This window comes from Pseudomonas sp. SJZ080 (assembly GCF_007828295.1).
GTDB classification, from domain to species: domain Bacteria; phylum Pseudomonadota; class Gammaproteobacteria; order Pseudomonadales; family Pseudomonadaceae; genus Aquipseudomonas; species Aquipseudomonas migulae_A.
Genome location: NZ_VIUK01000009.1, coordinates 57,672 through 115,342, shown reverse-complemented (window position 1 = coordinate 115,342; position 57,671 = coordinate 57,672). Strand labels below are relative to the sequence as shown.

The window sequence follows — 57,671 nt, the reverse complement described above, 5'->3', positions numbered from 1 at the left end:
AGTCAGTAAGGGCACCCATGCCAAATCAAGTTCCTCCTCCTCAGGCCTCCCCTCCCCGCGCCTTGCGCTGGGCGGTGGCCGGTTCGGTGATCGTGATGATCGCCGCCGGCGGCCTGTTCTACTACGCCTCGAAAATGGCCGCGGCCAAACGCCAGAGCAACCATGACGAAGTGCTGGTGACCATTCACCCGCACAGCTGCGAACCGAATGCGTTGACGGTGCCGGCCGGTCGCGCCAGTTTCCGCATCGTCAACCGCTCGGACCGTGCCGTTGAATGGGAAATCCTCGACGGCGTGCTGGTGGTCGAAGAACGGGAAAACATCGCGCCCGGCCTGAGCCAGGTGATCAACGCCAACCTGTTGCCCGGCGATTACGCGATCACCTGCGGCCTGCTGAGCAATCCGCGCGGCACACTGCACGTGACGCCAACCGCCGCTTCCGATGCCGCGGCCAAAGCCAAAGCCAAACCGTCGATGGTCGCTTTCGTCGGGCCATTGTCGGAATTCCGCGTTTACCTGAGCAGCCAAAGCACTGCGCTGATCAAAGCCGTCACCGCGCTCGAACAAGCCATCGAGGCCGGCGACCTGGGTCTGGCGCAAGCGTTGTACATCCCGGCCCGCACCGCGTATCAGCGCATCGCCCCGGCGGCACAGCGTCTCGCCGAACTCGACAACACGATCGACGCCCGCGCCGATTACTTTGAAAAACGTGAGCAGGATCCGGGCTTCAGCGGTTTCCATCGCCTCGAATATGCGTTGTTCCAGCAACGCTCCCTCGACGGCCTGACACCGCTAGCCCAGCGGCTGCTGACCGATGTCACCACGCTCAAGCAACAACTGCTCGCCCAATCGCTGCCGCCGGAACAACTGGTCAGCATTGTGGTGCGCAACCTCAACAACCTGGGGGACGTGCGCGCCAGCAGCGGTGAAGAAGAACGCTACAGCCACATCGACCTGAACGGTTTCGCCGGCAACCTTGACGCGGCCCGCAAAGTCGTCGACCTGTTGCGCCCGCTGCTGACCAAGTCCGCCGCCGACCTGCTTCCAACCCTCGACAACGCCCTCGCCAACCTCGATGCCGAACTCAACGGCTTCAAGGTCGAGAACGGCTACGCGAGCTACGACAGCGTCAGCACCGAACAGCGTAAACAGATCGCCGACAAGGCCAAGGTGCTGGCCGACGCACTCGACGGCATCGATCCCGCCCTTGGCCTTTCCGGCCTATAGCAGAAGACGAACTTCAGATGAACGATTCAGAGCAATTCAACCTTCAACGGCGTCGGGTATTGATGGGCATGGGCGCCGCCGGCGTGGCCCTCGCCGGTTCGGCCTTGAGCTGCCCGGCCATGGCTGCCAGCCCCGCGCAAGTCACCGAAGCGCCGAGCAGCGACAAGACCGAGGACCGCCACGACTTCCACGGCCGGCACCAGAGCGGCATCGTCACCCCGCGCCCTGCGTCCGGCATGCTGGTGTCGTTTGATGTGTTGGCCAACGACCGCGAAGACCTGGAGCGGCTGTTCCGCACGCTCAATGAACGCATCGCGTTCCTGATGAAGGGCGGTCCGGTGGCGCAGGTCGATCCGAAACTGCCACCGGTGGATTCAGGCATTCTCGGCCCAGTGGTGACCCCGGACAACCTGACCATCACCGTGTCGGTCGGCGAATCGTTGTTCGACGAGCGCTTCGGCCTGGCGGGCGCCAAACCGAAACGGCTGAGCCGCATGGTCGGTTTTCCCAACGATGCGCTGGAAGCCGATTGCTGCCATGGCGACCTGAGCTTGCAGTTCTGCGCCAACACCACCGACACCAACATCCACGCCCTGCGTGACATCGTGAAAAACCTGCCGGACCTGCTGCTCGTACGCTGGAAACAGGAGGGCAGCGTGCCGCCGCAAGCGCCGGCGAAACCCGGTGTGCAGGCGCAGAGTGCACGCAATTTTCTGGGCTTTCGCGACGGATCGGCCAACCCGGATTCCAACGACGCCAAGGCCATGGACAGCATCGTCTGGGTCCAGCCCGGCAGCGACGAACCGGCCTGGGCGGTGAATGGCAGCTATCAAGCGGTGCGGATCATCCGCAATTTCGTCGAACGCTGGGACCGCACGCCGCTGCAGGAACAGGAAAGCATTCTCGGCCGGATCAAAAGCACTGGCGCGCCCATGGGCGGTGCCCATGAAACCGAGGTCCCGGACTACGCCAAAGACCCGCAAGGCAAGCTGACCAAACTCGACGCCCACATTCGCCTGGCCAACCCGCGCACCGCCGCGACCCAGGCCAACCTGATCCTGCGCCGGCCGTTCAATTATTCCAACGGCGTGAACAAGAACGGTCAGCTGGACATGGGGTTGTTGTTCATTTGCTACCAGGCCGACCTGGAAAAAGGCTTCATCACCGTGCAAACCCGGCTCAACGGCGAGCCGCTCGAGGAATACCTCAAGCCGGTCGGCGGCGGCTATTTCTTCACCCTGCCGGGTGTGACGGGCGACCAGGATTTCATCGGTCGCTCACTGCTTGACGCCGCATCCCCAAAAACAACCGCCTAACCACCTCCCACACGGAACCGTCCCATGAAGAAGTCGCCACTCGCGTTACTGCTGACCCTTGGTTTGCTCAACACCCCGTTTTCGGCTTTCGCGGCGACGGCGCCGCTGGAGCTGGTGGGGCCGATTTCGGACTACAAGATCTACGTCACGGAACAACTGGACGAACTGGCCAGCCACACTCAGAAATTCACTGACGCCGTGAAGAATGGCGACCTCGCCACCGCGCAAAAACTCTACGCACCGACCCGGGTTTACTACGAGTCCATCGAGCCGATCGCCGAACTGTTCAGTGACCTCGACGCGTCCATCGACTCCCGTGTCGACGATCACGAAAAAGGTGTGAAGGCTGAAGACTTCACCGGTTTCCATCGCATCGAATATTCGCTGTTCTCCGAGAAAAGCACCAAGGGCCTGGGCGAACTGGCCGATGGTTTGAACAAAGACGTCAAAGACCTGCAAACCCGCGTGGCCGGCCTGACCTTCCCGCCTGAGAAAGTGGTGGGTGGTGCTGCGGCGCTGTTGGAAGAAGTGGCGGCGACCAAGATCTCCGGCGAGGAGGATCGCTACAGCCACACCGATCTTTACGACTTCCAGGGCAACATCGACGGCGCGAAGAAAATCGTCGACCTGTTCCGTCCGCAAATCGAGAAGCAGGATGCGGCGTTCATTGCCAAGGTCGACAAGAACTTTGCCGCGGTCAACAAAACACTGGCCAAGTACAAGACCAAGGATGGGGGTTTTGAAACCTATGACAACGTGAAGGAGAGCGACCGCAAGGCGCTGGTCGGGCCGGTGAATACGCTGGCTGAAGACTTGTCGACCCTGCGTGGGAAATTGGGGCTGAACTGAGTTCCTGCCCCGGGGAGGACGCTTCGCAGGCAAGGCTTGCTCGCGAAGCAGTCCAGGTGGGACGTCATGGATTCAAAGGAGTGAAATCCGTAAGTGGCGGACCGAAAGGATTTCCGCTGCTATCCACGCCATACCATTTGTTGCTCTGAAAAATGGCCGTGGTGTTAGCGCCCCGGTGTACGCCTTTGAAGAGCGCAGAATCGGCATTCAACCACCCTGGCAGTTTTTTCCCCACGTCTCCAACGGCGCCACCGAAAAAACACCTGGCTTTGTCGAGACCGGCTTGCAGGCGTCCGAGGCCGCTTTGGGTAATATCGAATACACCACTGGTCAGCATTTGACCAAAGCGCCACGTTCCTCTTGCAGTGCCCGAAATGAGGTCAGGCAATCCGCTCAATGGATTGATTACCGAATGGGTGGTAACCATGCCAGTTTTCATTAACTCAAAAGCCTTCACTTTAAACGGTGACAGTGAGTTGACTACACCCACTCCTTTCACTGCACCACCGACCAATCCGAAAAGCATCGATAGTGCATCGGCAAAACATCCGAACACGCCATCGATAAAGCCCCTGCGCGTCCCGGTGTTCAAGTCGTTGACACAGCCAACGAAGGGAAGCAGTTGAAGTGCAAAACCTTTCAAATTTTCCCAGAATTGCTTCTGCTTATCCCGGGGGGTGACTCCTTTGGCGCTATTCAACAGCACCGCCTTTTGCCCCTGCAGAAAATTATCGTTGATGATGGCTCTGGTGATCCTGTCCAGCTTGGACGAGAAATAGATATCGGGGACGTATGTCCTGGCGTCCGCAGTACCCACCAAGGACTCAGCGGCAAAGCTGCCGGCCAGTTTTTCGATGATCAATTTACGCGACTTCACATTTGCCCTCGCCACGGACCCGGTAGTGTAAGCCTCAAAATCGAAGGGCAACTCAGTACCTCGCTGAACCTTGGCATTGACTGGAGAGCCTCTGCTCATTTTGACTTTTTCAACTACCATCTCGCCGTTCAGCGGCAGGTGACCGGGTAAGTCCAAACGCTTGATGATTTTCATCTGTGACGGGAACACTTCAAGATAGCTGACATTGCCCAGGTGCTCACAACGCATAAGTGTTCCATACCCCCCACGAAAGTCCGCTTGAAGCTCAGGAGTTTCATCCTCCTTTATCTGCCCGGTTTCTTCTCGCAAGGTGAACAGCTCAACGGTCCCCAACTGAAGAGCCTGGCGGTCTTCCAAAGGTAATTCGCAGAACATAAGCTTGGTTGGAGCGATAAAACCTTCTGAAAAATCGGAGAAATAACTGTCTACGGAAGCCGTTAAAAGCCTGTTCAGGTTGGGTATCGCCTCGATTTTTCGTTTCCATATTTTTTTCGTCTGCACAGATTGGCCAGGGATGTACCAATCTTCAGTGTTCAAGTCATCTGCCATGTACACCTCGACCAGATCGTGGGTGGTCCCTTTGCCTGCCTCGATGTTCCAGTCAGCCCCCAAATGGATTGACCAGAGCTTCGTCGCCAGTATTTGGCGAAGACTTGCCTTTGGAAAAGCCTTGCGCAGCTCAATGATGGCCAGCTCCTTGCGCGTTTGTAACGGCCGGGAAAATATCGAGAGTGTCTTGGCAATATCAGCTCTCTGTCTGGCGAACAGGTTGGCAGCGCGCTCATAATCCGCGGGTGAATAGTCTGAATTCGGTTTCTTTTGAACAACGCCGTTCATGACTCCCCACGCCACCATGATGTCGACACCCAGACTCTGAAACAACAGGCGGTTTTCCTCGGTGACGGGATCAAGCAGTGCAAGCGCCTTTAGCTGTTCTGCAGTCATTGCACGGGAGCAACCCGAATCTGTTGCCTCTGCGAGGACAGCTCCCAGACGCAACGTCATCCAATTGAACGTTCCCATGCGCACCTTATCGCTACCGCCATGTACGAGAAATTCCGGTGCAGCGTCGGCCAGGAACAGATGGGCCACCAGTGGGGCAGTCAGAGCGCAGACACCCTTGTTTTTAATCAGATGATCTTCGATATCGCCACGTATCTCACCGAGATCACGCCCTCTGTTTTTTGGCTGGTACACATCGTAACCGGCAATGTTTCCGAGTCGGCCAGGCACATCGGGATCTACGCTCAGTTTTATCGCTGCGCACAGGAGCTGCTGGTAGTGCGCTACGGAAGCTGTTTGCCCTTCAGTGCCGCCATACCAGTTGAGCGTTTCGATAAACTGCTCCCCCCATGACTCGGCCTCACCTGTGTCGAGTATCGCCATGAGCAAATACTGTGCATTGGTTCGCCTGTATTCAACTGAGGTGCCATCGAGCAGATGACCACCCAACGCTTGAATAACTGATGGCGACTCGCCCAGAAGGACTTCGAGCAGATCAATGATCTGGGTCTTTTCATCGCTTGAAAGTGTGACGGACGCAGGCGTGCCCCTTAGTAAATCGGCCCCATAGTTCCCTAAGGGCATAGCTGGCGGGATTACCGTGTTCAGCCAGCGAATGATGTTGCGTACATCACCGGCATTTTTGGGTGCATCAAACCCCCTGAAACGGATGAGTTGCATCAGGTCAGACGAGGTACTGGTGTAAAGCGCGCAGCCGGATTTTTTGGCCTGTTCAGACAACGTGTCGAACGCTGCCCTCAACGCAGGCTGCGCGTTCACATCATCAGTCAGGTCAACCCACTGGTTCCCGAAGAACACTTGTATTTTTCGCTCATTAACCCTGACAGGGAATGCGCTGCAATCAATTTTGCGAGCCTCGCAAAGCTCAATCATGGCCGGCAATGCCAGCAGATCATTCAGATGATGGCGTATTTCCCGACTTGCCTGTGCGAGTGGAGCGCTGACAAAATCCATTATGGTATTCGACAAGGTAACGGCCGCATTATCGGCCTTGTCCTTGACACTCAGTTCGAGGGCAGTGATCAACTTCGCACGTTCCCGAATCTCTTCAGCAGCCTGTGCGACCCCTTCGACCGCTTTTTCCAGCCGCGCTTTTTTAGCGCTAGAGAACTCGGGCCAACCAGATGTTTTCAATTGGCTGGCCAATTGTTGTGCGCTCGCTCCATGGGGAGGCACCCCGTAAAATCTCAGCACCACCTCGTGAGGAATGGCGGTCGAGTCAGCCCCCACATGACACAACCCCAAGTCGTCAGGGTCGAGCAATTTCAGGACCGGCAGCAGTGCTTTTGCCGCCGGCCACCACCCCGAGCCATCCCACAGATCAAACGAACGCGGGCTGGTCTGACCGTTTTCGGTGACATCACCGACCACCCGGTTGTGATAGATGCGCAGCGTTGGCAAAGAAAGGCCTTTGGCGGTGAAGAACTCCAGCAGGGCCGGGTCGGCCAGGGCTTGCTTGTACAATTCGACAGATGAATGAAGCAGCGTTCCAGTCGGGACCGCCACGGGGATGCCTCTACTGGACTCAAGCTCTGTCAGAACATCACTTTGCAGCTGTTTGTCCGCGGTTGAGAGCGCGCCCGAGTCAGTCAGCATCTCCAACACCAACTCGGCAACCCGTATTGATCGTTTTAACCTTGGTGGCTCTGTCGTGCCCTCATCGACAGTGCCTGGAGCAAGGTCGTGCTGGTGGAAATAGTCAATTCGAGTGTTTTCAGCAACCTTGACGATCAATTCTCCGCTGGTGATTTTCCGGTTCCATGGCACAGGCTGCTCCAACAAACCGGCAACATCGTTCACCAATTGGGAATCCTCATGAGGAGACTCAAAAGTCGAATTGGATATCCGCGCCCTGACCGCCTCATCAACCGATGGCATTGCCTTCAAGAGGTTTGCCACTTCATTAAGGATTTCGCCTCGCAGCCCGGAGTCTTCTTCCTGGACAAAGTGCGAGCCACCGATCGCGGCCCCGGCCCGCAGGTTGAAGAACTCGTTAACAACGGCATAAATCGTTGCCATCGCAACCGTTGCGGCGGCGCGTGGGTGCTGCTGAACAACGCTTGTGACAGCGCTCAATGTCGCCACTCCCATCGCTGCCAGGCAATTGGCGGCAGTCTGAAGCCATGCGCCGAGATCGGCGTACAAGGTTTCAATAAACGGTTGCTCTTGCTCCAGCGGCTCAACAGTCAGTGCGTAAGGGCTGTCCGGGTTGGTTAAGGATTCCTGTTCATGACGGCGGACGCCGTCCAGCAAGTCGCCAAGTCTTTCAGCCAGATTGCGCAGCGGCATCAATGGGTGTTGCTCTTCCACTGCCTCGACGGGGTGCCAACCGGTAAACATATGCATGGATTGCGTGAGTAATTGATCAATCTGCCGGGCAAACTGTTCAACCTTTTCAAATGCACCCACATTGAGATGTGAAACGTTTTCCTGGGAGTGTGGGCGCAACGCTGGCCCTTCGAAGCCTGTTGAAAAAGTGGTAATGAAGGGGTTACTCGCGAAGGTGGCGTTCGCGACAGTCACCTTCATGTGGGGTGAAAGTGATGAAGAATGTGCGCTTTCGTTGGGCATTGCCGGTGATGTGTGATGCGGGGTCTGAACAGGGGCGCGGGGTGGGATCTCGATCCCTGAGCCCCACAGTTTTTTGCCCGTATCCACGGCATTCAGCACATACAATACTTTGGCCCACCTTCCTTGCGGTACAGGCATGCCATGGATGTCAACTCGACTGTAGAACTCGGCTTTCCGATCAATTTCTTCAAGCGCCGACACCAGTGAAAATCCGGCACTTTGCTTGGCATCGGCAAGCTCGCTTGAGGTTGCGCCACTTGCAAAAACACTTTTTTGTTGAGTGGTGGCTCGATACACGATATTCGCCATCGAGACCGTCATTGTTACGGTCGTCGACAACGCCGTCACCGCAGCGTTGCCTACGGACTTCACGCTGTCGAAGACTACTTCCCCCATCTCTTTAGCAGTAATGACGCCCAGTGCATTCAGCGCTGAATTCGTTCGGTTGACAAACTCGGTGAGCAATGACGGAGCCGGCTCTGGCTTGATGCCTTGCCAGAGCTTTCCGACTGCGTGTTTGTGCTGGTCCGGGAAAGACTCTTCACGAGTGGTTTTGGTCTCGTCCAGGTATCCCAGCAATTCACCCAATCGAGATGCGGCCTCTTTGGTTGAGGGTCTTACTTCCAAGAACTCCTCTAACTGGGCCAGCGCACTGTTGACTGGGTCTTCCGGACACGGCCTGACTGACGACCGAAGGTTCTTGATAGTGGTGCAGAAGGACTGCCACTGCTCATCTGTCAGCAACTCACCCTGGGCGATCATCTCGTCTCTTTGATAACGCGATGAATTCCTTTGCAACTGGATGAACCCGATAACACTGTCGGTATTGGCATTTTCGGAAAAAAGGAGGCATTGGCCAAGCGCATCCTCCCAGCCTGAGGGTGGCAAATGACAGATGACCTCGACCCATGCACGCAGTCCCTCGACGGTCAGGTCGCCTTTGGGCTGAATGGAACGCATCATGGCCTCAACGAACAAGTCCGCCATTGAGCGACCCGTATCTGTCTGCAACAGGCCGCTTTTCAAAACCTCAAGCATTTCAGATTCCGAAAGCAGCTGTGTCCTCAAGTGGTCTTGTACAGCAGCCCAGGTTTTATCCAGCGAATGTTGATCGAACACAAGGTCGTCAGGGCACGTATGCCCTAAGGCGTATACCGGCGGCTCAAATTCGCCTGTGTTTATTGGTGTCGATGTCTCGCACAACCGATTGACGGTTCCAGGCGACGCCATTCCAGCCGGGATGTTTTGCGCTTGAAGCAGTTGCCTGGCGACCGGGGTTGAAGCAGGAGTGCCATTGACTGAACGGGCTGAAGTTGCGCATTGCGTTGCGTTGGAAGTACCGACCGGAGCGTGCATTGGAAGTCCTTGTTCCAAGGATGTATCGAATGCACGTTAAAACCTGTCCTGCTCCCTCACTATCAAATTACGCCCAAGCCGCAACACCCTGCTCATACCCGTGGAGACTTACAAAATCCGGTACAGCAACCGCTCGATCCGCACCCGGCTCACCCGCTTGAGAAACTTGGCCACCGCCGCCGGGTAATCCGGCAGGGTTTCCAGATCCTGATACCGCTCGATGCGCGTGGTGTGCTGGAAGATCTCCGCCAGCTCGCTGCGACGCGACGCCAGCAATTCCCCTTTCGGATCATCAATCAGCAACGCGTTTTCCAGATCGAGGCGGAATGCTCGCGGGTTGAGGTTGTTGCCGGTCAGCAAGGTGTAACGCTGATCGATCCACATGCCTTTGAGGTGATAGGTGTTGTCGCCGTCCTTCCACAGGTGCAGGTTCAACTGACCGCTGTCGACGCTGCGATGATGACGCTTGGCGAAGCGGCGCAGGCTGATCTCGTAGAGGTACGGCAATGCCGCGATCACCTTGAACGGCTCGCTCGGCGGGATGTAGAAATCGTTGGCGGTCTTGTCGCCGACCACGATGTCGATCTTCACGCCACGTGCCAATGCCCGGTTGATTTCCCGGGTCACTGCCAGCGGCAGATTGAAGTACGGCGTGCAGATCGTCAGTTGATGCTGGGCGCTGGCGATCAATTCGCAAATCACCCGGCTCAGCGGGTTGTTCTTGCCTACCCCGAGCAAGGGGCTGACCGACAAACCGTCCTTGGCCGTGCTGCCCGTGGTGGTGTCGTACGCCGCGTGTTTCAGGCGGCTGCGCAAGTCGCCGATGTCATGGCGCAGGCTGCGGGTGGTCGGCAGGTTCGGCAGGTCGAGGCGGTGTACCGCTTTCGAGGCGATCAGACCGTGCTGGACCAGATGCTGCATCGAATCGGCCAGCGCGCTGTTCTGCAGCAGGTGATAACGGTCGTAGCGGTATTTGTCGAACTTGTGCAGGTAGACGTTATTGAGACTGGCGCCGCTGTAGATCACACAGTCATCAATCACGAAGCCTTTCAGATGCAGTACGCCGAACAGCTCGCGGGTCTGCACCGGCACGCCGTACACCGGCACAACGCTTTCGTGGGTGCGCGTGATTTCCTGATACCACGCCGAGTTACCCGGCTGCTTGCCGGCACCGATCAAGCCACGCTGGGCGCGCAACCAGTCGACGACCACCACCACGTCCAGTTCCGGACGCGCCCGTTTGGCGGCGTGCAAGGCATCGAGAATTTCCTGGCCGGCTTCATCCTGTTGCAGGTACAGCGCGACGATGTAGATGCGCTGGGTCGCTGCAGCGATTTTTTCCAGCAGGCAACGACGGAACTCGGCAGCGCCTGAGAGGATGGTGACGGCATCGGCGGTCAGCGGAAAACTGCGCAGTTTGGGCAGCAGAGAGCGTTTGAAAAGCGACGGCATAGGGCTCGCAAATGGGTCGAATCCGGAGAGTTTGAGAGCTTACACCATCGGTTGGTTCGGGTCTTGTCGGTGTCTGTGTTGGCCCCTTCGCGAGCAAGCCCGCTCCCACATTTGAAAGACTATCCCCCTATGGGAGCGGGCTTGCTCGCGAAGGTAATTTCATTAGCGAAGAAAATCTTTCTTGACCAAGGAGAACGATCGTTCTACTGTTTGCCACATGAACGAGATCACAAGCAACGACACACGCGACATCATTCTGGATGTCACCGAAAAGTTGATCTACAAAAGTGGCATCGCTGCCACCGGCATGGATCTTCTGGTGAAAACCGCCGGCGTCTCCAGAAAAAGCATTTACCGCTACTTCGCCAACAAGGAGGAGCTGACCGTCGCCGCCCTGCAACGGCGCGATGTGCGCTGGATGCACTGGTACAGGAGCGCCGTCGACCAGGCCGAAACCCCGGCCGATCGCCTGCTCAACCTGTTTACCGTGCTCAGGACCTGGTTTGACTCGGAAGGCTTCCGCGGCTGCGCCTTCATTAACACCAGCGGTGAAACCGGCGACCCGCAAGACCCGGTTCGCCTGGTCGCCAAAGAACACAAACAGAAGCTGCTCGACTACGTGCGCGAGCTCTGCACCGAACATGGCGCCAAAGACCCGGAGACGCTGGCCAGACAGCTGCTGATCCTGATCGACGGTGCCATTACCGTGGCGCTTGTCATGGGTGATCACAGTGCCGCCGATAATGCGCAATGCATGGCGCGAAAGTTATTGGACCTGTAACACTTTAACCAAGCCCGACAACTTGCTTGAACGTTAATTTGATAGGGAGACTTTAAATGTCTAACGCCGAAGTTCGTCCTCCATTGCCGCCTTTTACCCGAGAGTCCGCCATCGAAAAAGTTCGCCTGGCCGAAGACGGCTGGAACTCTCGTGACCCGGAACGTGTGTCTCTGGCCTATACCCTCGACACCAAATGGCGTAACCGCGCCGAATTCGCCTATAACCGTGAAGAAGCCAAAGGTTTCCTGACCCGCAAATGGGCCAAGGAACTGGATTATCGGCTGATCAAGGAACTCTGGGCCTTCACCGGCAACCGCATCGCCGTGCGTTACGCCTACGAATGGCACGACGACCCGGGCAACTGGTTCCGTTCCTATGGCAACGAAAACTGGGAGTTTGACGAGAACGGCTTGATGGCCAACCGGTTCGCCTGCATCAACGATATGCCGATCAAGGAAAGCGACCGCAAGTTCCACTGGCCGCTGGGTCGTCGGCCTGATGATCATCCAGGGCTGTCCGACTTAGGCCTGTAAACACATCTCCCCCTGTAGGAGCCGGCTTGCTGGCGATAGCGGTCATCCAGTCGACATCATCGTTTACTGACAAACCGCTTCGCCAGCAAGCTGGCTCCTACAGGGGTTTTGTGATGTTCAGGCGACGGCGGCGTGTTTCACGCCCGCCTTCGCCTCCAGCTCCCGCACCAACGGCAACACCCGCTTGCCGAAATACTCCACCTCTTCCTGAAAGTGCAGGAACCCCGCCAGCACCAGATCCACACCCACCGCTTTCAACGCCACAATCCGTTCGGCAATCTGCAGCGGCGTGCCGATCAGGTTGGTCTTGAAGCCGTCGTTGTATTGCACCAAATCTTCGAAAGTCGATTTGGCCCAGTTGCCCTCGCCTTCCGGTGACGCCCTGCCCGCCTGCTTCGCCGCATCGCCAAAGGCGTTCACCGCGTTCGGATCGGCCTGATCGATGATCTGCGCCAGCACGGCCCGCGCCTCTTCTTCGGTGTCACGGGCGATCACAAACGCGTTCACCCCAATCTTCACCGCATGATTGTTCGCAGCGGCCTTGACCCGGATATCGTCGACTTGCGCCTTGATGCCTTCGGGGGTGTTGCCGTTGGTGAAGTACCAGTCCGACACCCGCGCCGCCATGTCTCGCGCCGCGCGGGAGCTGCCGCCCTGGAAAATTTCCGGTTGCCCCAGTGGTTTCGGTTTGAGGCTGTAGTTGTCGAAGCGGTAGAAGTCGCCACGAAAGGTGAAATTGTCCTGACTCCAGATGCCTTTGAGTGAACGAATGAATTCTTCGGAGCGGCGATAACGCTCATCGTGTTCCAGCCAGTGTTCGCCGATCGCCTGGAATTCACCTTTGAACCAGCCGCTGACGATATTCACTGCCACCCGGCCGTTAGTCAGTTGATCGATCGTCGCCAGTTGCTTGGCGGCCAGCGCCGGTTGCCAGGGACCGGGCAGGATCGCGGCGATGACTTTCAACTTCGTCGTGGCGGCCAGTAGCGCGTGGCTGAAGGCAACCGATTCATGCTGGTACTCGGCACCGTACCCGGCGGTGAAGCGGATTTGCGTCAGGGCATATTCGAACCCCGCTTCCTCGGCCAGCTGCGCCAGTTTGCGGTTGTAGTCAATGCCCCAGTGGGTCCGTTGCTCGATCTTGCTGACCACCAGCCCGCCGCTGACGTTCGGCACCCAGTAGGCAAATTTGACGGCTTGCTGACTCATTGGCGTGTCCTCGGGACGTTGGGAAGTTCTTGGGTGAGAGCAGCAACCGTGCCAGCGTGGTGAGACGACTATCTTGTTCCTGGCGAAAACCCTGTGGGAGCAGGCTTGCTCGCGAAAGCGGTGGGTCAGCCGACATCAATGTTGAATATGAAACCGCATTCGCGAGCAAGCCCGCTTCCACAAAGATTTGGGTGTGTCTGGGCAATTTGTTGTTGTGCTGTTGGTACGGCAACAGTTCAAGCGACTTCTGAATCCAAACCCCCAGCAAAACCCGACGGCCTCTACCCGGCACGGACCGTGCAATCCCCCTCGGCACTAACTGCCGATCCAAGGAGCTGCCCCCATGACCGAACACCAGGTAATCAACCCACTGTCCATTGGCACCGACTATGAAGCGCTGGCCGCGAGATTCCGTCCGGTCTTCCAGCGCATTGCCGCCGGGGCCGTTGAGCGCGAACACTCGCGCAGCCTGCCTTTCGAACCGATTCAATGGCTCAAGGAAGCCGGGTTCGGCGCGGTGCGCGTGCCGGTCGAATACGGGGGTGGCGGCGCATCCCTGCCACAGTTGTTCGAGCTGCTGATTGAACTGGCCGAAGCGGATTCGAACGTACCTCAAGCGCTGCGCGGGCATTTCGCGTTTGCCGAGGATCGCTTGAACGCCACGCCGGGATCGGCCCGGGATCTCTGGTTCAAACGCTTCGTCGAGGGAGATATTGTCGGTTGCGCCTGGACAGAAATCGGCAGCGTGGCCATCGGCGATGTGATCACCAAACTCACGCCCCATGGCGATCGCTGGCGGCTCACCGGCGAGAGGTTCTACAGCACCGGCAGCCTGTTTTCCGACTGGATCGATGTCTACGCCCAGCGCAGCGACACCGGTGGTGACGTGATTGCAGCGGTGCGCACACGGCAACCGGGGACCGTGCAAAGCGATGACTGGGACGGTTTCGGTCAGCGCACCACTGGCAGCGGCACGTCGCGGTTCATCGATGCCGAGGTGGACGCCGAAAACGTGATCGACTTCGCCACCCGCTTCAAATACCAGACGGCGTTTTATCAACTCGTCTTGCTTGCCACGCTTGCCGGGATCGGGCGCGCCGCGTTGCGTGATGTGGCGCATCAGGTGCGGGAGCGCAAACGCATTTACAGTCATGGCAACGCACCGCGCGCCAGTGAGGATGCGCAGGTTCAGCAGGTGGTCGGCGAAGTGGCGGCGTTGGTGTATGCCGCTGAAGCCAGTGCACTGAAGGCCGCGCAGCCGGCGCAAAGGGCTTATCTGGCACGGTTTTCGGGGGATGAGGCGCTGGAACGGGCAGCGAATGTCGCCGCCGAAATCGAGTCGGCGAAAGCGCAGGTGGTGGTTTCGGCGTTGATTCAGCGGGCGACCACCGAGCTGTTCAATGCGCTGGGGGCGTCGGATATTCGCGAGGGTAAATCCCTGGATCGGCATTGGCGCAATGCGCGGACGGTGTCGTCGCACAATCCGGTGATCTATAAGGCGCGGATTGTCGGGGATTGGGCGATCAACGGAACTGAGCCGCCGTTTGTGTGGCAGATCGGCAATGGGCCTGCCCGTAAAATCTGAGCCCGAGCCCTGTAGGAGCTGCCGCAGGCTGCGATCTTTTGATCTTGCCCCTCAAAAACAAGATCGAAAGATCGCAGCCTGCGGCAGCTCCTACAAGGGATTGGGTCAGTGCGGTCGCCGCCGAAGTTGGATATAGGTAAGATATCGGCCCTTCCCCGCAGCCCCTTGCTGCACCCCGCCGAATAAGCCGATTCCATGCCTTTCGAACTCAGCGTTGACCTCACCACCCTGGCCATTCTGGCCGTTGTCGCCTTCATTGCCGGTTTCATCGACGCCATTGCCGGCGGCGGCGGTCTGTTGACCACCCCGGCGCTGCTGACCGCCGGCCTGCCGCCGCATCTGGTACTGGGCACCAACAAACTCAGCTCGACCTTCGGCTCGGCTACCGCGAGTTTCACCTTCTACCGGCGCAAGCTGTTCCATCCCCGGCAGTGGGTGCACGCCATTGTCGGCACGCTGGTCGGCGCGTTGACCGGTGCGGTGGTGGCGCATTACCTGCCCGCCGAGTGGCTGAACAAGATGCTGCCGGTGATTGTGTTCGCCTGCGGTGTTTATCTGTTGTTTGGCGGCACGCCGAAAGCGCCGCTGGACAGCGACGCGCCGATCAAGAAAAAGTGGCAGTCGACCCAAGGCTTCAGCCTGGGTTTCTACGACGGCGTGGCCGGCCCCGGCACCGGCGCTTTCTGGACCGTCAGCAGCCTGCTGATGTACCCCATCGATCTGGTGAAGGCCAGCGGCGTGGCCCGCAGCATGAACTTCGTCAGCAACATTGCGGCGCTGTCGGTGTTCATATTTTCCGGGCAAGTGGACTGGATCATCGGCCTGTGCATGGGTCTGTCGGTGATGGTCGGTGCATTCTTCGGCGCCCGCTCCGCCATCAGCGGTGGCGCCAAGTTCATTCGTCCGGTGTTCATCACCGTGGTCCTGGGCCTGACCGTGCGGCTAGCCTGGCAACACTGGTTCAGCGTGGCCTAAACGCCGCGCCACATAAACGTCGATCAGGTAACGGGCAATCGAGCGTGACGCCGGCAACGGCGGCAGCTCGTGCACGTTGAACCACTGGGCGTCCTCGATCTCGTCTTCCTGACAGACAATCTCGCCACCGGCGTACTCGGCATGAAACCCGAGCATCATCGAGTGCGGGAACGGCCAGCACTGGCTGCCCATGTACTGGATGTTCTTGACCTCGATCTGCACTTCCTCGCGTACCTCGCGAATCAGGCAGTCTTCGGCCGATTCGCCCGGCTCGGCGAACCCCGCCAGCGTGCTGTAGACCCCGGTGACAAAACGCGGTGAACGCGCCAGCAGGACTTCATCGCCACGGGTGATCAGCACGATCATGCTCGGCGAAATGCGCGGGTAATAACGCAGGTCGCACGGTTCGCAGTACATCGCCCGTTCCCGGAAGACTTGCTTGGTGGCCTGCCCGCAATTGCCGCAAAAGCGGTGCTCGCGGGCCCAGGTACCGATTTGCGCGGCATAACCCAGCACCTTGTAAACGGCATGATCACCGTCGAGCATGAATGCCCGCAGGCCTTTCCAGCCGCAGCCCGGCACTTCGCTGTGACTGCGCAGTTCCAGCAGGTACACCGGCTCGCCATCCAGGTGGCCTATGCCATGCTCGGCAAGAATCGGCAGGTCCTGACGCTTGAGCCATTCGCGCGGGAACAGCGCGCCATTGTCATCGAACAGAAAGCCTTCGGGGCTGCGCGCCACGGCCCAGCCGCCCGGTTGATCGGTGTCCAGTACTGCGGTGGTCCAGCGTGAAGTCATTTTTCAATCAATCCAGAAATTCGGGTTTCTGTTTGCTCAAATGGGCGGCCATGGCCACGCGCATATCATTGGATTGCAGCATGGCGGCGTTCCAGGTGGCGACGTATTCGAGGCCGTCGTCAATGCGATGGTCACGCATGTAGCTGATCATCTCCTTGGTGCCGGTGACCGCAATCGGCGACTTGCTGGCGATGTCGCGGGCAATGCCCATGACGCCGTCGAGCAGGCTGGCGGTGTCGCTGTAGACACGATTGACCAGACCGATATTGCGCGCTTCCTCGGCGCCGAATGAGCGACCAGTGTAAGCCAGTTCACGCAGCATGCCGTCACCGATGATCCGCGGCAAGCGTTGCAATGTGCCGACGTCGGCGGCCATGCCGAGGTCGATTTCCTTGATCGAAAATTGCGCGTCTTCGGTGGCGTAGCGCATGTCGCAAGCCGAAATCAGGTCGATGGCGCCCCCCAGGCAATAACCTTGAATCGCGGCAAGTACGGGCTTGCGGCAGTTGTCGACCGCGTTGAAGGACGCTTGCAGCCTGAGGACCGTGCGGCGCAGCAGGCGCGCGTTGCGCCCCACGTCCTTGCCCAGTTCATTGGCTACGCCGGCCAGCATCATCAGGTCGATACCGGACGAGAAGTGTTTGCCGGCGCCACTGAGCACCACCACCCGCACTTCGTCGGTGTCGTCGATCCACTGGAAGATCTCGATGATCTCTTTCCAGAACGCAGCGTTCATCGAATTGATCTTTTCCGGGCGATTGATTTGCACATGGGCAATTTTATCGGCCAGTTCGACGGTGAACGCAGTGTACTGAGACATGGCAGTGATCCTTTACCAGGCAAAAAAGAGGCCCGAACTATAACAAGGCATCCCGTTGGGCAGTAAGGCAGCTGTTCAGCCAAAAGCGGGACTGCGCGACGCACCACAATAGTGCGCAGGCGTTGCAGCCCTCGCATATTCGTGTGACCGCCAGGTTACTTTTTGGGGCTCGATCGCAGAAAAACGTGCACTTCGTCGGAGCGTTTGAGCCCTATTCATGCACGTTCGTACCTCTTTGAACCGATTGTCGAACAATTTTGCCATATGCCCTTCACCGCTCTAAGTTCTGGCCTAGACTCATTTTCGCGTGGCAAAACCGGTCGGTCACAAAGTGCAAAAAAAATCGAAACTTTTGCTCTTCATGGTCGGTCCTCTGACAGGTAGGTGCGTTGCGACTGGTGCAATCCTTGCAGCGTCCACTCCAGCCAATCTGCTTCAACGCGTGGGCAGCGTTTGCTGACCAATGCGTCGCGCGTTTGCGCCCGGCCACAGGAAATGGCCACGAAACACCGTTTGCCAGACCTGAGAATTAGATCAACAACACGGGAGATTCATATGATCAGTGCGGCTTTAGACATCCAGGGAGAACGTGCTCATCAGCAGGTCGGCGAAACGAGCGCCGTGAGCGCCCCAAGCGCCCCAAGCGCCCAATCGATCAACGTCCCGAGCACCAAGACGCTGACACCGGTGGCCAAACAGAATCCAAATCGAAAGAAAGTGTTGTTCGTGACCTCGGAAATCGCCGACCTGGTGAAGACCGGCGGTCTGGGTGACGTCTCGGCAGCATTGCCCCGGGCCATGGCGCAATTGCACGATGTGCGGGTGCTGATCCCCGGTTACCCGCAAGTGCTGCACAGCGAAAACCCGATTCATATTATTGGTGAGCTCGGTGGTCATGCCGCACTGCCACCCTGCAAGATCGGGCGCATGGACATGCCTGACGGTCTGGTCATTTACGTGTTGATCTGCCCTGAACTCTACGAGCGCGAAGGCTCGCCCTACGGCGCCAACAACGGTCGCGACTGGCCGGACAACCATATCCGCTTCGCCCGCCTGGGCCTGGCCGCTGCCGATATCGCCGCCAACCTCGCGCAGATCCACTGGTGCCCGGACCTGGTGCACGCTCATGACTGGCCCGCCGGCCTGGCGCCTGCCTACATGCACTGGCGTGGGCAGCGCACCCCGACGCTGTTCACCATTCACAACCTCGCTTATCAAGGCGTGACCAGTCTGGGCTCTTGCCCGGAGCTGGGCATTCCCGCGCATGCCTTGCAACAGGAAGGCATGGAGTTCTACGGCAAGATGTCGTTCCTCAAGGCCGGCATGGCTTACTCGAGCCACATCACCACGGTCAGCGCCACCTACGCCCAGGAAATCACCACGCCGGCCTTCGGCTGCGGCCTCGACGGCTTTCTTGCCGCCAAGACCCAGCAAGGTCTGCTCAGCGGCATTCCCAATGGCATCGATGAAAGCTGGGATGCGGCCACCGACCCGCACCTGTTCTGCCCGTTCAGCATCGGTGACTGGGAAGGCAAAGCGGTCAACGCGGCGCACGTGCGCGACCTGTTTGGTCTGGACGACTCAGAAGGCCCGCTGTTTGCCGTGGTCTCGCGTCTGGTCTACCAGAAAGGCCTGGACCTGACCGAAGCCGTGTCCGAGTACATCGTCCAGTCGGGTGGCCAGATCGCGATCATCGGCCGTGGCGAGCCGGAAGAAGAACAAGCCATGCGCGAACTGGCCCTGCGTTTCCCCGGGCAAATCGGTGTACGCATCGGCTTCAACGAAACAGACGCCCGCCGCATGTTCGCCGGCAGCGATTTCCTGCTGATGCCATCGCGTTATGAACCGTGCGGCCTGAGCCAGATGTACGCCCAGCGCTTCGGCTCGTTGCCGGTTGCGCGCAACACCGGAGGCCTGGCCGACACCATCGAAAACGGCGTGACCGGTTTCCTGTTCGACGAATCCACCGTTGAGAGTTATCAGGAAGCCCTGAGCCGCGCCTTCAAGGTGTTTGCCTTCCCCGACCTGCTCAACGCCATGCGGTGCCGCGCCATGGCCGCGCCGTTCAACTGGTGCAAAGCAGTCGAACCCTACGCCGAACTCTATGAACAGCTTGTTGCTAAAGCACTGGGGAAATCGAACAGACAGTAAGAGGTTTTTGAACAATGCCGTTACGGACCCTTGAGACCTGGCCCCACGGCGCAATCATGCTGGACGCAGAACACACGCGTTTTGCCTTGTGGGCGCCAGATGCGTTTTTTGTCAGTGTCGAACTGGAAGATGGACAATCCTTGCCGCTACTGCCTCAGGCCGATGGCTGGTTCGTGATCAAAACGCGTTGCCCCGCAGGCACGCGTTATCGCTACAACATCGACGGTGAGATTGAAGTACCCGACCCGGCCTCCCGCGCGCAGGCCGGTGATATTGATCGGCACAGCGTGGTGGTCGATCCCCTTGCCTACACCTGGCAACACAGCACGTGGCTGGGGCGGCCATGGAACGAGGCAGTGATCTACGAATTGCATGTCGGTGCGCTGGGCGGCTTCAGCGAAGTCGAACAGCACCTGGAGCGCCTCGCGGCGTTGGGCATCACGGCCATCGAGCTGATGCCCATCGCGCAATTTCCCGGTGAACGGAACTGGGGCTACGACGGGGTGCTGCCCTACGCGCCCCAGGCGTCCTATGGCACCCCCGAACAGCTCAAGCACCTGATCGACACCGCCCATGGCCATGGCTTGGCGGTGATCCTCGACGTGGTCTACAACCACTTCGGCCCGGATGGCAATTACCTGCATCGCTACGCCAAGGGCTTCTTCAATGAAGACAAGCACACTCCCTGGGGCGCGGCCATCGATTTCCGGCGGCGCGAGGTGCGTGACTTCTTCATCGACAATGCGTTGATGTGGTTGCTGGAATACCGCTTTGACGGTTTGCGCTTTGATGCGGTGCACGCCATCGAAAGCCCGGACTTTCTTCAGGAACTGGCGCATCGCATTCGACAACAGATCGATCCGGCAAGGCATGTCTGGTTGACGGTCGAGAACGAGCACAACCAGGCCAGCCTGCTGCAAGAAGGGTTCGATGCGCAGTGGAACGACGATGGCCACAACGCGTTGCACGTGCTGCTGACCGGTGAAACCGATGCCTATTACGCCGACTATGCCGACAACCCCACTGAACAATTGGCTCGCTGCCTGAGCCAGGGCTTCGTGTTTCAGGGCCACACCAACCGCCATGGCGAAGCCCGCGGTGAGCCCAGTGGTCACTTGCCGCCCACCGCGTTCGTGCTGTTTTTGCAGAACCATGACCAGATCGGCAATCGCGCGTTCGGCGAACGGCTGCACCAACTGGCCCACCCCGACGCATTGAAAGCCGCAACAGCATTGTTGCTGTTGTCGCCGATGATCCCATTGATGTTCATGGGCGACGAATTCGCCGCGCAAGAGCCGTTTCTGTTCTTCACCAGCCATCACGGGGAACTTGCGGAACTGGTTCGCGAAGGACGACGTAGCGAGTTTTCCGCGTTCAGCGCGTTTGCCGATCCGGAAAAGCGCGAACAGATCCCCGACCCGAACGCGCAACAGACGTTCGAAGACTCCCGTCCGAACCTTGCGGCGAGCCGGCAGTCCGCCATTTACGCGCTGTACCGCCAACTGTTGCAGATCCGTCATGAGCAGATCATCCCGCACTTGTCTGGCGCCCACCCGTTGGGGGCCGACGTACTGGCGCAAGGCGCGGTGACGGCGCGCTGGCAACTGGGCGATGGCAGCCTGCTGCGCATTGACCTGAACCTCAGCGACACGCCGGTGGTCCACTCCCCACAGGCCGGCACTTCGTTGCTGTTCGAACACCCGCCGAAGTCCGCCGACCTGTTGGATCAGGGCACGCTTGCCCCGTATTGCGCGCTAGTCAGCCTCACGGCCGCAGCCCCTTTGCTACCCCCGGATGGAGAGCGCCAATGAGCGATGCGCAACTGGAAATACTGGCCGGCCGAGCTGGCCTGGCCGTCGACTGGATCGACGCCAACGGCCGCCCACAGAAAGTCGCCCCATCAGTGTTACGCAACGTCCTGAGCGGACTCGGCCACCCGGCCGGCAGTGCCCAGGAAATCGATGCCAGCCTGCTCGAATTGCAGCAGGTGCAACAGACCCGGCACCTGCCGCCGCTGCTGACCGCAGACTTTGGCGTAAGCCTTAACCTCGCGCATTACTTCGAGCCGGAAACCGCCTGCGAGATCCACCTTGAAGACGGCTCGCGACTCAGCTTGAAACTGGATGCCGAGGCGATGTTGCCCGGCCTGATCCCGGTCGGTTACCAGCATGTCAGCATTGACGGGCAGAGCTTTACGCTGGCCGTGGCACCGGCGCGCTGCTACAGCGTCGGCGATGCCGTCGACAGTCCGATCCCCCGCGCCTGGGGCCTGAGCGTACAGCTGTATTCGCTGCGCCGTCCCGGCGATGGCGGTTGCGGCGATACCCAGGCACTGGAGGATCTCGCCCGGGTGGCCGGTGAGCGTGGCGCCGAAGCGTTGGCGATCAGCCCGCTGCACGCCATGTTCAGCAGCGACACCCAGCGCTACAGCCCCTATTCGCCGTCCAGCCGTTTGTTTCTCAACAGCCTGTACGCCGCGCCCGGCGCAATCCTTGGTGAGCGAGCGATGCGCACGGCGATTGATGCCACCGGGCTCGCCGCTGAACTCAAGCACCTTGAAGCACTGCCATTGATCGACTGGCCCGTCGCCGCCGAAGCCAAGCATCGCCTGTTGCAGGCGTTGTACGAAGGCTTTGTCCAGGGCGAACACCCGTTACATGCCGACTTCAGCAGCTACCGCCACGCGGCCGGCGAAGCCCTGGAAAACCACTGCCGCTTCGAAGCCATTCAGGAAGCCCGCGCCGCCAAGGGTGAAAACCTCGACTGGCGCGAATGGCCCGAGCAATGGCGCGATCCGCGCAGCGCGGCACTGGCTGAATTCGCCGAAGAGAATGCCGGGCGCATTGGCTTCTTTGCCTTCTGCCAATGGCTGATCACCCGATGCCTGGAACGCGCTCAAGCCGCCGCCCGCAGCAGCGGCATGAGCATTGGCTTGATCGCCGACCTGGCCGTCGGTGCCGACGGCGGTGGCAGCCAGGCCTGGAGTCGCCAGGATGAACTGCTCGCGTCCCTGACCGTGGGCGCGCCGCCGGACATTCTCAACCGCACCGGCCAGGGCTGGGGGATTTCCGCGTTCTCGCCAGAGGGTCTGGTGCGCAACGGCTTTCGCGCTTTCATCGAAATGCTCCGGGCCAACTTCGCCCACGCTGGCGGCCTGCGCATCGATCACGTCATGGGCCTGCAACGGTTGTGGGTAATCCCTAACGGCGCAATACCCGCTGACGGCGCTTATCTCTATTACCCGGTTGACGATTTGCTGCGCCTTCTGGCCCTTGAATCCCATCGGCATCAGGCCATCGTCCTTGGCGAAGATCTCGGCACGGTGGAAGACAGCCTGCGAGAAAAACTCATCGCCCGCGCGATCCTCGGCATGCGCGTGATGCTGTTCGAACAGGACAACACACGCTTCAAACCGATCCTCGACTGGCCGGACAACGCACTGGCGACCACCAGCACCCACGACCTGCCGACGCTCAACGGCTGGTGGCATGGCCGCGATATCGACTGGAACGCCAGGTTGGGGCTGGTCGATGCCCAGAGTGAAATCGAGTGGCGCCATCATCGTGAACGGGAGCGCGAAGGCTTGCGCCGCGTATTGAGCGAGGACCCGCAGAACTTTCGTGAGGAGTCCCACGAAACCGACCAGGTGCTCGACGCGGCCATTCGTTTCCTCGGGCATACCCGCGCGCCGCTGGTGTTGCTGCCGCTGGAAGATGCCCTGGGCATCGAGCAGCAGGCCAACCTGCCCGGCACCATCGATACGCATCCCAATTGGTCGCGACGTTTGCCCGGCTACAGCGAAGCGCTGCTTGATGACCCGGACGCCGCCCGGCGCCTGGAACTGCTCGCTTGCGCGCGACTTCAGGCCGCCGAGCGTGACCGATGAATCCGCCACGTATTCAACCGCTGCGCGCAACGTTGCGACTGCAGTTTCATAAAGGTTTCACGCTCGACGATGCGGTGCCGCTGGTGCCGTATTTCGCCAGCCTCGGCATCAGCCATGTCTACGCCTCGCCGCTGCTGAGCGCCCGCGCCGGTTCCATGCATGGCTATGACGTGGTCGACCCGACCACGGTCAACCCTGATCTGGGCGGCGAAGCGGCATTGCGTCGGCTGGTCAGCGCGTTGCGTGCGCAGAACATGGGGCTGATCCTCGACATCGTCTCCAACCACATGGCCGTCGGCGGCGGTGATAACCCCTGGTGGCAGGACTTGCTGGAATGGGGGCGCCTGAGCCCTTATGGCGAGTTCTTCGACATCCAGTGGCATTCGCCCGATCCGTTGATGGAAGGCCAGCTGCTGTTGCCCTTCCTCGGCAGCGACTATGGCGTTGCGTTGCAGGACGGCACCCTGCCCTTGCGCTTCGATGCGCAGCGTGGCGCGTTTTATGTCGAGCACTACGATCACCACTTCCCGATTTGCCCGATGAATTTTGGCGAACTGTTGAAAGCGGATGACGAGCAACTCAAGTCTCTGGCCGACCGCTTCAGCACCTTGAGTTATCAGACCGACGCCCACCGTCTGGCGATGCCGCTTAAAGAAGAGCTGCGCGAACTCGCCAGCGACCCGGCCGTGCTTCAAACCATCGAACAGAACCTTGAAGCCTACGACTCGCTGACGCCGGACGGCTTCCAGCGTCTGCATCAGTTGCTGGAGCGCCAGAGCTATCGCCTCGCCAGTTGGCGCACGGCAGCGGACGACATCAACTGGCGGCGCTTTTTCGATGTCAACGAACTGGGCGGACTGCGCGTGGAGCGTCCGGCGGTGTTCGAAGCGACCCACGCGAAAATCTTCGAACTGGTGGCTGAAGGCCTGATCGATGGTCTGCGTATCGACCACATCGACGGCCTCGCCGATCCGCGCGGTTATTGCCGCAAACTGCGGCGCCGGGTCGACAGCCTGGCGCCGGACCGGCACTTGCCGATCTACGTCGAGAAGATCCTTGGCGAGGGGGAAACCCTGCACCGTGACTGGTCGGTGGATGGCACCACGGGTTACGAATTCATGAACCAGTTGTCGTTGCTGCAACATGACCCGGACGGCGCACAAACCCTGGGCGAACTGTGGAGTCGCTGCAGCGAGCGGCCCGCCGATTTCCGTCAGGAAGCGCAACTGGCGCGTCAGCAGATTCTCAACGGTTCCCTCGCCGGTGATTTTGAAAGCGTCGCCCAAGCCCTGTTGCAAGTGGCCCGGGATGACCTGATGACCCGCGACCTGACCCTCGGCGCGATTCGCCGGGCGTTGCAGGAACTAATCGTGCATTTTCCGGTGTATCGCACCTACATCAGTCCCCGTGGGCGCTCCACTGAGGACGATGTGTTTTTCCAGCAAGCCATGGACGGTGCGCGGCAAACCCTCGGCGAGGCCGATTGGCCCGTGCTTGATTGCCTTGCCCGATGGCTGGGCGGTGAACCGTGGCGCAAACGTCCGGTGGGCCGGTCGCGCAAGATGCTCAAACATGCTTGCGTACGCTTTCAGCAGCTGACGTCGCCAGCGGCGGCGAAGGCCGTGGAAGACACCGCGTTCTATCGCTCGGCGGTGCTGTTGTCGCGCAACGACGTGGGTTTCAGCACCGAGCAATTCAGTGCGCCGGTGGCCGACTTTCATGCGGCGTGCCTCAATCGCCTTGAAGAATTCCCCGACAACCTGCTGGCCACTGCGACCCACGACCACAAACGCGGCGAAGACACCCGCGCCAGGCTGGCGGTGTTGAGCGAACGCAGCGCGTGGTTCGCCTGGCAGGTACCGCTCTGGCAGACGCTGGCCCGGCCGCTGCGCGACGACGACCAAATGCCGTCCGCGGGCGATGAACTGATCCTCTATCAAGCGCTCCTCGGCAGCTGGCCGCTGGATCTGCGCAACGACGATAAAGCGGCGTACGAGAACTACACTCAACGTGTTTGGCAGTGGCAACAGAAAGCTTTGCGCGAAGCTAAATTACAAAGCAGTTGGAGCGCACCCAACGATGCTTACGAACACGCGGCTCACCAATTCCTCGAACGCCTGCTACTCAGCCCCGAAGGTGAACGGCTGCGCGCAGCTCTGGCTAAAGCGGCGATGTCGATTGCTGCACCCGGTGCACTCAACGGCTTGGCGCAAACCTTGCTGCGCATGACCGTGCCGGGCGTTCCGGACCTTTACCAAGGCAACGAATACTGGGACTTCTCGCTGGTCGACCCGGACAACCGTCGCCCGGTGGATTACGCCAGTCGTCAACAAGCCATGCAGCGTCCGCTGGACCTGCCTGACCTGCTGGCGAACTGGCGGGACGGGCGTATCAAACAAACCCTGATCGCGCGCACGTTGAACCTGCGCGCCGAACAGGCCGAGCTGTTTCAGCGTGGCTCGTATCAAGCGCTGGAAGTGGTCGGCAGCGAGGCACATCGGGTGCTGGCATTTGCGCGCTCGTACAACCAGAAACAGGCCATCGTGATCGTACCGATACGCTGTGCAGGCCTGCTGGAAAACAGTGCCGAGCCCCAGGTCGGCGCGCAGCAGTGGGGCGATACGCGGGTCAAATTACCGTTCACCACCCCTGACGAGAATCTGAAGGGACTTTTTTCCAGCGTCGCAGTCACAGAACACAAGGAGCTGATGATTGGCGCTGCGCTGGGGGATTTCCCGGTCAATCTCTTTATCCAAAACTTTGAGTTCAGTTCAGGAGCATTGCGATGAGTACCGACGAAAAACGCATCCGCGAATTTGCCTATCAGATCTGGGAATCGGAAGGGAAACCCGAGGGCGAGGAAGCTCGTCATTGGGAGATGGCTCGCAAGCTGGCTGAAGCCGAAGCCCTCGCACCGAAGAAGTCCCCGAAGGCTGCCGCAAGCAAAGCCATCACCGCCAAACCGGCGGCCAAAGCGGATGGCAAGCTCAACGGTCAGGCCGATGGCAAGGCTGCGGCATCGAAAGCCAAGGCCAAACCGGCCGCGGCGGCTGCGAAAGTCACCCCGCCGGGTGAAAAAGCCGCCCAGAAAAAACCGCGCACCACGAAAAAACCACCCGCGGTTTGACGCTTCACTTCATTGCCGCTTGATTGAACCCGTGGCGAGCCTGCTCGCCACCGTGGGCGCGCTCGCCCCGAAAAACCTGTAGTAGCGAGCTTGCTCGCGATGGACGTTAACGATAACGCGTACTTTCTGACTAAACGCGTCGCTCTTTTGTCCATCGCGAGCAAGCTCGCTCCTACAAAAAGCATTCCCCATTTTGCAGGAGCACCTATGACCAGTCCGAAAAATTCCGCGCCAGAACCTCAAGCAGAGGCCTCGCGAATCCGTGAAGGCTTGCCCTTCCCGCTGGGCGCCACCTGGGATGGTCTGGGGGTCAACTTTGCGTTGTTTTCCGCCAACGCAACCAAGGTCGAACTGTGCATTTTCGATGACGCCGGTGAAGTCGAACTGGAACGCATCGAACTGCCGGAATACACCGATGAGATCTACCACGGTTACCTGCCCGACGCCCACCCGGGGCTGATCTACGGCTACCGTGTCTACGGTGCCTATGACCCGGCCAACGGTCATCGCTTCAACCACAACAAACTGCTGATCGACCCCTACGCCAAACAACTGGTCGGCCAGTTGAAATGGTCCGAAGCGCTGTTCGGCTACACCATCGGCCACCCTGACGCCGACCTCAGTTTCGACGAGCGCGACAGCGCGCCGTTCGTGCCCAAATGCAAAGTCATCGATCCGGCACACACCTGGGGCCATGACCATCGCGTCAGCGTGCCGTGGGACAAGACGATCATTTATGAGACTCACGTGCGCGGCATCAGCATGCGTCACCCTTCCGTCCCCGAGAACCTGCGCGGCACCTTCGCCGGGTTGATGGTCGATGACGTGCTGGAACACATCCGCAAGCTCGGGGTGTCGTCGGTAGAGTTGTTGCCGATCCATGCCTTCGTCAACGACCAGCATCTGCTGCACAAAGGCATGACCAATTACTGGGGCTACAACAGCATCGCGTTTTTCGCCCCCGACCCGCGCTACCTGGCCAGCGGCAAGATCGCCGAGTTCAAGGAGATGGTCGCGCACCTGCACGAAGCCAACCTCGAAGTGATTCTCGACGTGGTCTACAACCACACCGCCGAGGGCAACGAACAAGGCCCGACCCTGTCGATGCGCGGCATCGACAACGCCTCTTACTACCGCTTGATGCCTGACGACAAGCGCTATTACATCAACGATTCCGGCACCGGCAATACGCTGGACCTGAGTCACCCGTGCGTGCTGCAGATGGTCACCGACTCCTTGCGCTACTGGGCCACGGAAATGCACGTGGACGGCTTCCGCTTCGACCTGGCGACCATTCTCGGGCGTTACCACCACGGCTTCGACGAACGTCACAGCTTCCTCGTCGCCTGCCGCCAGGACCCGGTGCTGCGTCAGGTGAAGATGATTTCCGAACCCTGGGATTGTGGCCCCGGTGGTTATCAGGTCGGTGGTTTTCCGCCAGGCTGGGTCGAGTGGAACGACAAATTCCGCGACACCGTGCGCGCGTTCTGGAAAGGCGACGACGGCCAACTGGCGGACTTCGCCAGCCGCATGACCGCGTCCGGTGAAATGTTCAACCAGCGCGGCCGGCGGCCATACGCCTCGTTGAATTTCATTACGGCGCATGACGGGTTCACCCTCAATGACCTCGTGTCGTACAACGACAAACACAACGAAGCCAACGATGAGAACAACCAGGACGGCAGCAACAACAACCTGTCCTGGAACCACGGCGTTGAAGGTCCGACCGACGATCCCGAGATCAACGAGCTGCGTCAGCGGCAGATGCGCAACTTCTTCGCCACGCTGTTGCTGTCCCAAGGCACGCCGATGCTGGTGGCCGGTGACGAGTTTGCCCGCACTCAGGAAGGCAACAACAACGCCTATTGCCAGGACAGCGAGATCGGTTGGGTCAATTGGGACCTGAGCGAGGACGGCAAGGCATTGCTGAAATTCGTCAAACGCCTGATCAAGTTGCGCCTGACTTACCCGATATTGCGTCGCGGACGCTTCCTGGTGGGCAATTACAACGAGGACATCGGCGTCAAGGACGTCACTTGGCTCGCACCGGATGGTAGCGAGATGAGCATCGAGCAATGGGAAGATGCGCACGGCAAATGCCTGGGCATGTTGATGGACGGCCGCGCCCAGGAAACCGGAATTCGCCGCAAGGGCGGTGACGCGACCTTGCTGCTGGTGGTCAACGCGCACCACGACATCGTCAACTTCACTTTGCCGGAAGTACCGGACGGCGGATTCTGGACTTGCATGATCGACACCAACCAACCGTCGATTCGTGGTCAGGAACGCTTCGAGTTCGGTCGTGAATATTCCGTCACCGGCCGTTCGCTGCTGCTGTTCGAATTGCAGCACGAGGAAGAAGAGTGAAATGGACCTACAGGCTTTTCTCCATCGACAGTCAGCGGACTACGCCGATACACGGGCGTTAGGCCGGTGCTTGCGGGAGCTGGTCGAGGCCGGTCTTGATCAGCTTCCGCTGCCCGGCAGCGGCCGGACGCTGGAACGCTTTCAGCGTCTGGCCGAGGTCGGCGGGCATGATCTGGGGTTGTGCAAGTTGTACGAGGGTCATACCGATGCTCTTGCGATCATTCAGCAACTCGGCGGTTCGCCCACACCTTGCAGCACCTGGGGAATGTGGGCCGCCGAGCCGCCGGATGCGCGGGTGCGGGTCACCCCTCAAGGCCAGATGGTTGCACTGAACGGGCGTAAGGCCTGGTGTTCAGGCGCGACGGTATTGAGCCACGCGTTGCTGACGACGTGGGATCAACAGGACCGCCAGCAATTGGTGGCGGTGGCGCTGGATCAACCCGGCGTGACCCTCACCGATCAAGGCTGGCAAGCGGTGGGCATGGGCGCCACCGGCAGCGTTGAAGTGCTGTTCGACGGTGCCGAAGCCCAGGCCATCGGCAACCCCGGCGACTACCTGCAACGCCCTGGCTTCTGGCAAGGCGGAATCGGCATTGCGGCGTGTTGGTACGGCGCGGCGCAGAGTCTGGCCGAACGTCTGCGCAGGCACTGCGGCCATCGCGAAGAACCCCACGCCCTCGCCCACCTTGGTGCAGTCGACAGCGCGCTGCATGCCGCGGCAACAGTGTTGCGATTCAGCGCATTGAGCCTCGATGCCGCGCCACAGGAAGACGCCGAACGCCTCGCTCGTCGCGCCCGGGCGGTGGTGGAAAATGCCGTCGAACAGGTGATCCTGCACGTCGGCCACGCCGTCGGCGCCGGTCCTTACTGCAAGGATCGGCAGTTCGCCCGACTGATTGCCGACCTGCCAGTGTTCCTGCGTCAAAGCCACGCCGAACGCGACCTCGCCGCGCTCGGCCAGCACGTCATCAATGGAACATGGACGTTATGAAAACCAATCCCATCGTCGGTCAGGGCACGCCCTTGCACCTGTGGCAAACCTCCAGCCACCTGGCGCAAATGCCAGTGATCGACATCCTCGACCTGGTGCCCGAAGGTTCCCGGGCCGTGGTCATCGCCCCGCACCCTGACGACGAAGTGCTTGGCTGCGGCGGTTTCCTGCAGTTGCTCGCCGCCGCGAAACGGCCGTTGCAATTGATTTCGGTCACCGACGGCAGTGCGAGCCATCCCGGCTCCCGGCGCTGGCCGGTCGAGCGCTTGTGTGCGGTCCGTCCGCAAGAATCCGTTGAAGCGTTGCGTCGACTCGGCCTGCCGTTGCACAGCCTCAAATGGTTGCGCGGCGGGTTCGCCGACAGTCAGGTCGCGGCGCGGGAAACGCAATTGGTGGAATTCATCGAACGTCACCTGCGCCCTACCGACGTGGTTTTCACCACGTGGCGCGAGGACGGCCATTGCGACCATGAAGCGGTTGGGCGCGCCAGTGCCGCGGCGGCGAAACGTGTCGGCGCAACGGTGCATGAACTGCCCGTCTGGACGTGGCATTGGGCAACCCCTGAAGACAGCCTGGTGCCCTGGCAGCGAGCACGGAAAATCCTGCTGGCCTCGCCGCTGGTCGCGCGCAAGCGTCATGCCATTCATGCCTTTGCCAGTCAATTGGAGGGCGACCCGAACATTGGCTTGCCGCCGGTGCTGGCGCCGTATGTGCTTGATCGATTACTGCAACCGTTTGAGGTGGTGTTTCTATGAGTGTCGAGGATCGCTACTTCGACGGGTTGTTTGCCGGCAGCGACGACCCCTGGGCGTTTCGTCAGCGCTGGTACGAACAGCGCAAACGCGCGATCACCCTCGCTACGTTGCCCCGCCCCCGCTACCGCTTCATCTTCGAACCCGGTTGCGCCAACGGGGAGTTGAGTGCCGAGCTCGCCGCTCGCTGCGATCGCCTGTTGTGCTGCGACACCGCAGCCGCTGCCGTGACGCTGGCCAGAACGCGCCTGAGTCTGTTCGACCACGCCGAAGTCCGCCAAAGCCGCTTGCCCGGCGACTGGCCGAACGAACAGTTCGACCTGATCGTGCTCAGTGAAGTCGGTTACTACCTGGACGCCGGTGATCTCGAACAACTCATCGAGCACGCGGCACAGTCACTGACCGCCGACGGCCAATTGCTGGCCTGCCACTGGCGTCCGCCGATCGATGGCTGCCCGCTTAACGCCCGACAGGTTCATGACCTGTTGCACGAGCATCTTCACCTGCCGCGCCTGGTCCTGCATCAGGAAGCCGATTTCCTGTTGGAACTCTGGAGCCGCGAACCGCGCTCGGTGGCGAAGCTGGAGGGCTTGCGATGATCGGCATCCTGATCCCGGCGCATAACGAGGAAGACCTGCTCGAAGACTGTCTGCAAGCTGCGCTGCGAGCCGCGCAACATGAGCTGTTGGGCGGTGAGACAGTCGTCGTTCTGGTGGTGCTCGACAGTTGCACGGATCGATCGTCCGACATCGTCGGCAGTTACCCGGTGCACTGCCTAGAAATCAACGCACGCAATGTTGGCCAGGCCCGCGCTGCAGGTGCGCGGTTTCTGCTGGAGCGCGGGGTGCGCTGGATTTCCTGCTCCGACGCCGACAGTCGCGTGGCTCACGACTGGCTGGTGGCGCAACTGTCGCTGGAGGTGGATGCGGTGTGTGGCACGGTCACCGTGGAAACCTGGGACGAATCGTTCAGTGAGTCGGCACAGATTCAGTATCACCAGCACTATCAGAACCGTGAGGGACATCGACATATTCACGGCGCCAATCTCGGGATCAGCGCCGACGCTTACCGGCGCGCAGGCGGTTTCGAACCCCTGGCGAGCGATGAAGACGTGCAACTGGTGCGGCAACTCGAACGCTGCGGCGCGACGATTGCCTGGAGCCAGCGTCCTCAGGTGCTCACCAGTGCGCGCCTGGACAGTCGGGCCCGGGGCGGCTTCGGTGATTACTTGCGCGAACTCGTACAGGCCGGATAAAAATCAGATCGAACATCGACGCGACGAATAGCCGTACTTGAGCAATACTCTGCTCGCTGCAATCCAGGGTTCGGAGCGCGGCACTCTGCTATCAACCAGAACAAGGGCGTAGCCCGATGAAATCCGTTTCCATCAGCGACAGCAGCCCTTCAGCGCAGATCTGGAATAGCGCTCTTCAGCTGGACAATGTTCCGGTCATCAATACGCAGACCCTGGTCCCCGCTGGCGGGCGCGCCGTGGTGATCGCGCCGCATCCCGGTGACGAAGTGGTGACCTGCGGCGGTCTGCTGCAATTACTCAGTGCCCTTGGCCATCCCCTCCAATTGATCTCGATCACCGACGGCAGCGCCAGTCATCCGGGGTCGCAGCAATGGTCAGAGAAGCGCCTCAGTGTGTTTCGCCCCCAGGAAAGCGTCGAAGCCTTGCGCCGGCTCGGGTTGCCGATGCACAGCCTGAAGTGGATTCGCGGCGGTTTTACCGACAACGCCCTGGCCGAGCGCGAGCTTCAATTGACCCAGTTCATCGCCCGCTATCTGCGGCCTGGCGATGTGGTGTTCACCACCTGGTGCGAGGACGGCAATATCGACCATGAAGCCGTCGGTCGTGCCAGCGCTAAAGCTGCGGCCTCGGTCGGCGCCGCGTTCAACGAAATGCCCGTCTGGGCCTGGCACTGGCCGTTGCGTGACAGTGGATTGATCCCTTGGCATCGCGCCCGCAAGGTTCGTCTCGATACGTGGTCCGTCGCGCGCAAAAGCCACGCCACCCACGCTTATGCCAGTCAGCTCGATGGTGAGCCGGCCATCGGTATCGCCCCGCTGCTGCCACCGGTGCTGCTTGAGCGTATGCGGTTGCCGTATGAAATCGTATTCGTCTGAACTACACCTATCCAATATGGGAGCGGGCTTGCTCGCGAAAGCGGTCTGTCATCCAACATTGATGCCGACTGAACTATCGCATTCGCGAGCAAGCCCGCTCTCACAGGGAATGGGGCGTACATTCGTACTGAACTGCCTGCCGCCACATCAGTCGCATACATAAGCAACCCTGATTCAGAGGAGTGAAAGTGAGCGATGACTCCAAACGGCAATCCGTCGACTCGGTGCCATTGAACACGCCCCCGGCGATTCATCGACTTCGGGTGCTGACCGTCAACACCCACAAGGGCTTCACCGCACTCAACCGACGCTTCATACTCCCGGAGCTGCGTGAGGCGGTACGCAGTACCTCGGCAGATCTGGTGTTCCTGCAGGAAGTCGTCGGCGAACACGAGCGGCATTCTTCCCGTTTCAATAATTGGCCGCAGACCTCGCAATACGAGTTTCTGGCCGACAGCATGTGGAGCGATTTCGCCTACGGGCGCAACGCGGTCTACCCTGATGGCCACCACGGCAATGCACTGCTGTCAAAATATCCGATCCGCGAATACCGCAACCTCGACGTCTCGATCACCGGGCCCGAGCGTCGCGGACTGTTGCATTGCGTGCTGGACGTGCCGGGACACGCCGAAGTCCATGCCATCTGCGTGCACCTGAGCTTGCTGGAAAGCCATCGCCAATTGCAGCTCGAATTGCTCTGCCAGCTGCTGGAGTCATTGCCCGACCATGCCCCGGTGATCATCGCCGGCGACTTCAACGACTGGCAGCTACAAGGCAACACCGCCCTCGCCCGTCGCGATTACCTGCACGAAGTCTTCGAACGCCACCATGGTCGTCCTGCCAAAACCTATCCGGCGCGGTTTCCGTTGCTGCGCCTGGACCGGGTTTATCTGCGCAATGCCAGCAGCCACGACCCGCGGATATTGGGAAGCAGGCCATGGACGCATTTGTCGGATCATTTGCCGTTGGCGGTTGAAGTGCATTTATAGCGCCACCTTCTAGCGCCCTCATTTTCTCAAGCATTATTGACAGTAATCCGGGTGGGGATTTGATTGGCTGTCCTGTCGGCCAATCAGGTTCACTTACCGATTGTCGGTTGCCAAAAAGCCTCTGGATCACGGTTCCCATGATGATTTTTCGTACAAACAAGAACTTAGATAAGTACTAAAAAACAATTAGTTGCATCGGCTAAATTAGCCATACCGCTCATCGTTCATTTTCTTGACGCGGAGCTTTGAGTCTTCTTAGCTTCACCGTACTACCCCCGGAAGTAACACCTGAGGCAAACCATCAGACACCCGTGAAAACGGGCGGGCCAAGGCTTGCCCCACTCCATTCGGTCGCCCCTCATTCGGGGTAGGAGAGACGCCAGAGCGAGATGCCGCATGCGACTGCAAGGTAGACCTCCATGAAAACTTCATTCACCCCACAAGAGATCAAAGTCACTTTTTGCACTGTCTCGAGTTCACTCCTGCTGTGCTCATCCATGGAAGTGCAGGCCTCACCTGCCGAGGAAGAAACACCCCCCTGGTATGACCAGGAGATTCCGGCGCTTACCTTGCCCGCGCTCGCAGCAACCTACCCCGGCCGCTTTAGCGCCAATCCGGATTTGCGAAGTTCACACCTGACCATCGAAGACGCTGCGCCGTCGGCCTGGGATCAGCTTTATGGACAGGCGTCGCGTCAAGCTCTAACCGATTACCAGTCCCATGGCTTCACGCTGCCTGGCGCCAATCAACTCAAAGGCCCGGCGATCCTGACCCTGCAAAGTGGCAGCGGCCATACCCAGCAGTTCGGTCTGATCGGCGGCACCAGTCAGTTCCAGAGTAACGGCAACGGCCTGCTGACCAGTCGCGCCCTCGCCGCCCCCAACACTGACACGCTTAACCTGCAAGGCCAGAGCCTCGGCGCCTACTACAGCCTGACCGGCCCCCAAGGCTGGCACGTGGATTTGACGGCCAGCGGAGGTCGGGTCAACGGCATCAGCCGCACCGAACAAGGCGCCCGGCAAGTCACCGAAGGCAGCGCAGTCACCTTCTCGGTGGAAGGCGGCTTTCCGATTGGTCTGAGCGACAACTGGGTCGTCGAGCCCCAGGCGCAGTTGATCAACCAGCGAATCACACTGGACACGCCGTACGCAGGTTCGGGCAATGCGTCGTCCAGCGACCTGTCCTCCTGGAGCGGCCGGGTCGGTGCGCGATTGAAAGGTAGTTACGACATCAACGGCCTCGCGGTTGAACCGTATGTGCGGACCAACTTGTGGCACACGGTGTACACCGGCAATACCGTGACCCTCGATCAGGTCGACAAGATCAGCAGCAGCCGCTACTCATCCACCGTCGAAGTGGGGTTGGGTCTGGTGGCCAGGGTCACGCCCGCCGTGAGTCTGTACTTCAGCGCCGATTACAGCAGTGATGTGGATGACAATGATTTGAATGGGTTGATTGGCAGTCTGGGTGTGCGGATGCGGTGGTGAAAACACCTGTCAGACCTGTCACTTCTTACAGTAGGCAGACTTGTGGCGGTCGTGCATTGTGAGGAACAGTTCACTTTGATCAGGACTCGCAGGGATGCCAACAGCCACCTCGACACACGCGCATGCCGACACACCGACCCTTCGGGTGTCGGATGCGCGAGGGTTGCTGGTCAGGATGGTGCAATTTCATCGGCGGGAGGCTGGCGATCCTGTTGATACGCGAGTGACCCATCAACGGTTCGACGCGGCGGGCCGGTTGGTGGGCAGTCGTGATCCATATCTGTTTGATCTGGCTCATACCGATGTATTGGCACCTTTTAACCTGAGCCAAGTGGTGAGCCTGTCTGGTGCTCCGCTTTCGACCCGCAGCGTCGATGCCGGATGGCGTGTTGTGTTGAACGGTGAAGCCGGTCAACTCGTTGAAAACTGGGACGGTCGCGGCAGCCATTCGCTGACTGAGTATGATGAACTGCTGCGCCCGGTGGCCGTGCGTGAATACGGGCGGGAAGTGGCCGAGCACACGATCGAACGATTTACCTACGCCGGGGTTGGCGCGGAGTACGCCGCGCACAATCTGTGTGGCCAGTTGATTCGCCACGATGACCCGGCCGGCACCGTGCGTGTTCGCGACTTGAGCCTTCTCGGCAGCGTGCTGAAACAGACGCGGCAGTTCCTGATCAGCACTGATCCGCCGGATTGGCCCGTTGAAGTTGCCGGGCGAGACGCGCTGCACGAACCGGGCGACGGCGCGACCACCTCTTACGCCTACTCCGCCACCGCCGAGCCCCTGCGCCAAACGGACGCGTTCGGCAATGTCCAGTCGTTCGCCTACACCCTCGCCGGGCAACTGAAAAACACCCGTCTGACCCTGGCCGGTGATGGGCAAACCGAGAAGGTCCTGGTCAGCGCTATCCACTACAACGCCAGCGGCCAGATCGAAGCGGAAACCGCCGGCAACGGCGTCATCACCCGCCACCATTACGACGAGGCCAACGGCCGATTGACGCAACTGAGCGCCCACAAAGCCGATGGCACGCCGCTGCAGATCCTCAAATATCTCTACGACGCCGTGGGCAATGTCCTGAGCATCGAGGATGCCGCGCAACCGATCCGCTACTTCAGCAACCAGCGCATCGAGCCGATCAAAACCTACCGCTACGACACGCTTTACCAGTTGATCCACGCCACCGGTTGCGAGGCCCAATCCGGTCGCGGTGGCCCGGCCCTGCCCGACTTTCAATCCTTGCCGCCCGATCCCGGCCAGATCGCCAACTACACGCAAACCTACCGCTACGACGCCGGCGGCAATCTGCTGAATCTGGAGCATGTAGGCGCGCAAGCCCACAGCCGCACCTTGACCCGCTCCCGCTACAGCAACCGCTGCTTGCCCGAGCGCGACAACCGGCCACCGACCGAGGAAGAACTGTCCAATGGTTTTGATGCCAACGGCAACCTGTGTGAATTGCAACCCGGCCAGCGGCTAAGTTGGGACCTGCGCAACCAACTCACGAAAGTCTGTCCCGTCGTGCGTGAAGATAAACAAGATGATTGCGAATGCTATATCTACGACGGTGGCGGTCAACGCGTACGCAAGGTGCACTCTAGCCAAACCAGCGCGCGTACGATCATTCGTGAAGTGCGTTACCTGCGCGGCCTGGAAATCCGCAGCCACAGCGGCACCGGGGAAATCCTCCACGTCATCACCGCCAGTGCTGGCAGCAACAGTGTGCAGGTATTGCATTGGGTGCCGAAGCCACCCGGTGAAATGACGCAGGATCAGGTGCGTTACGCCCTCAACGATCACTTGAAATCCAGCATGCTGGAACTGGATCAAAACGCCGACCTGATCAGCCAGGAATGGTATTACCCGTTCGGCGGGACTGCTCTGTGGGCAGGTCGCGACGAAACCGAAGCCAAATACAAAACCATCCGTTACTCGGGCAAGGAACGGGATGCCACGGGGCTTTATTGCTACGGCCTCCGTTATTACGCACCGTGGTTGCAACGCTGGATCAATCCTGATCCCGCGGGACCTATCGACGGGCTCAACTATTACTGCATGGTCAGCAACAATCCCACCACCTTTCTGGATGTACTGGGCAAGAAAGGCGAAAGGTACAACGATGAAGATCTAAACAACTTCAAAAAAGAACTTAAGGAGTCCACATCAATAACAAACGCCATCAAAGACAATAAAGAAATACAGAAAATTCTCGGAAAAATAAACAAGACGAAATCGATATCAAAACCCGAGCACTTTGGAAAGTTTGCAACAAGAATTCTTTTAGTGCGCAAAGAACTAGAAAATGAAAAAGAACGGCTTGGCCCAGATATTTATAGAATGACTTACGAATTCTTCGGTTCTGCACTACTCTTTAATTCTACAACTAATGGATCTTATGTAGCCTGGGAGGCACCTCCATTCAACTTATTTGAAGGACCAGGTTGGAGTGCCCCCCAACCTTCTGGGGGGAGTCGGCCGAGTAGTTCTCAACGAGCACAATCAGGTCGGCCGCAATTTGAACCAAACCGTCGACCTGAGGCGTCCCATTCGCGCAACAGTCATAAACCCGAAACTCCATTTATAATGCCTGAAATGCTGCCATCGCAAACGGATGAAAAAATCTCCAAGGGATACAATATCGCCATCGAGATTATCAATAACAAGAATAACATTCGCGCTATTTTTCCTGACGAAGACGACAACAGTAGAAATCTGCGATACAAGCAACTTGCATTACTTATACACCCAGACGAACTCAAACTAGAGCAAGTGCCTGACGTCGAAAAAAGAGCCGAAGAAGCCACTAAAATAATTACAGTCTGGAAAGCGAACGGATATCCCGGAGCAACAACAAGTCGTCGATAATCCAGATGCCATCAAGGTGAGCCCCTTTTTTACAGACCCGTATCGGTAGGAAAGGGGCTACCGATAATCAATGTCCCCTGATCACCCCTCCGGCCGCAACATCAACACCGCCAACGGCGGCAAATTCAGCACCAGCGACAACGCCTGCCCATGGCTCGCCTCCTCCTCGGTAAATGCCCCGCCGCTGTTCCCGTAATTCGACCCGGCATACATCGCCGCATCGCTGTTGATCACCTCCGTCCACCGCCCGGCAATCGGCACGCCAATGCGATAGCCCTCACGTGGCACCGGCGTAAAGTTGGCGACAATCAATACCGGCCGCCCATCCTTGCTCCAGCGCATAAACGCGTAAACGCTGTTGATCGCGTCATCGCCGATCAACCACTGGAACCCTTGCGGCGCGTCGTCCTGGTCATGCAAGGCGGGTTCTTCGCGGTACAACCGGTTCAGGTCGCCGACGAGTTTCTGCACGCCTTTGTGTTCCGAATACTGCAGCAAGTACCAATCCAGCTGCTGATCGTGGTTCCACTCGCGCCACTGACCAAATTCGCACCCCATGAACAACAGCTTCTTGCCCGGATGTGCCCACATGAAGCTCAGGTACGCCCGCAGGTTGGCGAATTTCTGCCAGCGATCACCGGGCATCTTGTCGATCAGCGAGTGTTTGCCATGGACCACTTCGTCGTGGGAGATCGGCAGGATAAAGCGCTCGGACCAGGCATACACCAGGCCGAAACTCAGTTCGTTATGGTGATGGGCGCGGTACACCGGGTCTTGCTGGATGTAATGCAGCGAATCGTGCATCCAGCCCATGTTCCATTTGTAGTCGAAACCCAGGCCACCTTGTTGCGTGCTCTGGCTGACGCCGGGCCATGCCGTGGACTCTTCGGCGATCACCAGCGCGCCGGGTGCTTCCAGGTTGACCACGTCGTTGAGGTGGCGCAGGAAGTCGATCGCTTCAAGGTTTTCCCGACCGCCGTGACGGTTCGGCACCCACTCGCCGGCCTTGCGCGAGTAATCGCGGTACAGCATCGATGCCACCGCATCGACGCGCAGGCCGTCGACATGGAAATGCTTGAGCCAATGCAGACCCGAGGCCAGCATGTAGCCGTGCACTTCGGTGCGGCCGAGGTTGTAGATCAGCGTGTCCCAATCCTGGTGGAAGCCTTCCTGCGGGTTGCCGTATTCGTACAGCGCGGTGCCGTCGAATTGCGCCAGGCCGTGGGTATCGGTCGGAAAATGCGCCGGGACCCAATCGAGGATAACGCCGATGTCGGCCAAGTGGCAGGCGTTGACGAACGCCGCGAAATCATCCGGCGAACCGTAACGGGCGCTCGGGGCAAACTGTGAAAGCAGTTGATAGCCCCACGAGCCGCCAAACGGGTGTTCCATGATCGGCATCAGTTCAATGTGGGTGAACCCCAGTTCCTTGACGTACGGAATCAACCGTTCGCCCAGCTCATGCCAGGTGTACTGGCGGGCCACTTCGCCCAGATCGTCCAGCTCGCATTGCCACGAACCGGCGTGCAATTCGTAGATCGACAGCGGCGCGCTCGGTTTTGAACGCTCGACGCGAGCCTGCATCCACTCGTGGTCCTGCCAGTCGATATTCAGCGGTGAAGCGACCTTCGACGCAGTGTCCGGCGGCAGTGTCGTGGCCAGCGCCATCGGATCGGCCTTGAGCGGCAGAATGCCGTGGGCGCCAAGGATCTCGTACTTATAGGCTTCCCCCGCTTGCAGGCGCGGGATAAACAACTCCCAGACGCCGGTCGGGTGACGCAGGCGCATCGGGTGCCGACGGCCGTCCCAGTTATTGAAGTCACCCACCACCGACACCCGTTTGGCGTTCGGTGCCCACACGGCGAAACGTACGCCGTCAACACCGTCGACGTTTTTCAGTTGCGCACCCAGGCAACTGCTCAAGTCACGGTGATTGCCTTCGGCAAACAGGTACAAATCCATTTCACCGAGCAGCGGGCCGAAGCTGTAAGGGTCTTCGGAAACCTGTTCGCCGCCCGCCCAACGTGTGCGCAGCACATACGGCTGCGCCCGATCGAAATGCCCGACGAACAGCCCCGGCGTTTCGGTGGCCTCGAGGCTGCCGAGTTCTTCCCCGGAGTCCTTGGCCAACACCTGCACGCTCAGCGCGTCAGGCAGATAGGCACGAATGAATTGGCCACCGGCATCGTCGCCATGGGGACCGAGAATTGCAAAGGGGTCTTGATGCTGGGCGCGTACCAGCGCGTCGATGTCCCGCGATCTGGGCAGTAACGCCTCTTTAGCGTGACCCTGTTCCTTGTTCGAGAAACTCATGACTACTCTCCACCAAGATCGGAAAAGGGTTTAAGCCCACTCAATAATCCATATAAACCGTGCAACGGCACGGGCAGCCAGGTAGGCCGATTTTCTGCTTCATAGGCCACCTCATACGCCGCTTTTTCCAGACCGAACAACGCCAGCGCGGCGTCCTCGCCTTCCGGATCTTGCCACGCATGAGCAAGACTAGCTGCCGCCAGCCGATAAGCGTCGACAAATGCCTGTTTCGCTTCATTTAAATAGCGATCCGAGACCCGCAGCCGTGCGGCCCGGGCATCGGCGGTGTTATCAACGTTGTTCACGTTGATCGCCATGGCCGCCGCGTAGTCGAACGAGCGCAAGACGCCGCTCACGTCCTTGTACGGGCTGTGCTTGCCGCGCCGTTCAGACAGTGGACGCGCCGGTTCACCTTCAAAGTCGATCAGGTAAGCGTCGCCCTTGATCACCAGCACTTGTCCCAGGTGCAAGTCGCCATGGACGCGGATACGCAAACCACCGATCGCCTTTTTGCCCAATTCATGGACGTGACTGAGGATGGCTTTTTTGTTGTCCAGTAAACGAGTGACCAGGGTTTTGTCCGCGGGGTTCAGTTCGTTTTGATGTTGCTTGAGTAACTTCAGCGCGTGCTCCAGTTGCGCGGCGACATCCTTGGCCGAGGCCAGGGCATCTTTTTGCGAGGTGACTTGCGGTGCGAAGTCCGGATTGTCCGTCGGCGCGGCCAGCACCTGATGCATTTCCCCCAGACGCTGACCGAGCATGCCAGCGAAGTCTCGCAGTTCGCCGAGGGCGTTGTAGTGCTGCTCCTGCTCGGACATGGCATCGGCGAGTTCGTCGCGCAGTGCCCGTTCGAGGTTGTTCTGCGTCCACTCCCACGCATCGCCCTGATTGCTCAGATAGCCTTGGGCGATCATCAGCAGGTTGTCTTCGCCCTTGGCATCGCGGCGGACCACCGACCCCAGTAACGGCGAAATATTGGCGAAGCCTGCACCGGTCAGGTACGCGCTCATTTCCAGTTCCGGGTGCACGCCCGAGGCGACCTTGCGGATCAGTTTGAGCACCAGGCTGCTGCCGATCACCACCGAGCTGTTGGACTGTTCGGCCGACAGGTAACGCACTTCCGATTCAGCCGTCAGGCCCAGTCTGGCCAGCTCGGCAGTCGGCTGGAAACGAATCTCGCCGCCATCGGAAGGCAGCACGGCGTTGTCCTGCATGCCTTGCAAGACTGCGCGGATGAAGTGTTCAAGACTGAAAGCATCGGTGATCAAACCCACCTGCGGACCGCGTCGCACCCGAGACAGCGCCAGTTGCTGTGGCAACGCGGGACCCACCTGATCATCCGCAATGAAGCCGAACGGCAGCTGATAGCGGCTGGTCTGGCCGCCGCTGGTGACTTCGATTTCACTCAGCAACACCGGGTGCAGCGCATCACCGAAGCGCACGCCGTAGGCCAGGTTGACCTTGTCGATGGTCGCGTCCTTGCCGGCGAACCAGCGTCGGTTTTGCAACCAGTTTGGCAGGATGTCCTGTTCCAGCGTGCCGCGTGACGGCGCTTCGAGCAGCTCTTCCATGCGTTTTTTCAGCACCAGAGTGGTGAAGTCCGGCAGGCTTTGCGCCGGTTCTACGTGCCAGCTAGGCATTTGATTCTCCGCTGCGAGTCCGAACCAGTAAAAACCGTAAGGCGCCAGGGTCAAGAGGAAATTCAACTGGCCAATCGGCGGGAACGCGTTACCGCCCAACATCTCCACCGGCACCATGCCGACGTAGGCCGACAGGTCCAATTCTGCCGCTTGGGCGCTGCGCGACACGTTGGCCACGCACAGGATGATTTCGTGCTTGCCGTCCGCACCGGTGAATTCTCGGGTATAGGCCAGAATCCGCCGGTTGCTCGGCGACAGCATTTTCAGTGTGCCGCGTCCGAACGCCTTGGATTGCTTGCGCACGGCGAGCATGCGGCGGGTCCAGTTGAGCAGCGAATGCGGGTCACCGGCCTGGGTTTCGACGTTGACCGACAGGTAACCGTATTGCGGGTCCATGATCGGCGGCAGCACCAGGCTCGCCGGATCGGCGCGGGAGAAGCCGCCGTTACGGTCAATCGACCATTGCATCGGCGTGCGCACGCCATCGCGGTCACCGAGGTAGATGTTGTCGCCCATGCCGATTTCATCGCCGTAATACAGGGTCGGTGTGCCGGGCATCGACAGCAGCAGGCTGTTGAGCAATTCCACACGGCGACGGTCGCGTTCCATCAATGGTGCGAGACGACGGCGAATCCCCAGGTTGATCCGCGCCCGACGGTCGGCCGCGTAGTAATTCCACAGGTAGTCACGCTCCTTGTCGGTGACCATCTCCAGCGTCAGCTCATCGTGGTTGCGCAGGAAAATCGCCCACTGGCAGTTGGCCGGGATCTCCGGGGTCTGGCGCAGAATGTCGGTGATCGGGAAGCGGTCTTCCTGGGCCAGCGCCATGTACATGCGCGGCATCAACGGGAAGTGGAAGGCCATGTGGCATTCGTCGCCGTTGAGGCCTTTGGCGTCGGTGTCCCCGCTCTCTGATTTACCAAAATACAGCTGCGTATCTTCCGGCCATTGGTTGGCCTCGGCGAGCAGCATGCGATCGGGGTAATTGGCGTCGATTTCAGCGCGGATCTGCTTGAGAACGTCGTGGGTCTCGGGCAGGTTTTCGTTGTTGGTGCCGTCCCGCTCGATGAGGTACGGAATCGCATCCAGCCGCAAACCGTCGATGCCCATGTCGAGCCAGTAGCGCATCACCGACAGCACGGCCTTCATCACTTGCGGGTTATCGAAATTCAGGTCCGGCTGGTGCGAATAGAATCGGTGCCAGAAGTACTGGCCGGCGACCGGGTCCCAGGTCCAGTTGGATTTCTCGGTGTCGAGAAAGATGATGCGGGTGCCATCGTATTTTTGATCGTCATCGGACCAGACGTAAAAGTCCCGCGCCGCCGAACCGGGTTTGGCTTTGCGTGCCCGTTGGAACCAGGCGTGCTGGTCCGAGGTGTGGTTGATGACCAGTTCGGTGATGACCCGCAAGCCACGCTTGTGGGCTTCAGAGATAAAGCGCCTGGCATCGGCCATGGTGCCGTAATCGGAATGCACGCCACGGTATTCGGCAATGTCGTAGCCGTCATCGCGTCGTGGCGACGGGTAGAACGGCAGGAGCCAGATGGTATTGACACCGAGATCGGCGATGTAATCGAGTTTGGCGATAAGACCGGGAAAGTCGCCGATTCCGTCGTTGTTGGAGTCGAAAAAAGACTTAACGTGAACCTGATAGATCACTGCATCCTTGTACCAGAGCGGGTCCTTGATAAAGGTGGCAGCCTTGGGTTTCTTCGCCATTTGAAACTCCTGTTGAATTCGAAATAGCCACTTGCCTAAAGCGCGATGAAAAAACCTGTGGGAGCGGGCTTGCTCGCGAATGCGATCGATCTGCCAACATTGATGTTGAATGTGATGGCCTCTTCGCGAGCAAGCCCGCTCCCACAGGTTTTGCGTCTAGGCAGTTATGCGCCAGATCCCGAACGGCTGATGCGCCGGGTCGATCCGCATGAACTGGTACTTGCCGTGCCACGTCCAGCGATGACCGCTCATCAAGTCTTCGCCCTGGGTACTGGCGTCGTCAGGCAAACCCATTTCCCACAGCGGCAACTCGAAATTCGCTTCCTGAACGTTATGCGGATCGAGGTTGACGGCGACCAGAATGAAGTTGCTGCCATCCTCGCTGCGCTTGCCGAAATACAGGATGTTGTCGTTCCAGGCGTTGTAGACCTTCAGGCCCAGATGCGTGTGCAAGGCCGGGTTCTGCCGGCGAATACGGTTGAGCTGGGCGATCTCGGCGATGATGTTGCCGGGTGCATTGAAGTCCCTCGGGCGGATTTCGTATTTCTCGGAGTTGAGGTATTCCTCCTTCCCTGGCACCGGTGCGGCTTCACAGAGTTCGAAACCTGAATACATGCCCCACAACCCGGAGCCCATGGTTGCCAGGGCCGCACGGATCAGAAAGCCGGCACGCCCGGACTCATGCAGAAACGCCGGGTTGATGTCCGGTGTATTGACGAAGAAGTTCGGCCGATAGCATTCGCGCCACGGCGACTCGTTGAGCTCGGTGAAATAGGTCGAGAGTTCGTACTTTGTGTTGCGCCAGGTGAAGTAGGTGTAGCTCTGCGAATAACCGACCTTGCCCAGGCGAGCCATCATCGCCGGCGTGGTGAACGCTTCGGCGAGGAAGATCACTTCCGGGTACAACGCTCGCACATCGGCGATCAGCCACTGCCAGAACGGCAACGGCTTGGTGTGCGGGTTATCGACGCGAAAGATCTTCACGCCCTCTTCGACCCAACCCACCACAATGTCGCGCAGTTCGATCCAGAGGCTGGGAATCGCTTCGACGGCATAGAAATCGACGTTGACGATGTCCTGGTATTTCTTCGGCGGGTTCTCGGCATATCTGATCGTGCCGTCCGGCCGCCAGTTGAACCAGCCCGGGTGCTGCTTGAGCCACGGGTGATCCTGTGAACACTGGATGGCGAAGTCGAGGGCGATTTCCAGGCCGTGGTCGGCGGCGGCGGCCACCAGCCGACGGAAGTCTTCGCGGGTGCCCAGTTCCGGATGAATCGCCTCGTGCCCACCCTCTTCGCTGCCGATGGCATACGGGCTGCCCGGATCGTCAGGGCCGGCGGTGAGGGAATTGTTCGGGCCTTTGCGGTAGCTGCGACCGATCGGGTGGATCGGCGGGAAGTACAGCACGTCGAAGCCCATGTCCTGGATCATCGGCAGCCGCGAATGCACGTCGTTAAAGGTGCCATGGCGGGCCGGATCGTCGGTGATCGAGCGCGGGAACAACTCATACCAACTGGCGAACTGCGCAATCTCACGTTCGACGTCCAGCGGATACTCGGGGCTGAGGCTCAAATAGGCGCGGTGATCGGCCTGAGCCATCAGATCGGCGCTACGCTGGTGCAGAAACAGCGCCACCTGCTCGGTTTCGAGCAGTCCGGACAATTCGTGGTGCAACGCCGACAACTCTTCGCTGAGTTGCCCTTCGCTACGCTCGGCAGCCTGCTGGACCTGATTGCGTCCTTCCTGCAGTTCCAGGCTGACAGGCACTCTGGCCGCGTGTTTCTTCTCCAGCTCATAGCAGAAGCTGGCGAACTGATCGATCCAGGCCTCGATGCAGAATACATAACGGCCCTGACGCTCGACGCGGAACTGGCCTTGATAACCGTTATTGCCCAGCTCGCCCATGACTTCGCTTTGCCAAGTGTCATCGTCAGCACCACGCCAGCGAACCCGAACAGCCAGCTTGTCGTGCCCGTCGGCGAAAACCTTGCTCGTGACCACCACATCCTGGCCCACCACCGCTTTAACGGCAAACTGCCCGTTATCGAGGGTAGGCATGGTGTTTTCAATGGCGATACGCGGTAGCAGTAGAGCCTGCGACAGCGGCAGATGAGGGTTGTAGTTCAGCTCTGTCGGTTTTTCGGCAGTCATCGAGCATCTCTCCTTTACGCCCCAAGGACGCTCTTGTGCGGGGTCGTCATTCACGCAAGGCCATCGGCCCCGGAATGAACTCACTTAAGTTCCGAGCGACAGGCCCCGGTAAAGTTCACGTGGATTTGCCCATATCTGCGGTGGAATCAATTCCTGTGTGCAGTGGTCAATCCACTTAAGCACGACTTGCGCCATCTGCCACTGGAGGCTTCAACGATGAGTATTCCAATCCCGGCCGAAACACCCGACCCGAACATCGACAGCCCGACGATTCCACCCACCGAGCCTGCGCCAGTGCCCGAGCAGGAGCCGCCGGGTACTACCCCGCCACCGCGGGAAGATCCGCCGGAAACCATGCCGCCGGTGATCGTTGTGCCTGAATGACGCAAGCCAATCCGGAGATTCGATCGAGTTTGATGACACAACCGAATCTGTAGGAACCGGCTTGCTGGCGATTGCGGTGTAACAGCGATATTGATGGTGGCTGATCCACCGCAATCGCCAGCAAGCCGGCTCCTACAGGTGATCTTTGTCTTTATCCGGCAGTGGGTCTTTGTCTTTATCGAGCAGCTTCACGATCCTCGGCATCACGCTGAAAATCGCCAGCGCCAGCAACGTACTGAACACTGCCGTCGCTTCACGCCCCAATCCGGCCGAAACACCAATGGCCGCGGTCATCCACAAACCGGCGGCGGTGGTCAGGCCTTTCACATGACCTTCATCGCCTTCCTGGTTTTTCAGAATGGTCCCGGCGCCGAGGAAGCCGATCCCCGCAATCACCCCTTGCACCACCCGACTCATGGCATCGGCCTGTGAGCCGGACATCTGCGGCACCAGCACAAACAGCGCAGCACCGAGCGCCACCAACATGTGCGTACGCACACCGGCGGCCTTCCCCTTGTGCTCGCGCTCGAAACCGAGAATCCCGCCCAGCACGGCGGCCATCAACAGTCTCACGGTTATGCGTGTCAGTTGTGAGGCGTCGCCGATGTCGGCGAACTCCGCTTGCAGCGTCACCCAAACTTCATGCCACCAGGCGTTCATGGCGCATTCCCTGTAAATGATCGATAGAGGATGGACCGCGCCGACCATTAATCGGTTGCACAGAACGATGGCCGCCGGTTGTGCCCTAACTCTGTAGAACCCGCAGAAAAAAGGACCTCTCCATGACTGTGCGCATCGAAAACCAGACCTGCTTCTTCATCACCGAGAACGGCGAGGAAATCCGCCTGTGTCCCGACGTCACCATCGTCACTGACGGCGAAAAAGCCATGTCGGCGGTGGATCTCGAAGGTCAGCGCATCTACATCACCGAAGCAGAAGCCGATGCATTGACCGTAGCAGGTGCGGTGGACGGTCGCCGGCATTTGAAGGCCACGGACAGTGATTCGGTGATTTGACTGACCCGGATCAACACCCCCTGCGGGCGCCTGTTATAGGCGCTCGCGTCCCGTTGCGGCAGGTGCATCAAGTTGTCGCAGGCAGTGGACCAGCGCTCATCTGATCCGCTTTTTATTGCGATACCTGAGTCTGTTATGCAAACAGATCGACGCTCATAGTGACCCGGCCTGATGGAGGCTGATGAGCGAAAGACCATGAGCGAAAGAATCCCCGTCCGAACCGTAGAAAGTGCCCCGTTAGTACACAGCTATGAGCCTTCGCGTCCAAAGATGAAGGCCAAGTCCAGCGACAATCTGATCCACACTCGCAGCTTCACCGGTCTGTTCCGCACCTTGCGCATGAGCGGCGCGGGTTTTCTGTTCCTGCTGTTCTTCGGCACGGTCTGGCTGAACTGGGGCGGCCGCCAGGCGGTGCTCTGGGACCTTTCCGAAAGTAAATTCCACATCTTCGGCGCGACCTTCTGGCCCCAGGATTTCATCCTGCTGTCGGCGCTGTTGATCATTGCGGCGTTCGGCCTGTTTGCGATCACCGTGTTTGCCGGACGTGTCTGGTGCGGCTACACCTGCCCACAGAGCTCCTGGACGTGGATCTTCATGTGGTGCGAGAAGATCACCGAAGGTGAACGCAACCAGCGGATCAAACTGCAAGCCGCGCCCTGGGGCCCGAACAAATTGATGCGCCGCGCGGCCAAGCACACCTTGTGGCTGGCGATCAGTTTGCTGACCGGCCTGACCTTCGTCGGCTACTTCACACCGATCCGCCCGCTGGCCGAAGAACTGCTGACCTTGCAGATCGGCGGCGTCAGTCTGTTCTGGGTGCTGTTCTTCACCAGCGCCACGTACATCAACGCCGGTTGGCTTCGTGAGGCGGTGTGCATGCACATGTGCCCGTATGCGCGGTTCCAGAGCGTGATGTTCGACAAAGACACCCTGACCATCTCCTACGACGTCGCCCGTGGCGAAAACCGTGGCCCGCGCAAACGTGACGTGCAACCTGCCGAAGTCGGCCTCGGCGATTGCATCGATTGCCAGCTCTGCGTGCAGGTGTGCCCGACCGGCATCGACATTCGCGATGGCCTGCAAATGGAGTGCATCGGGTGCGCCGCGTGTATCGATGCCTGTGATTCGATCATGGACAAAATGGGCTACGCCCGTGGCCTGATCAGCTACACCTCGGAGCACGAGTTGCAAGGTGGCAAAACCCGTCTGCTGCGACCACGACTGATCGGCTACACCGCGGTGCTGCTGGTGATGATCGGCGCCCTCGCCCTGGCCCTTGTCGAGCGGCCGATGGTCTCGCTGGACGTCAGCAAGGACCGTGGCCTGTTCCGCGAGAACAGTCAGGGGCAGATCGAAAACATCTACAGCCTGAAGGTCATCAACAAGACCCAGCAACGGCAGGACTACCGTTTGACCCTGGTCGACGGCGACGGCTTCCAGCTGCAAGGCAAGACCGAACTGAGCCTGGCCCCCGGCGAAATTGTTGACGTGCCGGTGTCCGTGGCGATGACCACCGAACGGCCGAGCAGCAGTTCGCAGAGCATCGGCTTCAAGATCGTCGACAGCGATGAGCCTGAGATTTATAGCGTTGCGAACAGCCGGTTTGTTGCGCCGATGAACCGTTGATCCCTTAGACTGCATCGCCAGCAAGCCGGCTCCTACAGGAATCACGCAGGCCTGTAGGAGCCAGCTTGCTGGCGAAGAAGCCCCCCAATTTCACTGAATACCGTACTCCCAGGGCACTCGATGAAACGCTACGAAAAATTCGCCGATGACATCGCTGAACTGATCCGCTCCGGCGTCCTCGGCCCCGGCCAGCGCGTGCCGTCGGTGCGCTACGCCAGCCAGACCTACGGCGTCAGCCCGTCCACGGTGTTCCAGGCCTACTACCTGCTCGAACGTCGTGGCCTGATCCGCGCCCGCCCGCGCTCCGGTTATTTCGTCAACACCCATGCACCGAGCCCGTTTTCGGAGCCGGTGATCAGCAGCCAGGTCAACGAATCCACCGAAGTCGATGTCAGCGAACTGGTGTTCTCGGTGCTCGACTCGATCAAGGACCCCAACACCGTACCGTTCGGTTCCGCGTTCCCCAGCCCTACCCTGTTTCCCCTGCAACGATTGTCCCGTTCCCTGGCCAGCGCCGCCCGGGACATGGACCCGCGCATGGTCGTCACCGACATGTCGCCGGGGAACCCGCAACTGCGCCGACAAATCGCCCTGCGCTACATGGTCGGCGGCCTGATGCTGCCCATGGAAGAACTGCTGATCACCAACGGCGCACTGGAAGCGCTGAACCTGTGCCTGCAAGCCGTCACCGAACCCGGCGACCTGGTAGCCATCGAAGCCCCGGCGTTCTACGCCTGCCTGCAAATCCTCGAACGGTTGAAACTCAAGGCCGTGGAAATTCCCGTGCACCCGCGCGACGGCATCGACCTCGGCGTGCTCGCGCAAACCCTGGAACGCCACCCGATCAAGGCCTGCTGGTGCATGACCAGTTTCCAGAACCCCATGGGCGCGACCATGCCCGAGGCGAAGAAACAGGAACTGGTGGAGCTGTTGCGCACCCACCAGGTGCCGCTGATCGAAGACGATGTCTACGCCGAGCTCTATTACGGCCAGCAAGCACCGAAACCGGCCAAGGCGTTCGATACCGAAGGGTTGGTGATGCATTGCGGCTCATTCGCCAAAAGCCTCGCGCCGGGTTATCGCATTGGCTGGGTGGCTGCCGGGCGTTATGCGCAGAAGATTGAGCGGTTGAAACTGATGACCTCGCTGTGTGCGTCAATGCCGGCTCAGGCGGCGATTGCCGATTACCTGCAACATGGTGGCTATGACCGGCATTTGCGCAAGTTGCGTTATGCGTTGGAGGAGCAGCAGAGTGCGATGCTGGCGGCGATTGCCCGGTATTTTCCGGCGCAGACTCGCGTGAGCCAACCAGCAGGCGGGTACTTTTTGTGGCTGGAACTTCCGGCGCAGATGGATTCGTTGAAGTTGTTTCAGATGGCGTTGGCGCAAGGGATCAGCATTGCGCCGGGGCCGATATTTTCGCCGGCGCAGCGGTTCAGGAATTGTATTCGGTTGAATTATGGAAGCCCTTGGGATGAGGCTTCGGAGAAGGCGATGGAGACGTTGGGGCGGATTGTGCGGTCATTCTGAACACCTTCGAATATTCGTCTACGTAATAGCAGGAGTGCAATTATTATCGGCAACCACTACTTCTAAACTGCCATTAATTATGGAATGAACCATACGCTGCGATAGTGTCGGCATTTCTGCGTGCCATTTTGTATCTAAGCTCAGGCGTGCGATTAAATACTTTCAACGCTTCACTCAGATTTTCACCGCCTGCTGCTTTAATAAACCCCTCCTGAATTTCTATCGGGATGTCGCGTTCTAGCACCCCGCCCTTCACGATTCTTTCTGATTGTATCAGCCTTGCGAAATGTTTCGATTCTTCAGGGTCTTGTACTCCGTGCTGAAATGTAGCTTTGGCAAAATCATCGTCGCTTGGTTCCAGATACCAATAATCCATCGTCCTGGTTTCTGAATCATCCTGATGACTCAACTCATGTTTTAAAGTAAAAACCACATCTGACAAATTCCGAATATCACGGTGCACGAAGTTCACATAAACCTTGTTTCGCCGATCAGCCCCCCCAATCATTGCCATAGTATGTTTGTACTTGCCGTTTTGATCTGCGAACAAAACAATCTTGTCAGGTTTGTTTTCTATTTTTTCAAAACGCTTCAAGATTTTCAGAAAGCGGTTTTTTACTTCGCCAATTTCATTATCAACATTGCTACCGAAATACTGTTCAAACCTCTCGCTGTCAAATACTCGGTTACCGAAATCGCTTATAGTGCGTTCCACATCGTTTTTTCCCACCTGTATCGCGTCTGTCAATCTCTCGGCCAAATCAGGGGAAACTTTTCTAATGTTTTCAACCCCGCGCTGCTGAATCAAATCACGAATGCCACTACTGCTTTCAAATGCAAAATCAAAATAATATCTAAGAACGGGAAGATATCCCTCCTTATCCACAAAATTCATTGGGTTGTTCCTGACAAAGCGATAGAAATTCAAGCCGTCCAGAGCCCCTGCCGGATCCGAATTCAACCAGCGCTGCAGCCACGGCGCGTAGTAACGCGCGCCGTAGTAATAAAGCCCCGTCGCATCTCGCTCCTTGCCTGAATAACGAATGGTCTTGTAACTGGTTTCCACCACGTGCCGCCCGGCCAGCCACGCCGTACCGCCAAAGGGGTAATACACTTCATGGCTGATCGGTTTCGCCTGGGCATCCACCTCAAAGGCACTCGACCCCAGGTGATCATCGAAGCAGTAACGTAACTGATCATTTACCACTCCATCAGGAGGGGGACCGTCCCAATACAGTAGGCGCACCGAACAGCGACCTGCCTTAACGCTAATGACCTGCAGCTGCTCCCCAGATGCCGTGTTGACGTGCACTTCGATACCCGGCAGGTAGCGCACTTCGGCTGTGTGGATGACGGATTTAGCTGCAGCGCTGCGCCATTTGCGCAGACGCATGCCCTCAGCATCGTAAACGTAGCGCTCCCAATCATTCGCGGCAACGATCCGGGTGACTTGGGTGACCTGGGCCAATTCATTGCGACCATTCCATTGCAACGCCTGACCCGGTTGCAGCTCCAGCAGATTGCCGCGAGCATCGAACAGCGCCTCCAGATCCGCACCCGGTCGATCTTTGACGCTGCGATTGCTGTGCGCCGCCACCTGCATGGTCAAGGTGTCGTTCTCGGCACCGAGATGAGTGCGCTCCAGCAGATTACCGGCCTCATCGTAATGATAGGTTTCGCTGTAGTTGCTCCAACGGCTGGCATCGGGCGGGCCGAAGGCTTGCCACTCGGACAATGCGGGGCCGAATGAGGGCTTGGCGGTTTCCCAGCCGGTGGCTTTGATCAATTGATACAGCGTGTCGTAGGTGAACCGGCGGACCGGTTCGATGCGCTGGTTGTCGAAATACTGGATCGGTAACGCGGCGTCGGTAATTTCGGTGATGTTGCCCGCCGGGTCGTAGCGGTAGCTCAGGTTTTGCAAAAACACACCGTCCGGACCTTGATTGGCCAGCGACAGCAGATGTCCATCGGCCGGGTCATAACTCGAAACGGTGCGCATGCCGTTGCCGGCGAGCTCGTGCTGAATCTGTCCGAGCGCGCTGTACTCGATGGCACTGACCAGCGTTTCGGCGGCAGGTTGTCCGGCCCGTTGCAGACCGACTTCGCGCAGTTGCCCCGCCCGATCATGGGCGAAGTGTCGGACATGGCCTTTGGCATCGGTCTGGCTCAGCGCCTCACAGGTGGCCGCGAAGTGCCAGGCAGCACGCGCACCGTCACCCGGCTCCAGCAAGCTGTTGCGCTCAGTCTCGGCGAGGGGCCAGTCCGGCGGATCCAGGCTGTCGAGGAAACGACGGACTTCGGCGAGGACCACACCCGACAATCCATACTCGGGCAGCAATCGGCTCCCCGCCGGATCATCGTGTCGCACCGGTTGGCCGCAGCGATTGTGCGGCGCATCGTCTGGCGAAGAACTGCCCCAGGTGATCCGCTCGGCACAGCGCGCGGGCTCGTCGGGAAAGTGCTCGAAGATCGCCACCGGTCGCAGCAACGAGTCATGCTCGGTCTGACGATGCCAGCCCCGCTGATCCCACGCCTCAAGCGCCTGCCCCGCGGCGCCGGACAAACTCAGCTGCCAGCCCGCATCGACGCTGTGACTGCACAGGCTCTGGCCTGACAGGCTGTAGAAAGTAGACAGATTGGGGGGCACCGCAGCACCCGACGGCATCAACGCAAACAACCGGGGATCCCGCTGTTCAGAGAGCCGGCCCGCTGCATCGTGAAGCTGGTGCGTGACCCGCGTTTCAACAGGATCACCCACATCGCGTCGATAATAAGCCACCGCACGAACGGGCAACCCGCGTGGCTCAATGGCACTTATTGACGGTGTGTAACTGTGCAAATCGTGGCACTCAACGATGGAGAGGCCACTCGCAATCTAGGCGTGCCGGAGATCAACGTCTACTGTCAACAATGACAGTAGACAGCCATTCAGCGCCCACCTCCGAGATCAACGAACGTCCCCGTCGCATACGACGCCTTATCCGACAACAACCACACAATCGCCTCAGCCACTTCATCCGGCCGGCCCCCGCGCGCCATCGGGATCGCCGATTCCAGTTTGCTGACCCGGTCCGGATCGCCGCTCAGCGCATGGAAATCGGTGTAGATGTAACCGGGGCGCACGGCATTGACCCGAATGCCTTCGCCCGCCACTTCCTTGGACAGGCCGATGGTGAACGTGTCGAGCGCGCCTTTGGACGACGCGTAATCCACGTACTCATTTGGCGCTCCCAGGCGCGAGGCGACCGAAGAGACGTTGACGATGCTGCCGCCCTGCCCGCCGTGTTTCGGCGACATGCGCAGCACGGCGTGCTTGGCGCAGAGGATCGGCGCCAGGACGTTGGTCTTGAGGGTTTTGAGAATGCGGAACTCGGACATTTCGTCGACGCGGGATTTGTGCCCGACGGTGCCGGCGTTATTGACCAGTGCGGTCACCCGGCCCAGTTCGGCGTCAACGCGGTTGAACAGCCCGATCACTTCGTCTTCGATGCTGACGTCGGCTCGTACCGCGATGGCCTGGGCACCGAGGGCGCGTACTTGCTCGAGCACACGGTGCGCCGCTTCTTCGTCGGATTGATAGTTGATGCAGATCCGATAGCCCTGTGCGGCGGCCAACAAGGCTGTGGCGGCGCCGATGCCGCGGCTGCCGCCGGTGATGACGATGACTTTGTCCATGCGAGCGTTTCCCCGTTCAAGCGTATGCAGTCGGGGCCAAGAATAACCGCCATTGGAGGGTTTTGCATGGGGTCTGTGGTGTCAAGGCCGACGCCATCGCGAACAAGTCAGACCGCCGCACCGCCACGAAGAGCGATAACGCGGTCCAACATTTTTCACGCCGTTGCCAACCGCTCCCCGCGAAGAATATCCACCATGAAGCGCTCCGCCGGCAGCGGATGCCCCAGCAGATAGCCCTGCAACGAGTCGCAACCGAGTTGAGTCAGGAAATCCTGCTGCACATCGGTTTCCACGCCTTCGGCGACGATGCGCAAACCCAGCGCCTGGCCAAGGGCGACGATGGCGGAAACGATGGCCGCGTCATCGCTGTCACGTTCCAGGTCACGGACAAATCCCCGGTCGATTTTCAGTTCGTTGGCCGGCAGGCGCTTGAGGTACATCAGGCTCGAATAGCCGGTTCCAAAGTCGTCAATCGACAGGTCGACACCCATCTCCGAGAGTTCGTTAAGCACCATCATGCTCGCATCGGCGTCGCTCATGGCGGTGGTTTCGGTGATTTCCAGGGTCAGGCTGTTGGCCGGCAAATGGTGCGTGGCCAATGCTTTGGCGACGCTCTGGACCAGGCCAGCGTGGCAGAACTGCAAAGCCGAGAGGTTCACGGCAATGCGCCAGTCGGTGTAACCGAGCTCGTACCATTCGCGCATCTGCCGGCAGGCTTCGTTGAGCACCCAATCGCCGATCGGAATGATCAGCCCGGTCTTCTCCGCGAGTTCGATGAACCTGTCCGGCATCAGCATGCCCTGCGTCGGGTGCTCCCAGCGCAATAACGCCTCGGCGCCGACTGGCCGGCCGTTGCTGGCGTCGAATTTTGGCTGGTAATAGAGACTGAATTGTTGCTGGTCCAAGGCATTGCGCAGGTCTTGCAGCAATTGCAGCTGTTTGCGCGCGTTGCTGTTCATCGAGGCGTCGAAGAAGCTGTAGCCGTTTTTGCCCGCGCCCTTGGCGTGATACATCGCTGCGTCGGCGTTCATCAGCAGTTCTTCGCAGGTCTGGCCGTTTCCCGGATAAAGGGCGATGCCGACACTGGCGGATATCTGCAAATCATGTTCGGCGACGCGGAACGAGCGCGCGATCAGCCCGACTTGCCGCGCCGCCAGATTCAGTGCGTCATGCTCATCGGCCAGTTGCACCAGCAGCACAAACTCGTCGCCGCCAATCCGCGCCAGCGTGTCCTGGCTTCGCAAGTCCTCACGCAGGCGCAGCGCGACTTCACGCAACAATTGGTCGCCCATGTGATGGCCGAATGCATCATTGACCGGTTTGAAACCGTCCAGATCGATGAACATCAAGGCAAAGCAGCCGCCTTGCTCCTGCACCCTCGACATGGCTTGGTCGATACGGTCAGCCAGCAACACCCGATTGGGCAGGCCGGTCAGGGTGTCGTGCAGCGCCAGTTGGGTGAGTTCGCGATTAGCCTCTGTCAGCGAGTGGGCCAGCTCGGCGGTGCGAGCCTCCAGGCGAGCATCGAGAATAGAGGTGAGCAAGGCAATGCTCAGCACCGCCATCGTGGTGATCAGCACCAGGCTGTCCAGCCCCTTGCCGTTCAATCCACTGATTGCCGCGCCACAAAAACTGCCGTCGGGAAAACGTGCAGCGGCCATGGCGGTGTAGTGCATGCCGACAATGGCAATGCCCATGATCACCGCCGCGCCGCCTCGAAGCACGCTGACATAAGGCGTGTGCCGGCGCAGGCGGAAGGCGATCCATAACGCAGCGCCCGACGCGCCGACGGCGATAAGCAGAGAAGCGCCGAACAGTGCCGGGTCGTAATCGATACCCGGCTGCATGCGCATGGCGGCCATGCCGGTGTAGTGCATGGCGCTGATGCCCGCGCCCATCGCCAACGCACCGAACGCCAGTTGCCAGCCCGGCAGTTGTGGCTGGCTGACCAGCCACAGGGCAAAACCACAGGACAGGATTGCAGTCAGCAGCGACAGGGCCGTCAGGGTGATGTCGTAGCCGAGGTCAATCGGCAGTTCAAACGCGAGCATGCCGATGAAGTGCATTGACCACACGCCAATGCCCATCGCCAAAGCGCCGCCGGCCGTCCACAAATGCACCGCACGGCCTTTGGCCGTGGCAATGCGCCCGGTCATGTCGAGCGCGGTATAGGACGCGAGAATCGCCACAAAGAGCGAGATGATAACCAGCGTGGGGGAATAGCTACCGATGAGCATGTGACTTCTCGTGACGACCCGCCGTACTGCTTCCATTCTCGGGGGGAAAATCCGGCGATTGTACTGATTGCATGAAAGAACGCACTGACAAAATTAGCAAAGGGCCATCAACCCGATGAAACGCTTGTTTGATTGCTGGCGACTCCTCTGGAACCTTGCCTCCGCTCCCCTTGCAGGAGCTGTGTAGGAGCTCCTACACAGCGCCTACCAGCTCCGACAGAAATACAGGTGTCAGTTGTTGAGCTCTAGCTGTCCGTCCCAACCACCACCCAGCGCCGCAATCAACTGCACGCTGGCAATCAGCCGGCTCTGCAACAAGTCCAGCATGTTGCGTTCGTTGTTCAGCGCCGTGGCTTGCACCACCACCACATCCAGATAAGCAATCAACCCGGCCTTGTACTGATTCCGGGTCAGGCGCAAGGACTCACGCGCCGCGTCCAGCGCTTGCTGGCGCACGGCAGATTCGTTTTCCAGGACCTTGAGCTGAACCAGATAATTTTCCACCTCGCGGAAGCCGTCGAGCACGGTCTGGCGGTACTTGGCGACGGTCTCGTCATAGGCCGCTTCGCTGCGATCGACTTCGGCGGACCGTTGTCCGCCGTCAAACAGGGTCATCGCCAGTTGCGGGCCGACCGACCAGAAGCGGTTCGGCACGCTGATCCAGTTGGATGACGTGCTGCTGCTGTAACCGCCGTTCAGGCTCAGCGTCAGGTCCGGGTAATAAGCCGCCTTGGCCACGCCGATGTTGGCGTTGGCCGCCATCACCGAACGTTCGGCGGAAGCGATGTCCGGACGGCGCTCCAGTAATTGCGAAGGCAGGCTCAGTGGCACCTCAGGCAAGACCGGGATGTTCTGGGTTTGCGCGAGGCTGAACTCGGCCGGCGGCAGCCCGATCAGCACGGCGATGGCGTTCTCGAATTGGGCACGCTGCCAGATCAGATCGACCAGGTCGGCCTCGGTGCTCTTGAGCTGAGTAGTGGCCTGAGCCACTGCGTCCTTGCCGGAAACACCGGCGCGGTACTGGTTTTCGGTCATTTTCAGCGAGCGCTGATAGGCCTCGACCGTCGCTTGCAGCAGACGTTTCTGCTCATCGATCACGCGCAATTGCAGGTAGTTCTGCACCAGTTCCGACTGTTGACTCAGGCGCATCGCCGCCAGATCGGCAAAACTCGCCTCGGCGTTGGCGGTGTCGGCTTCCAGCCCGCGGCGCAGCTTGCCCCAGACGTCGGCCTCCCAACTGACCCCGGCCTGAGCGGTATA

Annotated in this window: 38 protein-coding genes (1 of these 38 only partly in view); 25 read left to right on the top strand and 13 right to left on the bottom strand. The window is 59.5% G+C overall.

All coding sequences use genetic code 11. The features are described 5' to 3' along the window. Positions 1-17 precede the first annotated feature (17 nt). The 3 genes from efeO (FBY04_RS14450) to efeO (FBY04_RS14440) are packed head-to-tail and all read left to right on the top strand — an operon-like array spanning position 18 to position 3,391. On the top strand, positions 18-1,226 hold the full coding sequence (gene efeO, locus FBY04_RS14450) for an iron uptake system protein EfeO (RefSeq protein ID WP_145315614.1): 1,209 nt from the start codon (positions 18-20) through the stop codon (positions 1,224-1,226). 17 nt (positions 1,227-1,243) lie between these two features. Then, entirely contained in the window at positions 1,244-2,542 is a 1,299-nt protein-coding gene (gene efeB, locus FBY04_RS14445; protein WP_145315613.1) for an iron uptake transporter deferrochelatase/peroxidase subunit, read from the top strand. 24 nt (positions 2,543-2,566) lie between these two features. Then, positions 2,567-3,391 (top strand): iron uptake system protein EfeO, encoded by an 825-nt coding sequence (gene efeO, locus FBY04_RS14440; protein WP_145315612.1) that lies wholly within the window; start codon positions 2,567-2,569, stop codon positions 3,389-3,391. A 64-nt stretch (positions 3,392-3,455) separates the two neighbouring features. On the opposite strand, the gene FBY04_RS14435 is transcribed toward efeO (FBY04_RS14440), so the two are convergent. Both FBY04_RS14435 and pssA read right to left on the bottom strand, forming a co-directional pair. Next, a complete protein-coding gene (locus FBY04_RS14435) occupies positions 3,456-8,981 on the bottom strand; it encodes a hypothetical protein (RefSeq protein ID WP_145315611.1) in 5,526 nt (1,841 codons plus the stop codon). 345 nt (positions 8,982-9,326) lie between these two features. Continuing rightward, positions 9,327-10,670, bottom strand: a complete 1,344-nt coding sequence (pssA, locus tag FBY04_RS14430) for a CDP-diacylglycerol--serine O-phosphatidyltransferase (RefSeq protein ID WP_084320690.1) — start codon at positions 10,668-10,670, stop codon at positions 9,327-9,329. A 217-nt stretch (positions 10,671-10,887) separates the two neighbouring features. On the opposite strand from pssA, the gene FBY04_RS14425 reads away from it, so the two are divergent. Further along, positions 10,888-11,451, top strand: coding sequence for a TetR/AcrR family transcriptional regulator (locus FBY04_RS14425; RefSeq protein ID WP_084320689.1), 564 nt, complete (start codon positions 10,888-10,890; stop codon positions 11,449-11,451). 56 nt (positions 11,452-11,507) lie between these two features. Continuing rightward, positions 11,508-11,984 (top strand): nuclear transport factor 2 family protein, encoded by a 477-nt coding sequence (locus FBY04_RS14420; RefSeq protein ID WP_145315610.1) that lies wholly within the window; start codon positions 11,508-11,510, stop codon positions 11,982-11,984. Positions 11,985-12,101: 117 nt separating this feature from the next. Here FBY04_RS14420 and sfnG read toward each other — a convergent pair whose 3' ends face one another. Then, the gene (gene sfnG, locus FBY04_RS14415) at positions 12,102-13,193 is read right to left on the bottom strand and encodes a dimethylsulfone monooxygenase SfnG (RefSeq protein ID WP_084320688.1); all 1,092 of its coding nucleotides are present in this window, start codon (positions 13,191-13,193) and stop codon (positions 12,102-12,104) included. Between the two features lie 343 nt (positions 13,194-13,536). Between sfnG and FBY04_RS14405 the strand changes: the two genes are divergently transcribed. Together FBY04_RS14405 and FBY04_RS14395 are read left to right on the top strand one after the other, a co-directional pair. Continuing rightward, a complete protein-coding gene (locus tag FBY04_RS14405) occupies positions 13,537-14,778 on the top strand; it encodes an acyl-CoA dehydrogenase family protein (protein ID WP_145315609.1) in 1,242 nt (413 codons plus the stop codon). 195 nt (positions 14,779-14,973) lie between these two features. After that, the gene (locus tag FBY04_RS14395) at positions 14,974-15,753 is read left to right on the top strand and encodes a TSUP family transporter (protein ID WP_145315608.1); all 780 of its coding nucleotides are present in this window, start codon (positions 14,974-14,976) and stop codon (positions 15,751-15,753) included. On the opposite strand, the gene nudC is transcribed toward FBY04_RS14395, so the two are convergent. Together nudC and FBY04_RS14385 are read right to left on the bottom strand one after the other, a co-directional pair. Then, positions 15,721-16,551, bottom strand: a complete 831-nt coding sequence (nudC, locus tag FBY04_RS14390) for an NAD(+) diphosphatase (RefSeq protein ID WP_084320685.1) — start codon at positions 16,549-16,551, stop codon at positions 15,721-15,723. The two genes, FBY04_RS14395 and nudC, sit on opposite strands and share 33 nt — an antisense overlap. 7 nt (positions 16,552-16,558) lie before the next feature. Then, complete coding sequence (locus FBY04_RS14385) at positions 16,559-17,371, bottom strand: crotonase/enoyl-CoA hydratase family protein (RefSeq protein WP_084320684.1); 813 nt, start codon at positions 17,369-17,371, stop codon at positions 16,559-16,561. A gap of 555 nt (positions 17,372-17,926) precedes the next feature. Between FBY04_RS14385 and glgA the strand changes: the two genes are divergently transcribed. The 14 genes from glgA to FBY04_RS14315 all read left to right on the top strand — a co-directional run bounded on the left by glgA (position 17,927) and on the right by FBY04_RS14315 (position 38,120). Then, positions 17,927-19,522, top strand: coding sequence for a glycogen synthase GlgA (gene glgA / locus FBY04_RS14380; protein ID WP_145315607.1), 1,596 nt, complete (start codon positions 17,927-17,929; stop codon positions 19,520-19,522). 14 nt (positions 19,523-19,536) lie between these two features. Further along, complete coding sequence (treZ, locus tag FBY04_RS14375) at positions 19,537-21,333, top strand: malto-oligosyltrehalose trehalohydrolase (RefSeq protein WP_145315606.1); 1,797 nt, start codon at positions 19,537-19,539, stop codon at positions 21,331-21,333. After that, complete coding sequence (gene malQ / locus FBY04_RS14370; RefSeq protein WP_145315605.1) at positions 21,330-23,408, top strand: 4-alpha-glucanotransferase; 2,079 nt, start codon at positions 21,330-21,332, stop codon at positions 23,406-23,408. Before treZ ends, malQ begins: the two co-directional genes overlap by 4 nt. Continuing rightward, positions 23,405-26,197, top strand: coding sequence for a malto-oligosyltrehalose synthase (locus tag FBY04_RS14365; RefSeq protein ID WP_145315604.1), 2,793 nt, complete (start codon positions 23,405-23,407; stop codon positions 26,195-26,197). Before malQ ends, FBY04_RS14365 begins: the two co-directional genes overlap by 4 nt. Further along, positions 26,194-26,535, top strand: coding sequence for a DUF2934 domain-containing protein (locus FBY04_RS14360; protein ID WP_145315603.1), 342 nt, complete (start codon positions 26,194-26,196; stop codon positions 26,533-26,535). The genes FBY04_RS14365 and FBY04_RS14360 overlap by 4 nt, the downstream gene beginning before the upstream one ends. A 207-nt stretch (positions 26,536-26,742) precedes the next feature. Next, on the top strand, positions 26,743-28,902 hold the full coding sequence (glgX, locus tag FBY04_RS14355; RefSeq protein ID WP_084320678.1) for a glycogen debranching protein GlgX: 2,160 nt from the start codon (positions 26,743-26,745) through the stop codon (positions 28,900-28,902). 1 nt (position 28,903) lies between these two features. Beyond that, entirely contained in the window at positions 28,904-29,893 is a 990-nt protein-coding gene (locus tag FBY04_RS14350) for an acyl-CoA dehydrogenase (RefSeq protein ID WP_145315602.1), read from the top strand. After that, complete coding sequence (locus FBY04_RS14345) at positions 29,890-30,648, top strand: PIG-L deacetylase family protein (protein WP_145315601.1); 759 nt, start codon at positions 29,890-29,892, stop codon at positions 30,646-30,648. Before FBY04_RS14350 ends, FBY04_RS14345 begins: the two co-directional genes overlap by 4 nt. Beyond that, complete coding sequence (locus tag FBY04_RS14340; protein WP_145315600.1) at positions 30,645-31,244, top strand: class I SAM-dependent methyltransferase; 600 nt, start codon at positions 30,645-30,647, stop codon at positions 31,242-31,244. The genes FBY04_RS14345 and FBY04_RS14340 overlap by 4 nt, the downstream gene beginning before the upstream one ends. Further along, positions 31,241-31,900 (top strand): glycosyltransferase family 2 protein, encoded by a 660-nt coding sequence (locus FBY04_RS14335; protein ID WP_084320674.1) that lies wholly within the window; start codon positions 31,241-31,243, stop codon positions 31,898-31,900. The genes FBY04_RS14340 and FBY04_RS14335 overlap by 4 nt, the downstream gene beginning before the upstream one ends. 116 nt (positions 31,901-32,016) lie before the next feature. Next, positions 32,017-32,775 carry a PIG-L deacetylase family protein gene (locus FBY04_RS14330; RefSeq protein ID WP_084320673.1) on the top strand — a complete coding sequence of 253 codons (759 nt, stop codon included), beginning with the start codon at positions 32,017-32,019 and terminating at the stop codon, positions 32,773-32,775. Positions 32,776-32,963: 188 nt separating this feature from the next. Then, entirely contained in the window at positions 32,964-33,764 is an 801-nt protein-coding gene (locus tag FBY04_RS14325) for an endonuclease/exonuclease/phosphatase family protein (RefSeq protein WP_084320672.1), read from the top strand. 419 nt (positions 33,765-34,183) lie between these two features. Beyond that, a complete protein-coding gene (locus FBY04_RS14320; protein WP_145315599.1) occupies positions 34,184-35,251 on the top strand; it encodes an autotransporter outer membrane beta-barrel domain-containing protein in 1,068 nt (355 codons plus the stop codon). A 94-nt stretch (positions 35,252-35,345) separates the two neighbouring features. Beyond that, positions 35,346-38,120 (top strand): RHS repeat domain-containing protein, encoded by a 2,775-nt coding sequence (locus tag FBY04_RS14315; protein ID WP_145315598.1) that lies wholly within the window; start codon positions 35,346-35,348, stop codon positions 38,118-38,120. An 81-nt stretch (positions 38,121-38,201) separates the two neighbouring features. Here FBY04_RS14315 and glgB read toward each other — a convergent pair whose 3' ends face one another. The 3 genes from glgB to FBY04_RS14295 form a co-directional block, all read right to left on the bottom strand. Then, positions 38,202-40,433, bottom strand: coding sequence for a 1,4-alpha-glucan branching protein GlgB (glgB, locus tag FBY04_RS14310; protein WP_084320669.1), 2,232 nt, complete (start codon positions 40,431-40,433; stop codon positions 38,202-38,204). A gap of 2 nt (positions 40,434-40,435) precedes the next feature. Continuing rightward, entirely contained in the window at positions 40,436-43,792 is a 3,357-nt protein-coding gene (gene treS / locus FBY04_RS14305; RefSeq protein ID WP_145315597.1) for a maltose alpha-D-glucosyltransferase, read from the bottom strand. A 156-nt stretch (positions 43,793-43,948) separates the two neighbouring features. Beyond that, the gene (locus FBY04_RS14295; protein ID WP_145315596.1) at positions 43,949-45,943 is read right to left on the bottom strand and encodes an alpha-1,4-glucan--maltose-1-phosphate maltosyltransferase; all 1,995 of its coding nucleotides are present in this window, start codon (positions 45,941-45,943) and stop codon (positions 43,949-43,951) included. 216 nt (positions 45,944-46,159) lie between these two features. Between FBY04_RS14295 and FBY04_RS32355 the strand changes: the two genes are divergently transcribed. Continuing rightward, positions 46,160-46,327, top strand: a complete 168-nt coding sequence (locus FBY04_RS32355) for a hypothetical protein (RefSeq protein WP_167362929.1) — start codon at positions 46,160-46,162, stop codon at positions 46,325-46,327. A gap of 132 nt (positions 46,328-46,459) precedes the next feature. On the opposite strand, the gene FBY04_RS14290 is transcribed toward FBY04_RS32355, so the two are convergent. Then, positions 46,460-46,987 (bottom strand): MgtC/SapB family protein, encoded by a 528-nt coding sequence (locus tag FBY04_RS14290; RefSeq protein WP_084320666.1) that lies wholly within the window; start codon positions 46,985-46,987, stop codon positions 46,460-46,462. 122 nt (positions 46,988-47,109) lie between these two features. On the opposite strand from FBY04_RS14290, the gene FBY04_RS14285 reads away from it, so the two are divergent. The 3 genes from FBY04_RS14285 to mapR all read left to right on the top strand — a co-directional run bounded on the left by FBY04_RS14285 (position 47,110) and on the right by mapR (position 50,499). Beyond that, positions 47,110-47,343 carry a DUF3203 family protein gene (locus tag FBY04_RS14285; protein WP_145315595.1) on the top strand — a complete coding sequence of 78 codons (234 nt, stop codon included), beginning with the start codon at positions 47,110-47,112 and terminating at the stop codon, positions 47,341-47,343. 195 nt (positions 47,344-47,538) lie between these two features. Next, positions 47,539-48,969 (top strand): cytochrome c oxidase accessory protein CcoG, encoded by a 1,431-nt coding sequence (gene ccoG / locus FBY04_RS14280; protein ID WP_145315594.1) that lies wholly within the window; start codon positions 47,539-47,541, stop codon positions 48,967-48,969. A gap of 120 nt (positions 48,970-49,089) precedes the next feature. Next, the gene (gene mapR / locus FBY04_RS14275) at positions 49,090-50,499 is read left to right on the top strand and encodes a GntR family transcriptional regulator MpaR (protein ID WP_084320663.1); all 1,410 of its coding nucleotides are present in this window, start codon (positions 49,090-49,092) and stop codon (positions 50,497-50,499) included. Between the two features lie 73 nt (positions 50,500-50,572). On the opposite strand, the gene FBY04_RS14270 is transcribed toward mapR, so the two are convergent. From FBY04_RS14270 to FBY04_RS14255, 4 genes are all read right to left on the bottom strand, one after another. Next, complete coding sequence (locus tag FBY04_RS14270; RefSeq protein ID WP_256666899.1) at positions 50,573-53,293, bottom strand: RHS repeat-associated core domain-containing protein; 2,721 nt, start codon at positions 53,291-53,293, stop codon at positions 50,573-50,575. 134 nt (positions 53,294-53,427) lie between these two features. Further along, on the bottom strand, positions 53,428-54,174 hold the full coding sequence (locus FBY04_RS14265; protein WP_017338488.1) for an SDR family oxidoreductase: 747 nt from the start codon (positions 54,172-54,174) through the stop codon (positions 53,428-53,430). A 155-nt stretch (positions 54,175-54,329) separates the two neighbouring features. After that, complete coding sequence (locus tag FBY04_RS14260) at positions 54,330-56,411, bottom strand: bifunctional diguanylate cyclase/phosphodiesterase (protein ID WP_145315592.1); 2,082 nt, start codon at positions 56,409-56,411, stop codon at positions 54,330-54,332. A gap of 231 nt (positions 56,412-56,642) precedes the next feature. Beyond that, on the bottom strand, positions 56,643-57,671 hold the 3' portion of the coding sequence (locus FBY04_RS14255) for an efflux transporter outer membrane subunit (protein ID WP_145315591.1). The gene runs 447 nt beyond the window's last position; 1,029 of the gene's 1,476 nt are visible here — the last part of the coding sequence; its start codon lies beyond the right edge, outside the window; the stop codon is at positions 56,643-56,645.

Bases quoted from the DNA above. Each gene is read 5' to 3' on its own strand.
- treS (WP_145315597.1), bottom strand. From the start codon at position 43,792: ATGGCGAAGAAACCCAAGGCTGCCACCTTTATCAAGGACCCGCTCTGG.
- ccoG (WP_145315594.1), top strand. From the start codon at position 47,539: ATGAGCGAAAGAATCCCCGTCCGAACCGTAGAAAGTGCCCCGTTAGTA.
- nudC (WP_084320685.1), bottom strand. From the start codon at position 16,551: ATGACTTCACGCTGGACCACCGCAGTACTGGACACCGATCAACCGGGC.
- efeO (WP_145315612.1), top strand. From the start codon at position 2,567: ATGAAGAAGTCGCCACTCGCGTTACTGCTGACCCTTGGTTTGCTCAAC.
- FBY04_RS14420 (WP_145315610.1), top strand. From the start codon at position 11,508: ATGTCTAACGCCGAAGTTCGTCCTCCATTGCCGCCTTTTACCCGAGAG.
- mapR (WP_084320663.1), top strand. From the start codon at position 49,090: ATGAAACGCTACGAAAAATTCGCCGATGACATCGCTGAACTGATCCGC.
- FBY04_RS14345 (WP_145315601.1), top strand. From the start codon at position 29,890: ATGAAAACCAATCCCATCGTCGGTCAGGGCACGCCCTTGCACCTGTGG.
- FBY04_RS14335 (WP_084320674.1), top strand. From the start codon at position 31,241: ATGATCGGCATCCTGATCCCGGCGCATAACGAGGAAGACCTGCTCGAA.
- FBY04_RS14365 (WP_145315604.1), top strand. From the start codon at position 23,405: ATGAATCCGCCACGTATTCAACCGCTGCGCGCAACGTTGCGACTGCAG.
- FBY04_RS14290 (WP_084320666.1), bottom strand. From the start codon at position 46,987: ATGAACGCCTGGTGGCATGAAGTTTGGGTGACGCTGCAAGCGGAGTTC.
- glgX (WP_084320678.1), top strand. From the start codon at position 26,743: ATGACCAGTCCGAAAAATTCCGCGCCAGAACCTCAAGCAGAGGCCTCG.
- glgA (WP_145315607.1), top strand. From the start codon at position 17,927: ATGATCAGTGCGGCTTTAGACATCCAGGGAGAACGTGCTCATCAGCAG.
- FBY04_RS14330 (WP_084320673.1), top strand. From the start codon at position 32,017: ATGAAATCCGTTTCCATCAGCGACAGCAGCCCTTCAGCGCAGATCTGG.
- pssA (WP_084320690.1), bottom strand. From the start codon at position 10,670: ATGCCGTCGCTTTTCAAACGCTCTCTGCTGCCCAAACTGCGCAGTTTT.
- FBY04_RS14265 (WP_017338488.1), bottom strand. From the start codon at position 54,174: ATGGACAAAGTCATCGTCATCACCGGCGGCAGCCGCGGCATCGGCGCC.
- FBY04_RS14405 (WP_145315609.1), top strand. From the start codon at position 13,537: ATGACCGAACACCAGGTAATCAACCCACTGTCCATTGGCACCGACTAT.
- malQ (WP_145315605.1), top strand. From the start codon at position 21,330: ATGAGCGATGCGCAACTGGAAATACTGGCCGGCCGAGCTGGCCTGGCC.
- efeO (WP_145315614.1), top strand. From the start codon at position 18: ATGCCAAATCAAGTTCCTCCTCCTCAGGCCTCCCCTCCCCGCGCCTTG.
- FBY04_RS14385 (WP_084320684.1), bottom strand. From the start codon at position 17,371: ATGTCTCAGTACACTGCGTTCACCGTCGAACTGGCCGATAAAATTGCC.
- FBY04_RS14350 (WP_145315602.1), top strand. From the start codon at position 28,904: ATGGACCTACAGGCTTTTCTCCATCGACAGTCAGCGGACTACGCCGAT.
- efeB (WP_145315613.1), top strand. From the start codon at position 1,244: ATGAACGATTCAGAGCAATTCAACCTTCAACGGCGTCGGGTATTGATG.
- FBY04_RS14360 (WP_145315603.1), top strand. From the start codon at position 26,194: ATGAGTACCGACGAAAAACGCATCCGCGAATTTGCCTATCAGATCTGG.
- FBY04_RS14260 (WP_145315592.1), bottom strand. From the start codon at position 56,411: ATGCTCATCGGTAGCTATTCCCCCACGCTGGTTATCATCTCGCTCTTT.
- FBY04_RS14320 (WP_145315599.1), top strand. From the start codon at position 34,184: ATGAAAACTTCATTCACCCCACAAGAGATCAAAGTCACTTTTTGCACT.
- treZ (WP_145315606.1), top strand. From the start codon at position 19,537: ATGCCGTTACGGACCCTTGAGACCTGGCCCCACGGCGCAATCATGCTG.
- FBY04_RS32355 (WP_167362929.1), top strand. From the start codon at position 46,160: ATGAGTATTCCAATCCCGGCCGAAACACCCGACCCGAACATCGACAGC.
- sfnG (WP_084320688.1), bottom strand. From the start codon at position 13,193: ATGAGTCAGCAAGCCGTCAAATTTGCCTACTGGGTGCCGAACGTCAGC.
- FBY04_RS14285 (WP_145315595.1), top strand. From the start codon at position 47,110: ATGACTGTGCGCATCGAAAACCAGACCTGCTTCTTCATCACCGAGAAC.
- FBY04_RS14295 (WP_145315596.1), bottom strand. From the start codon at position 45,943: ATGACTGCCGAAAAACCGACAGAGCTGAACTACAACCCTCATCTGCCG.
- glgB (WP_084320669.1), bottom strand. From the start codon at position 40,433: ATGAGTTTCTCGAACAAGGAACAGGGTCACGCTAAAGAGGCGTTACTG.
- FBY04_RS14340 (WP_145315600.1), top strand. From the start codon at position 30,645: ATGAGTGTCGAGGATCGCTACTTCGACGGGTTGTTTGCCGGCAGCGAC.
- FBY04_RS14425 (WP_084320689.1), top strand. From the start codon at position 10,888: ATGAACGAGATCACAAGCAACGACACACGCGACATCATTCTGGATGTC.
- FBY04_RS14315 (WP_145315598.1), top strand. From the start codon at position 35,346: ATGCCAACAGCCACCTCGACACACGCGCATGCCGACACACCGACCCTT.
- FBY04_RS14395 (WP_145315608.1), top strand. From the start codon at position 14,974: ATGCCTTTCGAACTCAGCGTTGACCTCACCACCCTGGCCATTCTGGCC.